Below are 55,613 nucleotides of genomic sequence, written 5' to 3' on the forward strand. Positions count from 1 at the left end.
CACCCGCTCCCCCAGCGCCGGGTCGTGCTGCAGCCGCTCGGCGAGGTCGGCGAGGTAGCCGTCGATCGCGAGGCGCAGCGGATGCTCGGGGTCGTCCCGCACCGCCCGCAACAAGCCCACCAGCTCCTTGTGCGCCCGCTCGTCGGCGAGGCCCTTCGCGAAGCCCGGAACCCAGCGGGGCAGCCGGGTCGACACGACTTCGCCCAGGGCATCCGGATGCTCGGTCAACCAGGTCTCGGCCGCGTCGACCAGCCCGTCGACCACTGCGCGCTGCTGGCCCGACGCCACGAGTTCGGCGCCCACCCGGCCGATGGTCGGCGCCCATTCCCGGTCGAAGAGGTGCGTTCGGGCCAGCCGCTCGATCAGACCCTCGACGTCGCGGTCACCGAGAAAGCGCAGCAGCCCCTGCGCCACCACGGCGCCCTCCGCACTCAGCCGCTCGGCGTGCGCCGGGTCGGCGAGCCAGGCCCCCGCACGGTCGGCCACGCTGAAGGTGGCGAGCTTGCTGCGCACCACCTCGTCGGAGAGGAAATTCTGATCGACGAACTCGCCCAGGCTCACGCCGATCTCGTCTTTGCGGTTCGGGATGATCGCGGTGTGCGGAATCCGCAAGCCGAGCGGATGCCGGAACAGCGCCGTCACCGCGAACCAGTCCGCGAGCGCCCCCACCATCGCCCCCTCGGCGGCCGCCCGAACGAACGCCAGCCACGGGTACCGGTCCTGCAGCGCGAACGCGACCGCGAACACCGCTGCGGCGACCACGAGCAGCGCGGTGGCGAGCGCCTTCATCCGCCGCAGCGCGCTCCGCCGAGCGGCGTCTCCCTCACTCACCACCGCCTCGCGTGCGCTCCCGCTCATCGCACTCCTCCCGCCGGCCGCACCTCAACCGTACGAGCCTGCCCGCGCATCCGCACGCAACTCCGATTGCACACCTGCAACGTGAGTTGCGAGATTTGTATTGTGGTCATGCTATTAATACCAATGAATGAATGGTGACGCCCGAGACGAGGGGAACGACATGACCGACCACCGGCCTGGAACACCGAGCAAGCACCACACCGTCGGCGCCGACGGCCGGGCGTGGCCGTTCGGCGAATCGATCGATCCGCTCAACGCGCCCGTGCTCGACCGCTACCGGTTCATCGACAACATCCCCCTGCGGGGGTTCACGATCAACGGGCGCCCAGCGCTCACCCAGATCGACCCGGCGGCCGTTGGCGACTTCGTGGTGCTGGTTGTGCGTGATCCGCTCTGCGACTACACCTCCGACCCGGCCGAGCAGTTCGCCGAGCACCTCGACGACGTGGTGCTGGCCGGCAAGTCCGGCATGTTCACCACGTTCAGCGGCACCTACAAGGGCGCGACCGTCTCGGTGGTCAGCGGCGGGTCCGGCTCCCCCGAGGCCGAACTGGCCCTCGTCGACCTCTTCGAGTACACCGACGCCCACACCTTCCTGCGGGTGGGCGGATCGGGTGGCATGCACCCGTCGGTGAACCCCGGAGACCTGGTGATCGCATCCGGAGTGGTGCGCGACGAGGGGATGACGGCGAGCTACGTGCCGCCCTCCTACCCCGCGGCCGCGGCCCCCGAGCTCGTGCTCGCGCTCACTGAGGCGGCGATCGAGAGCGGCCACGCCTTCCACGTCGGCACCATCCGGTCCGCCGACTCCGATTACGTGCAGGGCGGCCGCCCCTCGGCGGCCGGCTACTTCCAGCCCTGGCACCTCGACGTGGCCGAGAGCTGGATTCGCGCCGGCGTCCTGAACGGCGACCGCGAATCAGCGGCCGTCGTCACCTTGGCCCGGCTGTTCGGCAAGCGCGGCGGCTCCATCTGCTCGGTCGCCGACAACCTCTCGACCGGCGCGGAGTTCACGAGCGGCGCCGGCCACCTGAACGCCATGGCCGTGGCCCTCGAGGGCATCGCCAAGCTCGCGCAGATGGACCGCGAGCGCGACGCAGCCGGGTACCCGATGTGGGTGCCGTCGCTGCGGACGGCGTGACCGCACAGCCGCAGCGTTCGCCTCAGGGGACGGCAGGAGCCAGCACCTCGCGGCACCAAGTGCGGAAGTCGGTGGGGGCGATGATCGCCCTCCCCCAGTCCTCGTCATAGATTCCGTCGTCCTGCGCGGCGAACATCTGCACCAGGTCGGTGACCGCCTGCTCGCTCGCGCCGCGCGCCCGGGCCATCCCCGCCAGGTCGTCCAGGGTCATGCGCTGGTAGGCCTCCGGGCGGCCGAGTTCCTGCGAGATGACTTCGGCCATCCTGCCAGGGGTGAGACGGTCGGGACCGAAGACGGGCTCGTTCTCCTGGCCGGCCCAGTCGAGATCGGTGAGGAGGTGCGCCGCGTGAACCGCGATGTCGCGCGTGGCGATCATGGCGAGCGGCTGGTCGGCGGCGCAGGTCAGGGAGAAGACGCCGTGCTCGAGCATGACGCCGAGCTGCGACTGCAGGTTCTCCATGTAGAACGGCAGGGAGATTCCGCGGTAGGCCGCACCCGAGCTCATCAGCTCGTCGTCCATCGCGAAGGCGGCGGAGAGCACGCCGGCCGGCGCGGGCCAGCCGTGCCCGGCACTGGTCACCCCCACCACGTGCCCGATGCCGTGCCGCCGGATCGCCTCCGCACCGGGCCGCGCGAAGGCGAGGTAGTGCTCCTCGGCGCTGGGCGCCGCCGGGTTCGGCGGCACCAACCAGAACAGGGCGTCGGCGCCGGGCAGCGCTCGATCGAGCACCGCGGGATCGGCGTGCGAGCCCTCGACCACGCGCACCCGGTCGAGCAGCCGGGCATCCAGACCCGCCGGGTTCCTGACCACGACCGTCACCTCGGCCCCGCGATCAAGCAGATCTGCGGTGAGGCGCGCCCCGATGCGGCCGGTGGGTGTGGTGACGACGATCATCGCTTCTCCTAATGTGAACCGTAATTCCGCTTCCGAATATACGCTTCACCGACAGGAGTCGTCAATTACAGTGAGAGCACCATGAACCGTCCCGAGCGAACGCTGCGAGCGGATGCCCGGCGCAACCGCGAGGCCATCCTCGACGCCGCCGCCGCCCTGTTCGCGCAGCACGGCGGCGACGTGCAGATGGAGGACATCGCCGCCGCGGCGGGCGTGGGCGTGGGAACGCTCTACCGGCACTTCGTTGACAAACGCACGCTGCGCGCGGCGATCATCGGGCGCCGCTTCGCCACGATGACCGCACTCGCCGAAGAGGCCGAGCAGCTCGACGAGGCCTGGGCGGCGTTCACGTCCCTGCTCGACGGGTATCTCGCTGCAGCCGAGCCCGATGCGGCGTTCCGGCTCGCCATCCTCGGCCCGGAGGAGCCGGCGTGGCGGGACATAGAGGCCGAGAAGCATGCGTTCTCGGCCGTCGTCGAACGCATCGTGCGGCGCGCTGTCGACGCGGGCGCGCTCCGTGCCGACTTCCGCGCGGACGACTTCATCCTGATCACCCGCGGCGCGATGGCCAACATGACGGGCACCGGCGACTGGCGCCGGCACCTCGCCCTCCAGCTCGACGGCATCGCGGCGGCCGCGCCGGGCGAGCGGCCGCCAGGACAGGCGGGCGCTCAGTAGCCGATCTTGCCCGTGCGGTTGTGGAGCTCACCCGTGGGCCCGTCGGGGCCAATGGTCGCAAGCTTCACCGTCGCATCCGTTCCCTCCGTCACGGTCTGGTGCCCGGCGTAGCCGTTGAGGGCGGTGGCTGTGTAACCCGGGTCGCTCGCGTTGATGCGGAAGCCGGGCAGGCTCTTCGCGTACTGCACGGTGAGCGCGATGACCGCGGCCTTCGAGGCCGGGTACGCCACCACCCCCACGTGGAACTCGTCATGCTGCGGGTCGAGCAGCCACTGCGGGAGGCCGACGCCCGAGGCCACGTTCACGATGACGGGCGAGGCGGATGCGCGGAGCTTCGGCAGCGCGGCCTGCGTCACGCGCACGATGCCGACCACGTTGGTGTCGAGCACGAGGGTCATCTCGGCGGCGTCGAGGCCGTCGAGGGTGGGTCGGGTGCCGACGATGCCGGCGTTGTTGACGAGCACGTCGAGTTCGGGGATGCTCGCGAGCGCCGCATCGACGCTCGCCTGGTCGGTCACGTCGAGCTGCACCGGAATGGCACCGAACGCGCGGGCGGGTTCGGCGTCGTCGAGGGAGCGCATGCCGGCGTAGACGGTGTGGCCCGCCTCGCGGAGGCGGCGGACGGTCTCGAGACCGAGGGAGCGGCTGGCGCCCGTGATGAGTGTCGTTGTCATGCATCGAGCCTCGCCCCGGCCGGTGGCCGCCGACAGGTACTGCCGGTACCACCCGGCCCGACGGCAGGCGGGCGCACAATGGACTGGTGACCGAATTGGCGACCCTGCTGCGCAGCTGGCGCGATCGCGTGCGCCCCGAAGAGGCGGGGTTGCCCGGTGGCCCGGCCCGCCGCACGCCGGGCCTGCGCCGCGAAGAGCTCGCGATGCTGGCCGGCATCAGCGTCGACTACGTCGTGCGGCTCGAGCAGGGTCGCGCCCAGCATCCGTCACCCCAGATGCTGAGTGCGCTGGCCCGGGCGCTGCGGCTCACCGACGACGAGCGCGACCACCTCTTCCGGGTGGCGGATGCGGCACCGCCGTCCCGCGACCAGGTGCCGCGGCACATCGCCCCGGGAGTGCAGCGCATCGTCGACCGGCTGGGCGACACGCCCGTCTCGGTGCACTCGGCGGCCTGGGACACCCTGCTCGTGAATCAGCTCTGGATCACTCTGTTCGGCGATCCGGCGAAACTCTCCGCGCTCGAGCGCAACATCCCGTGGCAGCAGTTCGTGCTGGGCATCCACCAGGTCGAGTTCGACGACCGGCACTCCGTCGAGTTCGACGCCGACCTCGCGGCCGACCTCCGCACCGCCGCGCGGCGATACCCCGGCGACCGCGGTCTCGCGACGCTCGTGGCCCGGCTGCGCGCCGAGTCGCCGCGCTTCGCGGCCCTGTGGGAGTCGGCGCACATCGCCGAGCATCGTTCCACCCGCAAGACGATCCTCGGCACGCCGGCGGGCCCCATCGCGGTCGACTGCGACGTGCTCACCGTGCCGGGGCACGACCTGCGCATCGTGGTCTATTCGGCGATGCCGGGCAGCGAGGATGCGAGCAAGCTCGACCTCCTGCGGGTGGCAGGTCGGATGCCCGCGACCACGCACTGAGTCACGAGTCACCGCAGCGCCGCGGTGTCCTGGCTCGGCGGGAGGCCGAACGCCCGCCGGTACTCCCGGCTGAACTGCGAGGCGCTCTCGTAGCCGACCGCGTACGCCGTGCCGGCGACATCGCCCGGGGTCGCCAGCAGCCGCAAGCGCGCCTCCTGCAACCGGATGCTCTTCTGGTACTGGATCGGGCTCATCGCCGTCACCGCGTGGAACGCCCGGTGGAAGGCCGACGGGCTCATTCGCGCGAGCTGCGCCAGTTCCTCGACGCGCAAGGACTCGGTGAAGTGGTCGCGCATCCAGCGCACGACGTGGCGCACGCGACTCACGTTGCTGTCGGCGAGGCCGAGCTGCCGTACGGTCGCGCCCTGCTCGCCTGACATCACCAGCCAGAGGATCTCCCGCTCCACGAGCGGCGCCAGCACGGGGATGTCGCGCGGGCTGTCCAACAATCTCAGCATGCGGATGACGGCATCGAGCAGACGATCCGATGCGCGGCCGACTGCGACTGCAGGCGGGGACACCTCTCCCCTGGCAGGGCGGAGAAAGTCGGCCGCCGCCGGGCTCAGCATCAGCTCGGCCACCACCTCGGGACGCAGCTCGAGCCCGAAGCCGAGCGCCGGGAACTGCGGGCTCGCCTCGGTGAACCGACCCGAGACCGGGAGATCGAGCGACGCGACGAGGTAATCGCCCGGCCCGTAGTCGTGGATCGCACCGCCGACCGAGAGCCGCTTGGTGCCTTGCGCGACCACCGCGAGGATCGTACCCGTGGTCGACTCCTCCGGCGAGCCCGGGCCGGTCATCCGGGAGACGACCACGCCCGGGATGACCGAGGGCACGAGCCCCGACCGGGCATGGCGATCGACCAGCTCGCGGAACTCGGGCATCGACACACGGTGAGTCAACCACAACGGGGAGCGGGCTGGCCCGGATCTGGCGAATCGAGCAGGATCAGGCAAGAACCCCAGAGCTTTCCCCTCACGCCCACCAGTCGATCCGCGCTTGTCTGGAGGCATGACCAAGAACCTCACAGACCACGTCGTCATCATCACCGGAGCGAGCGCTGGGATCGGCCAGGGGGCCGCGCTCGCGATCGCCGCCCGCGGTGCCGGAGTCATCGCGACCTACCACTCGCATCCGGAGGGTGCAGACGAGATCGTCTCGACCATCAAGGCGAACGGTGGCCGGGCGGTCGCGCTGCCGCTCGACATCGGCCGCACCGAGACCTTCCCCGCGTTCCGGGAGCAGGTGAGCACCGCGCTGGCCGACGAGTTCGACACCGCGAGCATCCGTGGTCTCGTGAACAATGCCGGCTTCGGCGGCGGCTTCGCCTTCGACGAGATGACCGAGGAAGCCTTCGACCGCTACTACCGGGTGCTGCTTCGCGGCCCCTACTTCCTCACCCAGACCCTCCTGCCCCTGCTGTCGGACGGCGGCTCGATCGTCAACGTGTCGAGCAGTTCGGTGCGGCCCGGCGACACGACGGTGGGCTACTCGGGGTACGCGGCGATGAAGGCGGGGCTCACGACGGCGACCCGCTATCTCGCGAAGGAACTCGCGGTGCGCGGCATCCGGGTCACCTCGATCGCACCCGGCCCGACGCGCACCCGCCTCGGCGGCGACGCGTTCGAGAAGTACCCGGAGGTGATCGACGAGCTCGCCGCGAAGACGGTGCTCGGCCGGATCGGCGAGCCCGCGGACATCGGCGCGGTGATCGCATTCCTCCTCTCCGACGACGCCGCATGGATCACGGGCGAGGAGATCCAGGTCTCGGGCGGATACGCGCTGTGAGGGCGGTGGTCAGCCGCGAGGGCGACCGCGTCACCACCCTCGAGCTGTTCTTCGACCTGGCGTTCGTCTTCGCGTTCACCCAGGTCAGCCGGCTCATGGCGCAGGAGCACGACGCGCTCGGCGTGGCGCAGGCGCTCGTCATCCTGACGCTGCTGTGGTGGTCGTGGACGGCCTACGGCTGGCTGACCAACCTCGCCCACGCCGACCAGGGCGTGCTGCGCATCGCAATGGTCGTCGGCATGACCGCGATCTTCGTCGCCGGACTCGTGGTGGTCGAGGCGTACGACGATCTGCCGGGCGGCCTGTTCGCGCCGATCGTATTCGTGGCCGCCTATCTCGTCGCCCGGGTCGCGCATGCGATCGTGTTCGTCTGGCTCTCGGAGCCGCGGCTCCGGCGCCGCACGCTGCTCACGGTGACGCTGTCGGTGGCCCCGTCGGCCGTGCTCCTCATCGCGGGCGCGCTGCTCGGTTCGCCGTGGCAGCTCTGGTTCGCCATCGCGGCGGTGGCGGTCGAGCCGATCGTGTCCTACCGCAGCAGTGTCGGGGTCGACTGGCCGGTGCGCTCCACCGCCCACTTCACCGAGCGCCACGGACTGATCGTCATCCTGGCCCTCGGCGAGTCCCTGCTCGGCATCGGTTCCGGGGTGGCCACCGAGCCGGTGAGTGTGGCCATCCTGAGTGGTGCAGCCGTGTCGATGCTCATTGCCGTCGGACTCTGGTGGGCCTACTTCACCCGCCTCGCGCCCGCCGCCGAGCAGGCACTCGTCGCCCTGCCGCCGCCTCGCCGAGCGCGACCCGCGACCGACGCCTACACCTACCTGCACCTCGTGCTCGTCGCCGGCATCGTGCTCGTCGCCCTCGGGCTGGAGGTCGCCATGGCACACGTCGAGACGATGGCGCCGTTCGGCTGGTTCGGCGCGGTCGCGCTGGGCGGCGGGGTCGCCTGCTACCTCAGCGGGACGGCCGTCTTCGCCCGCCGATTGCTCGGTGCCGCGCACGCTGGCGGGTACCGCCTGCGCTTCGTCGCGGCGGCGGCGTTCGTCGCGCTCGTTCCGGCTCTGGCGTGGCTGCCGCCGATCGTGGCGTTGACCTGTACCGCCTCGGCCCTGCTCGCGCTGCTCATCCTCGAGCGCGCCCGCGACACCGCTGCGCGAGTTCCAGGGCGAGGTGCGACTGCTGCGCCCAGGGCCATCGGGTGACCCGGTTACACTCAGGCATGCCACGCAACGCTCCCGGCCCTGCCACGCTTCAGAACAGTGGGCGACAGAGCCCAGGCGAACCGGATCGCGACTCGACCTGGCCGAGACGGCGCTGATCGCATGAACAATGACAGCCTTCGGCCGGAGGTCATCGGCATCGAGGAGCACTGGACGCTCGACCGCATCGATCGGGCGCTGCGGGAGTTGCCGCCGGAGCGCGCCGACGACAGCCTCGTGCTCAACGAGCACGGCGACGCCGCGAGCCGGCTCGCCGACATCGGCGCCGGCCGGCTGGCGACGATGGACGAGCAGGGCGTCGATCTGCAGATCCTCTCGCTCGCGCCGCCCGGCGCGCAGGGGGTGGGCACGGCCGACGCCATTGCCCTCTGCCGCGACGCGAACGACACGGCCGCGGCCGCGGTGCGCGCGCATCCGGATCGCTTCCGGGCGATGGCCACGCTCCCGTTGGCCGACCCGGCCGCCGCTGCCGCCGAGCTCGAACGCGCCGTGCAGCTCGGCTCGACGGGCGTCATGGTCTACGGCCGGGTCGGCGACGTGCTGCTCGACGACCCGCGGTTCGACGACCTCTGGGCGGTGGCCGAGCGACTTCAGCAGCCCGTGTTCATCCACCCGCAGATCCCGAGCGACGGCACCCGGGCCGCGTCCTACCGGGGTCTCGGCGAGCCGGCCGACCTCGCGCTCGCGACCTACTCCTGGGGTTGGCACCTCGAAGCCGGGACTGCGGCGCTGCGGCTGATGGGCCGAGGCGTGCTCGACCGGCACCCGGGCCTGCAACTGGTGCTCGGGCACTGGGGTGAGCTGCTGCTGTTCTGGCACCAGCGCGCCGACGGCCTCGCCCGCGCCGCGGGGCTCGAGCGCTCCGTGACGGAGTATCTGCGCGACAACGTGTGGATCACGGCCTCCGGGATGCTCGACCCGGCCCTGCTCCGGCACGCGCTCGCGGTCACCACCGCCGACCGCATCCTGTTCTCTACCGACTACCCGTTCCAGCGGCCCACCCGGGAGCAGATCGACGGATTCTTCGCCGAGCTGCCCGACGACGGGGCGCGAACCGCGTTCGCCTCGGGGAACGCGCGGCGGCTGTTCGCGCTCGGCGCGAGGAGCGACTGAGCGACTGAGGGGTTCGGCGCCGAGAGGGTGCCGTCAGGCCGCCGTCGACGTGGGCGCCGCGGCCGGCGACCAGCCGGGCTCACGCAACGCCGGGCAGTGCTCCGGGGTCGGGTGATGCGCGATGTGGATGACGCGGTCGAGTGCGTCGCGCGCCGCCGCGAGATCGGCCATGGCCGCCGTGATGCGCTGCCGCTCGGCCGCCAGCAGTTCGAACGTCTCGGGTGACGACACGCCGGCGTCGACGCACGGGAGCACCTTCCGCACGGTGCGGCTCGACAATCCGGCGGTGAAGAGCTGCTGGATCAGCCGCACGCGCTCCACCGCCGACTCGGGGTACTCCCGCTGACCGCCGACGGTGCGTTCGGATGCGAGCAGACCCTGCTGCTCGTAATAACGCAGCGACCGCGTGCTCACGCCGGCCCGGCGTGCAACCTCACCGATGCGCATCGACCTCTCCATCCCGTCTCCCCTCGCCCGACTTGACCTTGACGTCGATGTCAACTCTTAGGGTAGCTGACGGCCGACCACGTGCGGCCGGCGGGACGATCCTCCCGCCTCGACCAGAAAGCCAGGAACTCATGAACATCACCGACCAGATCGCCCTCGTCACCGGAGCAGGCCGCGGCATCGGGCGGCAGTTCGTGCTCGAACTGCTCGAGCGCGGCGCCCAGAAGGTGTACGCCACCGGGCGCCGTCTGGAGAGCCTCGATTTCGACGACGCCCGGGTCGTTCCGCTGCGGCTCGATCTGCTCGACCACGACTCGGTCGTCGCAGCCCTGCAGGCCGCACCCGACCTGACCCTGCTCGTCAACAACGCCGGCATCGCGACCGGCGCCGACCTCGTCACCGGCGAGCTGGCTGAGATCCGCCGCGAGCTGGACACGCACTTCTGGGGCACGCTCGACGTCATCCGCGCCGCCGCCCCCACTCTTGCCGCGAACGGCGGCGGGGCGATCGTGAACATCCTGTCGGCGCTGTCGTGGTTCGCCACGCGGGGCGCAGGCGGCTACGCGGCCGCGAAGGCCGCCGAGTGGAACCTCACGAATGCGGTGCGACTCGAACTGGCCGGGCAGGGCACTCTCGTGCAGGGCGTGCTGCTCGGGGCGGCCGACACCGACATCATGGCCGACTACGCAGGCCCGAAGATCGACCCGCGTACCGTTGCACGGCGCTCGCTCGACGGCCTGGCGGAGGGGGCGATCGAGGTGATCGTCGACGACTGGACGGCTATGGTGAAGGCCGCCGTGGCCGGCGACCGGGCGGAGTTCTACACGAAGCTCGGCGGTCTGCTCTGAGCGTCGCGGAGAAGCTCAGCGACTGGCACTGAGACGCCGGCGTGGGGCCCGGCGGATGATCGCATCCGCTGAGCCCCGCGCGTGCCGTTCTGACGACCCGGTCAGCTGAGAACGATGACCTTGCCGGCGATGCGCCCGGCCGCCCCCTCGGCGTGCAGCGCGGGCAGCTCGGCGAGCGGGATGCGCCGGGTGACCTCGACCGTCAGCGCCCCCTCGTCGACGAGCTCGACGAGCTCGGCCAGACGCTCTCGGTTGGGCTGCACGAAGACCGTCGCGGCGCTCACACCGCGGCTCTCGTCGCTCGGCGTGGCCATGAACGCGGTGGTGCTGACGACGATGCCGCCGTCGCGCACCGCGGCCACGTACCGGGCGAACTGCTCGGGCTCGATCGGAGCGAGGTTGAGCAACACGTCCACCTGCCCGTCGACGGCGTCGAGCACATCCGTCGCCGTGTGGTCGATCACCTCGTCGGCGCCGGCGGCGCGCACCGCGGCCTCGCTGCGCGGGCTCGCCGTCGCGGTCACGTGCACGCCGGCCCGCTTGGCGAGCTGGATGGCGTACTTCCCCACCACCCCGCCCGCGCCGACGATCAGCACCCGCTGGCCGGCCTCGAGGCGACCCTCGTCGAACAAGCCCTGCCAGGCGGTGAGCGCCACCGAGGGAAGGGCTGCGGCATCCGCCAGCGGGATGCTCGACGGCGCCGCGACGAGCGCCTCGGCGGGGGCGATCGTGTACTCGGCCGCGCCGCCGTTGCGCTCCATCGGGAGGAACCCGATGACGGTGTCGCCGACGCGGAGGCCGGTCACGCCCTCGCCGAGCTCGTCGATCGTGCCCGAGACGTCGTAGCCGGGGATGTGCGGCAACTCGATCGGGATCGGCAGGAAGCCCCCGCGCATGCCGTTGTCGGCGGCGTTGTACGCGGATGCGGCGACGCGCAGCCGCACCTGGCCCGGCCCGGGCGCCGGCCGGTCGATCTCGACCACCTCGAGCACCTCGGGTCCGCCGACGTGCTCGAACTGCACTGCCTTCATGATGTCCACCTCTCGTCAAGTGCTTCGAGTTTGAAGCAACTGCCGAAACACTAACACTGCTTCGAATTTGAAGCAAGCGCGGTTTACACTGGGATCATGACGTCGACTCCCCGAACGCTCTCGCCCGATCAGCTGAGCGCTTACCTGGCGCTCACCGAGGTGAGTTCGCTGCTGCGCCCGGCCGTGGAGCGGCAGCTCCGTGACGTCGGCGAGCTGAGTTACGTGCAGTTCCAGCTGCTCGCCCGCCTCGGCGATTCCCCCGGCGGCCATCTGCGGATGACCGATCTCGCCGACGGCGTCGTCTACAGCCGCAGCGGGCTGACCTACCAGGCCCAACTGCTCGAACAGCGCGGTCTCATCACCCGCTCACCGTCACCCGACGACGAACGCAGCACGCTCGTCACGCTGACCGATGCCGGGCGCGCGGTGCTGGCCGCCGTCTTCCCCGGCCACATCGACACCGTGCACGGCCTGCTGTTCGACCCGCTGTCCGCCGACGACGCGGCCGAGCTCGCCCGCATCCTCGGCGCCGTCAGCACCCACCTCCGCAAGGCGCCACCCCGCTCCGCGGCCCGCGGGCGGCGCGCCTAAGGAGCGTCGATCGGGCCGCAGTCGGCGAGCGCGTCGGTCACCTCGTCGAGCGCCGCGTGCTGGTCGGCAACGGCGTCCGGCGCACCGACGACGAGCGGAGCGTCGAGGTAGGTGTCGACCAGCCGTACGACGTCGCTGTAGGCGTCGCGCACGCGCTGCACCGCAGCCGTCGTCGTCGGGGTGGCGAGTTCGTCGGCGGCGTCGCCCACGTCGCCGGCCACGCGCTGCACCGCCGAGAGAGCACTGCCCGGGCTGTCGGCGGCGAACTGCCAATCGTCCTTCAGGTACACGAAGAGGTAGTCCTCGGTGAGCGGAACGAAGCGGTCGCACTGCTCGGCGGTGAGGCCCTCCTGCCGGGGTGGGCCGCCTGCCCCGCAGGCGGCGAGCACGAGCACGAGAGGCAGCGCGACCAGCACGCCCACCCGCCCCGTGATCCGCACCTTCCCAGAATGCCACCCTGACTCGTGCGGGCAAGCCCTGGGCGCATCCGGCCGGCTCCATGCGTGTGCATCCATGCCCTACACTGGTCCACCTGAGAGGGCAGGATGTCGATGACGGACGAGGGCGACACCATTCGGATCGGGGTGGTCGACGACCACGAGTCCGTCGTCCTCGGGGTGCGCGAGGCGTTCCGGGGCGACCCCACGGTCGACGTCGCCGCGTGGGCCCCGACGATCGACGATCTGCTGGCGACCGACCAGCAGCTCGACCTCGTCATCCTCGACCTGCGGCTCGCCGACGGCTCGTCCCCCGTCACCAACGCCGCGCGACTGACCGAGCGTGGGCTGACCGTGATCGCCTACAGCTCGGGCGAGCATCCGCAGCTCATCCGGCTCGCCGCCACCAGCGACATCGTAGGCCTCGTGCGCAAGTCGCAACCGATCAGTGCGCTCGTCGAGGCGGTGACGGATGCGCGGCGCACGAATCCGACGATGTCGGCCGACCTCGCCGCAGCCATCCACTCCGATCCCCGGATGACCGACGCGGGTCTCAGCCCCCGCGAGATGACCGTGCTGCAGTTGTTCGCCGACGGGGTCAAGTCGCAGGTCGTGGCCAACCAGCTCGGCATCGCCACGAGCACGGTCGACGACTACGTGCGCCGCATCCGGGCGAAGTACATCGCCGTGGGCCGCCCCGCGCACACCAAGGTCGACCTCTACAAACGAGCGGTCGAAGACGGGCTGCTGCCGGCGCCGCAGGCATGACGCGCCACGGCCCGCGGGCCACGGCGGGGGTGGCGGAGCGGCGCTTCGTACGGGTCATGGTGCTCTGCCTCGGCGTGGCGGCGGCGGCGTTCGCCGCGGTGGTGGCGGGGTCGATCGCCGCACAGTCACCCTACCAGCAGCCGGTCTGGGTGGTGGCAGCCGTCGTCGTGGTGTTCGTGCTTCCCGTCGCCACGGCAGCGGTCGCCCTCGTGGGGCGGCTGCCGGGCGGTGGCGCGGCGGCGGCGCGCGAGCCGGCAGGCCGGCGCAGACCGGCCTCGACGCGCGATCGCCTCGTGCACGCCGGGCTCGTCGCCGTGACCGCCGGGTTCCTGCTCGCCCTGGTGACCGTCGATCCGGCACTGCTCGACGGGTCGCTGCCACCGGAGGTGGGCGCCCCGTGGATCCTCGGCATCACCCCGCTCGCCGCGGCGACCGCCGCGCTCGTGCTGCCGCCCGTCGGGGCGTGGGCGTACTCGGCGGCGCTGGCGGTGCTGGTGGCCGTCGACCGCATCCTCGCCTTCCCCGACTCGATCGTCGATGTCGCACTGCAGGATGCCCTCGTGGCACTGTTGCTGCAATCGGTGTTCCAGGCGCTGACCCTCGCCACACTCCGCGCGGCTCGCTCGCTCGACGCCGCGGCGAGCGCGGCGCGGCACGACGCGGTGGCGGTGGCGCGCGCCACCGCGCGGGCGCGGGAGGAGAGCCGGGTCGACGCGCTGATCCACGACACGGTGCTCGCGACCCTGCTGCTCGCCGCCCGGGAACCGACCGCGCGGGAGAGCGGCGCGGAAGCGGACTCGCCCGCTCTCGGCGCCGAACCGCTGGAGCGCGGCTCGCAGGGCGGCGACTCGCTCTCGCCGCCCTCGCACCGCGAGCGGGCCGCCGACCTCGCGCGGCGCGGCCTCGCGCAGATCGACCGCGTGCGGTCCGGCTCCGCCGACGCCCCCACGGCCCTCACGGCGCGGGAGCTGGTCTGGCGCCTGCAGGCCGTCACCACCGACCTCGACCCCTACGCGGAGGTCACCGCGTCGGTCGCCGGAGATCTGACCGTGCCCGCGCCTGTGGCCGACGCGATCGCCGACGCCGCGACCGAGGCCCTGCGCAACTCGGTGCTGCACGCCGGCGAGCACGCCTCCCGGCTGCTCGTCGTCGACGCGCGCGCCACGAGCCTGCACGTCGCCGTGCTCGACGACGGCGTCGGGTTCGACCCGGGCGCGGTCGGCGGTGAGCGGCTCGGGTTGCGGGTGAGCCTCGTCGAGCGGATGGCGGCGTTCCCGGGCGCACACGCGAGGATCGCGTCGCGGCCCGGCGAGGGCGCGGGCGTCGTGATCGAATGGCGGGCCGATGCGGCGGAGTGACACCACCGAGAGCGGCGACCTGGCAGGGCTGCTCGGCATCCCCGGTCGCGGCTCGCTCGCGCTCCTGGTCATCTTCCTGGCGACCATCCTGACCCTCGCACTGACGGCCGGTGGCGCGCCGATGCGGGCCTGGTCGGGCTGGACGGCACTCGCGCTGGTGGTCGTCGCCGCGGTCGTCGGGCTCTCCCGCGCGCCGTATCCGCTGCCCTGGCCGAAGACGGCCGTGGTGCTCGGCGCCACCACCGCGGCGAGCGTGCTCGTGCCGCTGGAGCTCGACGCCCGAGCCGGCTCCGGATACTCGACCTGGCACATCCTGGCCGGCACCCTGTTACTGCTCACCCTCGCCGTGCGGGGCCGGATCGGCAGCGCGTGGGCCGGCTTCGCACTTCTGACCGCAGCGACGACGGCCTGGTCGGCGTTCGACGGCGCGGGCGTCCTGCCCGGGCTGACGCGAGTCGCCCACGAGGCGGTGGCCCTCCTCGCCGGCACGCTCTTCGCCGTGGGCCTCGCCCGCATCACCCGGCGGCTCGCCGGCCTGCACCAGCGCGAGGCCGAGCGGGAAGCCGAGGCCGCGGCCGCGCAGACGGCCATCGACGAGCGGGGCCTGCAGCTGCAGCGCTTCGACGGCGTGGTGCGCACGGCCATGCTCGAGATCGCGTCGGGCAGCCCGATCACTGCCGCCGAGCGGGCGTCGTACCGGGCGCTGGAGGGTTCGCTCCGCGACGGCATCCGCGGACGAACCCTCGCGGTCGAACCACTCGTGGCCAGTGTGCGGGCGGCACGGATGCGCGGCGTCGACGTGCTGCTGCTCGACGACTCCGCCGGGAACACCGACCCGAGTGCGCGACCGCAGACGGACGCAGCCGCGGGCGACACCGCGCGCCGGCTCGCTGAGCTGATCGCACCCCTCGTCGACGGCGCCGTCGACGGAGCGGTGACCGTGCGGTTGACCGGGGCCGCCGCCGCCCCGGCCGGGCTCGTCGCATCCGTCGTTCTGGCCCCGGTCGCGGGCGCGACACACCACGAGGTCGTCACCCTGTCGGAGTGACGACCTCGTGGTGGTCACCGCCCGCACCGCACCCATCGGGTCGGGGTCGGCGCGGGCGACGGATTCCGGTCAGCCGGCCGGCGGGCCGCAGGGCGTCAGCGACTGCACCGCCGGGCCGAGCGAGGCTTCGCCGCCGAGCAGGGTGACCTGGGTGGCGCCGAGATCGGCGATGGAGTCGAGCGTGGCCTGCGGGATGCAGTCGCTCGGCACCACGAACAGCGGCGCTCCTCGGGAGCCGGCGTAGACGCCGCCGGCCAGCGCGTCGGGGAACTTCAGCCCGGTGGCGAGGAACACCCGCGACGAACTGCTGAATGCGTCGTCGTTGATGGTGCGCGAGGCGTCGTAGCGATCGGCGCCGCCGAGCCGCAGCACGGTCGAAGCGAAGGTCTTCAGGTCGGCCTCGATGCCCGGCGACACGGAGTTCGGGCCGCCCGCGATCTTCACGGTCGTCTTGCCCTCGGCGACGAGGACGTCCTTGGTGGGCTGGTCGAGAGTCGCCGAGCTCCCCGGCGTGAGGAGCACGGGAACGCGGATGACGGCGGCGGCCGGCCCGGCCGAGAGGGCATCGGGGAAGTTCGCGCCCGTGGCCAGGAAGGCGGTCGACGACGCGCTCGAGTAGAAGCCGTAGGACAGCAGGTTGCGCGAGACCGCGTAACGGTCGGCGCCCGAGATGCGGGTGACGTACGGATGCGTCGACAGCGCCTTCACGGCCTCCTCGACCGCGGGCGAGACCGAGTTCGGTCCGCCGACGATGTAGACGACGGGGGCGGCGAGCCGCACGATCTCCGCGGCGACCGCGTCCGGCAGGGCGTCGGTCGGAGTCAGCAGCAGCGGACCATTGGCGCCGCGGGCCGCCGGGACGGCGCTCAGGGCATCCGGGTAGTTCGCACCGGTGGCGAGGAAGACCGAGGAGGCAGCGCCCGAGAACGAGTCCTTGGAGATGTTGACCGCCACCTCGTAGCGGTCGGCGCCCGTGATGCGGTCGACCGTGATGGCCGGGTCGGCGTGCGCCGGGCCGGCCGGCTGGGCCAGGAGCGGAGCCAGGGTGAGGAGGAAGGCGAGGAGGCCGAGCAGCGCGATGCGCCAGCGGCGTCTCACCGCCAGCTCGTTCAGGGTGCCGCCGGACTGCGTGCTGAATGACATGTGGTTCCCCCGTCGTGCGCGAATCGCGCGGCGCCTCGTCGACGCCGCGGCACCACGGTAACGGAACGCTCCCGGCGCGGCTGCCCCCAGATAGGAGGGCACCCGTTTGCGCACGAACGGCGCACCCCGGGTCTCCCGGAGTGCGCCGTTCGCCGGTACTACTGCTGGATGAACGCGAGGATGTCGGGGTTCAGCACCTCGGCGTGCGTTGTCAGCATGCCGTGCGGGAAGCCCTCGTAGATCTTCAGCGTCGAGTTCTGCAGCAGCTCGTGCTGCTTGAGCGACGCATCCTTGTAGGGCACGATCTGGTCGTCGTCGCCCTGGAGCACCAGCACAGGCACGGAGATCGCCTTCAGGTCGTCGGTCTGGTCGGTCTCCGAGAACGCCTTGATGCCCGCGTAGTGCGCGAGCGCGCTGCCGGTCATGCCCTGCCGCCACCAGTTGTCGATCACGCGCTGCAGGGGGGTGACGCCGTCGCGGTTGAAGCCGTAGAACGGGCCGGATGCGACGGCCTCGAAGAATTCGGCCCGGTTCGCCGCGAGGGCGGCGCGGAAGCCGTCGAACACGTCGATCGGCGTGCCGTCGGGGTTGGCGTCGGTCTTCAGCATGAGCGGCGGCACCGCCGCGACGAGCACGGCCTTGGCCACGCGGCCCTGCGGCTCACCGTACTGCGCGACGTAGCGGGCGACCTGGCCGCCACCGGTCGAATGGCCGATGTGCACGGCGTTGCGGAGGTCGAGGTGCTGCACGACGGCGTCGGCGTCGCTGGCGTAGTGGTCCATGTCATGGCCGGTGCCGATCTGCGACGAGCGGCCGTGGCCGCGGCGGTCGCTCGCGACGACGCGGAACCCCTTGTCGAGGAAGTACAGCATCTGGGCGTCCCAGTCGTCCGACGAGAGCGGCCAGCCGTGGTGGAACATGATGGGCTGGGCATCCTTGGGACCCCAGTCCTTGTAGTAGATTTCTGCGCCGTCTTCCGTCGTGACGAATCCCATGATCGACCTCCGAGTTGCTGGGTGAGAGCGCTCGCCGAGCGGGTGAGCGCCGGTAACTCTAGCGTAGGGAATCGGCGGTTTCGTGAACAGCGCCCACCGGCTCAGTCGTCGAGGTGGATGAGGTGGTCCAGCAGCGGAAGCGGCATGGACGAGCGCCGGCCGAAGAACGCCTCGTCGGCCGCTTCGACGGCGCTGTTCGCGGCCTGGGCCTTCTCGATGCCGGCGGCGGTGACCCGCACGCGGCGGGCTCGCCCGTCGACGGGATCCGCGCGTCTCTCGACGAGTTTCTTCGCCTCCAGCGTGCGCAGCACCTGAGACACCATCATGGGGTCGGCTCGCACGCTCTGCGCCAGCTCCACCTGGGTGGTCCCGTCCGGCTCCGCTCGCCAGGTCAGCGCGGCAAGCAGCACGAACTGCACGTGAGTGAGGTCGAAGGGTGCCAAGGTGCGCCGCATGACCGCTTGCCACCGGTTGGTCACCCGCCAGAGCATGAAGCCCGGGCTCGCCGCGTCGGAGGAGTATCGGGTGTGCAGTCCGGGGGTCATGAATCGATCATCGCGCTCTCGATGGCCGCAGCGTCGGCGGGGCTCAGCGTGATCAGACCGCGGCGGAGCTGATATCCCCAGTTGGGGGCGCTCGTGAATTCGAGGATGCCCCTCAGGTCAGCCACGGCGACAGGATGCGCGGCCCGGTAGTCGGCCGCTCGCCGGAACGGATGGAAGTCGCCTTCGTCGGCCTGCCAGATCTCGTCGCCGCGGAGGACTCCGACCGCGGTGAACTGCTTCAGCGGGGTGGCATCGCCGAGCCGGTAGGTCGGTGAGTAGTAGATGAGCGTGTCACCGCCGCGCATCCGAGCCAGACCCGGTCGCTTGCCGTGCCCGATCTGGGCGACGCCCAAGGCGACCCCGCGGGCGACGTGCTCCGCCGACGCCACTCCGAGCCAGGCGGTCACGATGCTTCCACCAGCGCGATGAGCCGGTCGAGGTCGTGGGGCACGGAATCGGCCATGCCCTTGAAGGCCGTTCGCGCCCACAGCCCGGCGAGCGGGCCGGTCAACCACACCCGAACGCCCAGTGTCGAACCGGTCGCTGTCGGCTCTGCCGTGTGCCGAAAGGTGAGGGTGGCTCCCGGAAGCCTGCTGACGTCGGTGTATACGCGATCGGGCTCGCACTCGGAGATCGTGAACCGCGTCTTCGGCCCGCCGGCCGGCTTCAGCACTCCGTGCGCTCCCGCGTGCACGGTGCCGTCGACACACGCCCACGCGGTGTCGGGCGACCACTCCGACCAGGAGCCGTGGTCGACCCAGCGGGCGAAGTAGGCGGGGGGCGCCGCGGTCGAGGTGCGGAGGGCGGAGGCGAGTTCGATCATGTAGTTAATATGCGCGCTTAGTAAATGGAAGTCAAGGAGGGACCGCAACGGAGATTCCCCGTTCGCGACCGCCCGTCCGACCCGACTCTCGCGCTCGAGCATCAGCGCGAGACCGCCCACCGCGTCGACCAGGCGATGCGCGACGCCGACCGGGCCGACCGGGAGGCGGAGAACACGCTCAACGCGATCCGCAAGCTCGAGCGGTCGATCCGCGACGGTTCGTGACGACCGACACTGTCGCCGCGGCCTCCGGGTCACGCCGACAGGCATGGCCGACGGAGACGGTGGGATTTGAACCCAATTGGTGTCCCCGTAGCGGAGCGCCGCGCATGGCCTATTTCACAGCTGAGTAGGGCCTTGTTCCCGCCAGTGCGAGGCCGCCATGTCGGAATCAGCGGCACGGGTTCTGGATTCCCTAGCAATGAGGGTGGCGGGTAGCTGAACCTCACGGGAGGGTCGTCCAGCCCTTCGACGCGCTCTACCGCCATATGCGCTGCCATTGCTCCCAGGTCTCGAACCGGCTGGGAGATGACCGATAGCGCCGGTCCGAATGCTTCGCTAGGGGCTGCTGTCGAACGTGATGACAGACAGGTCGTCGGGGACGCTGAGGCCGACCTTCCGAGCTGCCGACTGCAACTCTGAGGACCTGCCCCTGTGGCGCTTCCAGATCAGCCCCGGGAACGAGGACGTCGACCTGGCTGAGACAGACGACCGACCCTAGGCCTCGCCGCGATGCCGCCCATCCTCGGTGCCAGACACTGGCTGGTCGCCATTTGCGGCCTCAGCTCTCAGCCGATTGAGAAGAGCTAAGTCATAGCAATCGCAGATCCGCCCAACACCCAGCCGAATCTCCCTGGGTGCCATGAGTATCGGCCCCCAGCTTCGTTGCCGAAATCGAAATAGCCGGTCCGTGCTCGAGATCCACATGCGGAGACTGGGATGCGTCAACCATTGACCGGTCGCCCAGATCGAGAGCGAGCTCTGCACCCTACCAACGCGTCGTACATACTGAGAATTCGCCTTCTCCCACGTCGCATCGTTCCATATGTTGCGACCACGCAAATCGTGCATCCAGTCGTGGAGGATCCTCGGCCTGGGAGATGCGAATGCGGTAGAAATACTCGCAGCTGAGCGCGACGATTGGATTGCGTTGACCCTCAAGTTGCAGGTCAGTGGAGTGTTAGCCGGATCGAAGAAAGGCTTCTCTCGCCTCGGTCGGTGTAATCTGCCGCACCTGCGACTTTGCGTCTTGGAACCTCGCCCGGGCGAGAGATCATCGCGCGTGGTTCCTCACCAACACTGGCTCGCCATACATCTGTCTCCTGCACGCAGCGTTATTGGTCATCCAGGCCGTCGAGGGGAAGTTGGCCCTGCGTGAGCGTTTCGCGGCGGCCATGTCCGTCACGCTGACTACTACGGCCGCCAAGCTTCGATGGAAAGGCAGCTCCACGCCCATAGGTGACACTCGGACCTCGGGTAGCTTCCGAAGTCTTGATGAGGATCTCACGCTCCACGAGGTCTGCAAGTACGCGAGATGCCCCGACGGTATCGAGGTCGAGAAGGATACGGATCATCCGCGCGTTTATCGTCTTGGTCTCGTTGACGAGCTCGATGATCTTTCGATCGAGCTGATCAGTGGTTCGACGGCGGTACGTCACCGCAGACCCGAGCGCGGCGAGCGCATCTTCGCGGAGCCGGTACTTCGGATACGCTCGGCGGGCCGTCTCACGTGTCGGCTCGAGAAGGCGGATCTCGTCCCCGCTGAGTCTCGCGAGGACCGACTGAGCTTCTTCGATAACTGGCTTCTGGAGGAGCGGCATCAGCTCGTCAGCTCCAACCGTCTTCTTGGTGAGCAGTGTCAGCAGGATCACCATGGTGTCGGCGTCGGCGGCTTCTTCGGGCGGCAGGGTGGCGACGTACCTCGCCATCGCCGAGTTCGGCGCGCCGCCCAAGAGAGTCACCTCCACCTGGGTCGGGGACGCGGCATACCTCGGAGGTTCGTGCCCGATGCGGGCCATCTCCGCATACATCCGATCGACGCCGGATCCCGCCGTCTCAGCGAGGCCAAGCATCCGCATGGCCCCTGCGAGATTCGTGTTGCGAGTCCGCGACGATGTCGTCAAGACGTTGTTCACGCTGACTCCCGGCACGAATCCACCGGGCGAGGAGACTCGTAGTTGCGTGACGGTGTGCTCCACCGCGGTTCGCTCTGAACTGAAGTATTCGCGGTGCATGAGCCCGTTGACGACCGCCTCGCGGACTGCAGCCTCCGGCAGGTCGGCTATATGGAGTTGCTGACCCTTGCCGATGGATACCGGCGTGGTCTCGAGCCGCGCCTCAATCAGGTCGAACACCCGTTGAAGTGCAACCACCAGCGGACCCGCGAGCTGCTCGTTGGCCGTGAGCTGACCGGCAGGCGTGCGTCGGTAGGTGTAAGAGATCAAAGCAGTCTGTGCGTAAGTCCGAGTGAACAATAGAGATCCCGAGTTCGTCAGGGTCTGATCTTCGAGCACCACACCCAACGCGCGAAGCAGGTCGATGTCGCTGGCTTCGGCAAGGCGCCGCTTGCCAAGGTCGTTCGAACGAGCAAGCATCTCGCGGGCAACCTGCATTGCGAACGGGTCGACGTCTGACGCCGCAATCCCAGTCGAATGGACGCTCCAATCTCGCCCGGTTTTCTGTGCCGTGACAGCAGCGATCCGCTCGGTTGTCATTGGCAGGCAACGGTCGGCGACTCGCTCCGTTGGGATCTTTCCATTCGCGCTGTGCACCTGGGTGCTGCTCGCGACAGCGAGCACCAGAACGTCCCCGTGCGGAGTGGGTCGCCGCTCAGACTCGACCAGAAGTGGCGGCTGCGTGATTTCATATATCCGGAGTCGCGTCTTCTCCGGATCAAGCTTTGTGCCCACGAAGGCGTGGGGGCCGGTGATCCTATCGTCGACACCCACAACGAGGGTGCCACCTGCAGCGTTGGCAAGGCAGGCGGCCGCATCCGCGATGTTGGCGAGGTCGTCTTTCACCGACCGTCCATCGGTTTTGAACTCGAGTCCCATCGACTCGCGCGCCGTGGCGGAATCTAGTCCGTCCGCAATCATAGAAAGCACCCGGTCCAATGCATCCACGCGTCGCGACCTCCATCCTGGTTTCTGGCTCGAGTTTATCGAAAGTTTTGCAGAACCCTACACAGTGAAGGGTTCTGCAAAACTATTGCAAAACTCGAACACGCAGTGGCGAGCCATTACTGGCATCCTGCATGCATATCTGGCGGGCGGGCGCGCCGAAATGAGCGACAGCCCGCGGAAGATCAAGGATCTTCGTTCACCTCGATGGCCGTAGAATCAGGACGATTTAGCGCAAGTGTGGTCAACATGTGGTCACGCCTACCGGAACCGGAACCGTCACCCCGTCCATTACGGGCAGCCGAGAACGTATCTTAGAAATTTCGCCCTAGGTTCGGGCTGGCCGGTCTCCTCGACCTAAGGCCCGCCGCCCCGTCACGGACGAGTGAGCCGCGTGAATGCGCCGATTCTCTTTAGCGATAGATGGCACTTAAGCCTAGAGACGCTTCAGTGCCTCACCCGAGTTAGCCGGAAACGAATCCGCTGAGCCACCACATCGACGTACTCGTCCTTCGGTTCCTGTGCGGAAGACGTGCGGGAGCCCTTTCCGGCGCATTGACTGCAGGTGATCGAGCTCTCTCGCACGAATTACTGCAAACGATATCGCAAACGTTCTTGCCTCAGCTCGATCGCCACGCTACCTTGATCCCATCCACTATCAAAGGAGAGGGATGGATGAAGAAACAGACGAGATTTGCGGTACTAGCGGGGTTGGCGACACTGCTCGTCGTGCCGGGGGGCTTGCTGTTCGCAGCGCCCGCCAGCGCGACGACACCTGACCTGGTTGTCGACTTCGGCGCCAACGGCAGTGACAGTTCGAGCGACCGATCGGCGATCAATGCGGCCCTGGCCGCCGGCACCAGAGTTCATGTGCCGGCGGGGCACTACGTCGTCGACGGGGATCTGTCCTTCGCGACCGGATCGTGGCTCGACGGCGAACCTGGCGCCACCATCGAGATCAAAGGCGATTACAAGTTCTTCGGCGACGGCACGAACAACGTCGGGCTCACCAATCTCACGATCGAGCGGACCATTGCAGCCAACACCGCCACCAACTCCGTCATCAGTCTCTGGCGAAGCCACGACGTGACCTTCACCAACCTGGTCATCAACAACGCCAAGACCACCGCACCGGTCATCTCCGTCGTGGGCAGGTGGGAGAACACTTCCGATGTCAACACCTGCTACAACGTCCGGATCAACAACAACACGATCCAGGACTACCAGCGCATCAGTCCCGACGGGCTGGGTTCAGGGAGCCTGCAGGGGGTGAAGGGCACGGGAATCCTCCTCGGCCACTGCAAGACGTTCGACATCTCGAACAATGTGCTGGATGACAATTCGCGATACTTCTCCAGCCCGAGCACGACCTTCCAGAACTTCCAGGGCGCCGGCATCGCTGTCGGCAGCAGCATATACGGGGTTGTCAGCGGCAACACGGTCGACTATGCCGGGCAGGGAATCGACATCGGGGGAGGCTATAACATCCCCGACCGATCCGCCGCCGACATCGCGCAGACGACGAGCACCGGGTTCCGAGGCACGAGCTACACCTCGGTGCATGACAACACGATGATCGACATCTACGGTCCGGGCATCAAGCTCGTCAATGGCGCCTCGAACAACTCCATCACCGACAACACCGTCACGCGAGCGGGGCTCACGGGCATCTGGCTCGCACCGGGAACGACAGCCACACAGAACGAGACCATCGTGTCGTTCAACATCGTGTCAGACAACACCGTCGTCGACCCCGGGGCGGGGGCCGGTGAGGATGCGTGGCTGCAGACGGCGGCGGGCAGCGGAATCGTGCTCGAGTGGGCCGCGTACTACCCGGGTTACACGTCGTTCGACTCGCGCGTTCGCTACAACACGATCACCAACAACGACATCAGCAGCACGACCGGCGACATGCCGTACGGCATCTATGACGCCGGCGTGTTGAACGACAGCGCACCGCAGATGCCCATCAAGAACTACGTCATCACCAATCGGGTCAACGGCTCGTCGATCGCCGACTTCAGCATCGATCCCGCCCGCAACATCTCGTTCAACAACTGATCGTCAGGGGCGAGAGTCTGCGATGGCAGGCTCTCGCCCTTGTCGTTCGGCTAGAACGCAAGCTCGCGCGGCTCGGCGCCGAGTGGCGGCGTCTGCGGCGAAGCCACCTCGAACCCATTGCGCTTGTATTCCTCGTAGTCGAATGCTTCGCATTCGTCGAACCCGACCTTATGGTACTCGTAGAATCCTTCCCACTGCTCGTAACCATCCCCCAGTGAGCTCTCGAGAAAGGCATCCGCCATCGCCATCGCCAATGGCGCAGCGGTGAAGAACGCGCCCATGGCGAGCACGTTCGCATTGTTCGCCGTCGCTGCGCGGCGCGCCGCTGCGACACTCTCACAGACTGCAGCGTGCACGTGGGGGCACTTGCTGGCGGCGATATGGATGCCCATGCCCGACCCGCAGAAGGCGAGAGCTTTCTGCACTCTGCCCTCCGCGATCTGCGATCCCACGAGGAATCCCACACGGTGATACATCGGAACCTCGTCCAGGATGGGGGTGACGTCCGTCACCGTCCAGCCTCGTACCTCGAGATGCTTCTTGACCTGCTCCTTCAAGGAGAATCCGGCGAAGTCAGCGCCGACCACCACCGTTTTGTGAGCGACCTGATTCATACCGTCCTCCCTTCCGTGAGTGCGTCGTCGGGCCGAGTGGCCTTCACGATCGCAGCGATCTGATCGGCGATGATCGCCCGCCCGCTGTCAGTCAGAGCACCGATTAGAGCTGTGCCGTGAACGGTCCGCGCGTAGACGCGGAGGTCGACCTCGACCCCGTCGCGGAGGAGTCGGCAGGCGAATTCGATTGCTTCATCGCGCAGCGCGTCGGCGCCGTTCACCGCGATGAACGTCGGCGGCAGGCCCGCCAATGAGCGTGCCCGCCCGGGCGCCGCGTAGGGAGACGCGCTCGATCGCTGAGATGGAGTGCCCAGATAGAGTTCCCAACTGAGTTCCGCCTCGTCACGACTCCAGATGGGCGACTCGAGGTCGTTCATGCTCGGGCTGTCGAGGCGATCGTCGATGACGGGCGCATCCAGAACGAGCAGGGAAACGGAGGCCCGGCCGTCGTCGCGGAGCCGAAGAGCCACGCCCGCGGCGAGGGCTCCTCCCGCGCTCTGCCCGTGCAGCACGATCGGCGCATCGAGTGGAAGGCCGAGTTCGGAACGGTTGTCCATGACCCAGCTCACCGCGTCGAGACAATCGTCGAACGGCAGCGGAAACGGGTGCTCCGGGGCGAGTCGGTAGTCCACGGCCACGACGCTGCACCCCGTCGCCTCGGCCGTCGTGGCGCACCATCGTCGCGTGTACGGGTCGTCGGCCGAACCGCCGACGAAGCCACCGCCATGGATGTGCACGATCACGCCACGAGGCGTGGTCGATGCGGGCCGATGCTCGACGACCCGGACGGGCGCGGCATCCGCGGGAACATCGAACTCTCGGACCACGATTCCGTCGACCTGGGTCTGGATGCCCTCGACGGCGAGCGCTGCGGCTCGGATCTCGGCGAGTCGCGGCTCGGTCAGGCGGCCCATACCGGCGATGAGTGGGACAAGTTCGGGGTCAAGGCGTAGTGAGGTCATTGTGTGCTTCCCTGGCTGAGATGCGCGTTCGAAGTGCATCCCTGATGAAGGGCCCACCCGACAGGAAGGCGGGATGGGCGATCTGGTGCGGCAGCTCTCTGACGGGAAGCCCCGTGTACGGCGCCAGGCGGCGGTGCGCGTCGTCGGAGTCGGAAGCCGCACCGAGCTGCACGAGCGCGGCGACGAGCTCACGTCCGGCCGCCTCGTCGTCGAGCACGTCGGCGACCGTCGTGAACGGCTGTCGGGCGGATCGCGGGTGCGGGTCGGCCACATCGAAGATGTGCGATCCTGCGTCGAACTGCTCCGGGGCGCCCGGCACCTCGACTCGTGCGTGCACACCGGGTGGGAGCTCCACCTGAAAGCCGATCCGTCCGCCCTCTCGCCGCCAGTCCACGCTGATCGGACCGTACGCCGTATCCAGACGTGTGGACGCGTAGGTGAGCTGCGGCGGGAGCAGCGGCGCAATGCGCACGATCCGGTATCCGGGTGCGGCCGGGGCGATCCCGCCTATCCGACGGTGCATCCAATCTGCTACCGCACCGAGTGCATAGTGGTTGAACGACGTCATGCCCGCGTCATTGACCTTCCCGTCATCGTTCAAACTGTCCCACCGTTCCCACATCGTGGTGGCGCCGAGGCGCACCTGAGCAAGCCACGACGGGCTGCGATCGGTCAGCAACAGCCGCATCGCGATCTGGCCGGCACCGACGGAATCCAAGGCGTCGAGAATCAGGGGGGTGCCCAGGAACCCGGTTGACGCACGGAAGCCGCGCTCGCGAAGCAACGAAACGAGGCGTTCCCCCGCCCGAATCCGCTGATCCTCACTGAGCGCGTCGAGGCTGAGAGCGAATACATACGCACTCGCCGAGTCTCCGACCAGGAGGCCGTCGGGCGAGACGAATCGCCGGACGAAGGCCGTCGACACACGGAGAAGCTCCCGCTCGAGGAACTCGACATCGTCAGGCGCGACCTCCTTCGCGAGACCGAGGCCGGCTCTCAGCGATCGAACGAGCGCCGCGGTCGCGACGAGGTCGACGGGAGTGCTGGAGCGAGACGGATCATTCGCCGGAGCCGAGGGATCCAGCCAATCACCCCACTGAAATCCTCCCTCCCAAATTCCCTCGTCCGACGCTGCCGCCAGCGCGCGGTCTATCCAGCGTCGAGCGCTTCCCCACTGCTGCCGAAGCGGCTCGAGGTCGCCATAAGCGCGGAACGCCGCTTCGGGCACCAGCACAGCGGCGTCAGAGAATCCTGCGGTAACACTGTTCCCGGGTGAGATCAGATCGCGGAGGACATCCGGCACGGTCGACGGCAAGCTTCCGTCGGCATGTTGCTCGTGCCGCAGATCGGTCAACCAGCTTTCCACCATCGCCGCCACGTCGAAGAGGTAACTCGCGGCGGGCGCGAACAGCTGCAGATCGCCTGTCCACCCGAGACGTTCGTCACGCTGGGGGCAGTCCATCGGGATGTCGACGAAGTTGCTCTGCGCGCTCCGAACGATGTTCTCGTGGAGCTTGTTGAGACGAGGGTCACTGCAGCTGAACCATCCGGTTCGGCGAAGATCGGTGCCGACCACCACTCCGTGGATCGAATGCACCTGCTCGATCGGGATGCCGCTGATCTCGGCGAATCGGAATCCGTGGAACGTGAATCTCGGCGCCAGCCGGCGAACGCCGCGTCCGTCGTGCACGTAGCGGTCGGTGGCTTTCGCGCTGCGGAGAGTCTCCGTTCCCAATCGGCCGTCGATGAGCACCTCGGCGTGCCGTACCTCGATCTCCTGACCTCGATGCCCGTCGACGCTCAATTCGACCCAGCCGGTGAAGTTCTGACCGAAGTCGACGAGAATCGCTCCCCCGATCGTCGCCTGGACCGTGACAGGATCGCGTTGCTCGGTGACTCGCACGGGCGGCATGTCGTCGGCGAACAGCAGCCCGCGTACGTCGGTTCCGTATCGCACGGGTCGTGCTTCCGTGCGTGTGCGCCGAAAGTCGACGAATTCGCCGTCGTAGAGATCATCCGAAACCGTATGACCTTCCTTTACGCGCCAGTGGTCCCCGGAGACGACCGTGTGCCGCGTTCCGTCCGCTCGTTCGATCTCGAGTTGTGCGAGCAGGCCCAGGGAGGTTCCGTAGAGAGCGCGCGCGCCGCTCCAGCCGAGGCGACCTCGATACCAACCGTTGCCGACCGTCGCTTCGACGCGGTTGACGCGGCCTTCCTGCAGCAATGCTGTGACGTCGTAGCTCTGGAATCGGAGGCGCGAGGTGTAGTCCGTCCAGCCCGGGGCGAGGTGGTGATCCCCGACTCGAACCCCGTTGATGTGCGCCTCATAGATGCCATGGGCTGTGATGTACAGACGGGCTCGCTCGACATCGTCCACCTCGAAGTCGAGTCCGAACACCGGCGCGCTGTCGCCCACCGCGGCCGAATCCGACGGCTCGATGAGCCGCGCTGTCCAGTCGTCCTGCTCGAGCAACGTGGCCTCGAACGCGAGCGCCTCTGACCACCCGCTCCATCCGGCTTCGGTTGAGACCCGGGCGCGCAGCGCTCCGCGAGCTCGAGACCTCAGAGGAGAGAAGGGCCACGGGATGCGCACCCGGTCCTCTCCCGCGATCGGCATGATCTCGGCGCGGCCTTCCCGCATGAGCTCCAGTTCAGCACCGGCTACTGATCGAACACCCTCCGGTAGCTGCCAGCTGATCCTGGGGCGTGCGACCGGGACGAATGCACCGCGCTCGAGACGTTCCAACCGCAGCGAGTGCGGCGCCGAACTCATCGCTGCGCGGCGACCGCAGGGATCCGTGCGTCGGCAAGCGCACCGGCGATTTCCGCGGTAACCGCGTCGGCGAGAGGAAGTAGCGGTGACCGCACCGTCGCGTGATCGAGAACGCCTCGCGCGACAAGGCCGAGCTTGAGCGCGACCGTTCCTTCCATATGCGATCCTCGGTGGTAAACGGCTTTCGTCAGCGGCAGGAGCCGCTCGTGGATGGCGTGTGCCGCGGTGTAGTCCTTCGCCTTGCCGGCGGCGATGAGTTCGACGAGGGGTTCCGGTGCGAGCCCGCCGTAGCCGACGAGCGCGCCGTCGACGTCGAACATCGTGGGCAGCAGGTATTCGTCATGGCAGGTGAGGACCTGAAGATCGGGGTTCTCGCGACGGAGTTCCGGAATCTCGGTGTACCACCGCCGCATGTTCCGCACGCCGTTCTTGGTGGCGAACACCCCTTCGAAGGCGGCGATCTCGAGTTGCGTGTCGAGATCGTAGCTGGCCTTGGTGGCGTCGGGGTACTGGAAGAGAACGAGCGGAAGGCCGGTGGATTCGAAGATGCCCCGGTAGCGATCCTGCGGCGCGCCCTGCTGGAAGCCGAATCTCAGCCACCCGTGTGACGGATAGACGAGCCCGGCCGCAGCACCGGCCGCCCGAGCGCGGGCGGCCTCTTCTGCGGCGACCGCGGTTCCCTCTCCCGTGATTCCGGCGATGATCGGGATCTGCTCGCCCACCTCGTCGACGAGGGTCTCGATGACGGCCACCTGTTCGTGCGCGGTCAGGAAGGTTCCCTCGCCCGCATGACCGAGGCAGACGAGCCCTTTGACCCCGGAGGTGTCCGCCAGCCATCGGGCCAGACGACGCAACGCCTCATGGTCGACGGCGCCGTCGGGAGTGAAGGGGGTGACGGGGGCAGGAACGAGCCCGCGGAGATCCAGGGATGACATCGTCAAAACCAATCTGATAACGTTTGCAAGAACGTTACTAGTATGGGTCAGCCGAACAAGGGCGTCAACTGGTCCTATAGGCTGACGGCCAAGAATTGCTGCAAGGAGGGGTATGAGCGACGGCAAGCAACGCCCCGCGAAACTCAAGGACATCGCCGCTATCGCGGGGGTGAGCGTGTCGACGGCGTCGAGGGTTCTCGACGAGCGTCTCCCCTCCTCGCGGAGCGCGGCAGCGGACCGCGTGAGGAAGGCCGCGGCCGATCTCGGCTACTCACGGGACGTGTTCGCCTCGAGCCTGCGCCGCCAAGGCACCAACACGGTCGGAGTACTCGTTCCGAGGTTGTCCGACACCGTGATGGCCGTGCTCTTCGAGGCGATCGCCGCCGAATGCACCCGGCGCGGCCGCTTCGCCGTGGTCTCGACGACGGGCGATTCCGAAGAAGGCACGGTCGCGGCGGTCGACGCCCTCCTTCGGAGGAAGGTCGACGGTTTGATTCTCACGACGGCTCGCACCGACATCGATACCACGAGAGCGTTACGCGAAGGACAGGTTCCTCACGTTCTCGCCCTGCGCACCGACGGCTCGACGGCGTCAGCGGTGGGAGACGACGTCTTGGGCGGCTATGTCGCGACACGGCACCTGATCGACCTCGGTCATCGAGAGGTGGCCATCGTCGGCGGCCCGGAGTTCGCGTCCAGCGCCGCGGGGCGCCTGCAGGGGTATCTCGACGCGATGAAAGAGGCCGGTATCCCGGTGCGCGAGGAATGGAAGCGCGCTTTCGGCTTCCAGATCGAAGACGGGGAGCGCGCCGGCATGGAGCTCTTGGGGGGCTCGCACCGACCGACTGCGGTGTTCGCGGTTAACGACAACACGGCCATCGGCGTGATCTCCGCCGCCTACCGGCTCGGCCTTCGAGTGCCCGACGATCTGTCGTTGGTCGGTTACAACGACATTCCGCTGGCGAGCCGACTGCCGGTTCCGCTCACGACGTTGCGCGTTCCTTTCGATCGCATCGCCGAAGACGCCCTCGATCTGCTCCTCCAAGACCCGCAGGTGCATCGCCGGCGAGTGTCGCCCCCTACTCTGATCCCGCGCGAGTCGACCGCCAGGCTCACCTAGTCGGTCTCCCGACGGCCTTTACGTCAGGACTGCAGGAGCGCCGCCAGCGCTCGGATATTCGCCGGAGTCGCTCCGGGATCATCGGGACGATGGCTTTCGACGCAGTACCAGCCCTGGTAACCCGAACCGTTCAGAACGGCGATCTGGCCCTCCCAGTCGATGACACCCGAACCGAGGCGCTGCCACCCCGTCGGATCCCAGTCGCGAACGTGAACACTCGCCACGTGTGGAGAGACGCGTTGCGCAGCTCGTGAGAGGTCGACCTCGCCGGCCGCCGCGGCGTTCGCGGGGTCCCACACCACTCTCAGCCCGACGGCTCGGGCGACGTCGGTCAACTCGACTGAGGTGCTGACTGCGCAGAGGGAGCTATTCTCCAGGACCAGCTCGACCCCGGCCTCGCGCGCCGTCGCGGCGGCATCGCGCAGCACCGGAAGCACGTCGCGGAGCTGAGACGTGCGGTCGCCTCCGAAGACGACGACCTTCGTCACCGCCAGCTCCCGCGCGAGTCGGAGTGTCGCGGGCAGAACCACCTCGAGCTCGTGGGCGAGGTGCGCGCCGCGCAGTTTCCCCTTGAGGATTCCCGGACTCAACGAACCCACGCTCCACCCCCGCGCCACGGCATCGCGAACCGTTTCGAAGGCATCGTGAGTGATGTCGGGGACGCGATGCCCGTCGAGGAATCTCAGGTCCACCCGACCGATGCCCAGAGCCGCCAGGCCTGACAAGGCCGCTGCGATCGATGGATGCATTTCGTCGGTCACGACAGCGATCCGCGTGAGGCCGGCGGTCACCGGATCGTTCATGCCAGCTCCGGGTAACGGCGACCGACGTCGAGTTCTGCCACGACCCCATCAACTGCCGAGCGAACGGCGGCGTCCATCATCGCCGTCACAGCTAGCGCTCTCCAGCGTCGACACTCGGAGGTCTCGGTGATCGAAGTCGCGAGCCACTCGGTGAAGAGTGCGACCCAGGGATCCGGATGCGCCGACGGAGGCTCCTTCACCGCGATCCGGTCCTTCCCGAGAACGCTGAGCTCGACGTCCCCCGCACTGAAATGCGATCCCGTCGCCTGCACGGCCGAACCGCCCATGTCCACTTCCAATCGGTACAGGCTGTGCGGACTCCCGAAGCCGAAGACGTGGTCCACATGACACTGGGTGTACCGAAGCCAGCCGTGTCCGAGCGACCCTCGGCCGTTGGAACGGGGGCCGGCTCCCCAGGTGTCGACCGAGATCGCCTCCGGCAATTCCTTCAGCCACGATGTCAGTACCGCATAGTGATGCACGCCGAATTCGATGATGCCAGTCTGCCCGACGCCACCGAGCGTGGATTGCCCGGAAGCCGGTTTGCGGTGATCGAACGAAATGCGTTGCGGGGGGCCGTGTGTGGCGATGAGTCTCTGCACCTCCACGGCGTGGGGCACGTAGGGGTACTGCTCGGCCACGAAGACTCCGACGTCGCGTGAGGCCGCGATGTCCAGGGCGCGCACGGCGTCGGCGTAACTCGTCGCGAGCGGTTTGGCGATGAGCACAGCCCGACCGTTGCGTGCGCATCGCTCGACATGGTCAAGGTGCAGGGCGGCCGGCGAGTTGACGATGACCGAGGTCACGAATGGTCCGGCTTTCAAACCCTCGTCGATTCCATCGAACTCCTGCGGAACCGGGCGGGCGCGGGCGATGAGCTCACCGCACAGTGCCGCTCGAGCCGTGGGGTCGGGGTCGGCGACCCAGGCCACCCGGCCGCCCGCATCCATCAACGCGCCGATCGTTGCTCGGGTGACCGCGCCGCATCCGACGATGCCGATCGGACCGGACCCCACGTTGGCTTGCACCGCCACCGACTCAGTCCTGCCCGGTTCCGACGATGCCGTTGATGTACCACTTCTGGGTCGCCACGAAGATGATCAGTACCGGGATGATGCTCAACACCGCCGCCGCCATACCGACGCTCTCGCTGATCGACTGGTATTCACCCCGGGCCAAGGGCGCAAGGGCTACGGGAATGACCTTGAGCGCGGGGTTCGGCGCGACCAACTGCGGCCAGACGTACATGTTCCAGACGTTGAGGAACGTGATGGACGCGAAGGCCGCGAGGGTCGGCTTGGCGAGAGGCAACGCGATCTGCATCAGGATACGGAACCATCCCGCCCCGTCGAGTCGTGCTGCCTCGATGATCCCGTCGGGAAGCGTGGCGAAGAACTGCCGAAAGAGCAGCGTGGCGAAGGTCGTCGAGGCGGCGACCGGGAGGATGAGTCCCGCGTAGCTGTTGAGGATTCCCAGCTCTCGCGTGACGACGAAGAGAGGGATCAGGGTGGCGTTGCTGGGCAGCAGCAGGGGCGCCGCCATGACGGCGATCACCACGGCCGTCCAGCGGAACGGAATCTTGGCCAGAGCGAAGCCGGCAGGCAGCGCCAAGAGCAACTGCACCAGGATCACACCCAGACTGAACACGAACGAGTTCAGGATGACGGGCGCCGAGAGGAACTCGAGGGCCTCGGCGTAGTTCGCCCACCTGATCTCCGAAGGCACGATCGCGGGCGGGTAGGACACGACTTCTTGCGGCGTCATCAACGAGGTCGAGACGGCATAGAAGATCGGAAGCCCCATGATGAGACCGACGACGACGATTGCCGCGTATCGGATGCCCTTTGCCAAGGCGCTATTGTGGACGACCATCAGGCGTTCCTTCTTCTGATCACGGTGGTCACGGCACGGAACCCGCCCGCGACGGCCAGGATGAGCACGAACTGGAAGAGCGTCAATGCGCTCGCGTAGCCGATGTCGAACCGTTCGAATGCAACCTTGTAGATGTAGAGCGCCAGATTCTCCGTGCTCCGAAGCGGGCCACCCTGGGTCATGATGAGCGTGACCTCGAACGTGCCGGACAAGTAGTTGACGAACTGGAGAATCAGCAGAAGCACCGTCGTGCCCCTGACGTTGGGCCACGTGATCTGCCAGAGGGTCCGGAAGGGCCCTGCCCCATCGAGCGACGATGCCTCGTAGAGTTCGGCCGGAATGCGGGCGAGCGCAGCGATGTAGAGGATTATCACGAGCGGCAGGCTTAGCCACAGCATCATCAGCGTGACCGCCGGCAAGGCTGTCGCTGGATTGTTCAGCCAGTCGACGGGGGCGATGCCGAACAGGCCCAGGAAGCCGTTCAGCAGTCCGCTGTCACGCTGGTAGACGCGCGTCCAGAGCACGGCCGACACGGCGACCGACACGACCATCGGCATGAAGAAGAGCACTCGGAGCGCGCCGACGCCCGGGAGACGAACGTTGACCAGCGCTGCCAGCACGAAGCCGACCAGGATGGTGGGCACCACTCCGAGCGCAAGAAAATAGCACGTTCGCCCGATGGCCGCCCACATCGCCTCGTCGCCGAGCAGGCGCTGATAGTTTGCGATGCCGACCCATTCGGGCGCTCCGGTCAGATCCCACTCGAAGAAGCTGAGAGCGAGCGCGACCACTCCGGGCACGATCAAGAAGATCGTGAAGAGAACCATGTTCGGCGCGATGAACAGGGAGGCGGCGGCGGAGTCCCCGCGAAGTCGGCGATCGGGTCTCGGCCGCCGTCTCGGCGGAAGCCGGGTGGCGGACGAACTGTCCGCCACCCAGGGTGACGCCGATTCCAACGGCAACGCTGCCGGATGAATCGTCTGCGATGACATCAGGTGGTTTTACTTCTCTTTCGCGAGTGCCGCATTCACGGCGTCGGCCGCCGACCCGAATGCGGAGTCCACCGATTCTCCGCCGAGGACGACTTTCTGGAAAGCCTGGGCGATCTCGTCGTCATAGACAGCTTGCACATCCGACGGGAACTGGGTGATCATGGTCGCTTCGAGCGCGGCGTTTCCGAAGGCTGCTTGATTCGCGGGCTTGTCGAGTTCTTGCCAAGAGCCGGACTCGACTCCCTCGGTGGTCGCCGGGACGGTTCCACCACCCGCCTGCAGCACGGACATTCCTCCGTCGTTCGAGTACATGTACTCGAGGAACTCCCAAGCCGCGTCGGGGTTCTTGGCGTCTTTGGTGATGGAGAGCGCGTAAGAACTACCGCCGATCGGGCGCTTCCCGTCGATCGTCGGCATGTTGACGACATCCCAATCGGGCAGCGCGGCATTCACGCTCGGCACCGCGGGCCGCACCGTGGTGATCATCGCGATGCGGCCGTCCTGGAACTTCGGCCGCTCGTTGCGGTTCACCGTATAGGGCGCCGAACGGCCGCTGAGCCACTCGTCGGCCATGAGCTTCCACGCCGCAAGCGCCTCGGGCTCGCCGATGCCCGTCGTGTTGGTCTCAGGATCGTAGACGTAGCCACCCATCGCCTTGATGATGGGGTCGGAGATCAGAGCGTTCTCCGGGCCGGTCGCCATGCCGTAATACTGACCCGCTCCCGCGGCGGATATCGCGTCCGCTGCGGCGTCGAACTGCTCCCAGGTCCAGTCATCCTGTGGCAAGGCGACACCCGCCTGCTTGAAGACGTCGGCGTTGTAGGCGAGGATCAGCGCGTCGGCACCGACGGGGAGGCCGTGTACCTCCTCCGGGGCATCGATCGGCCGGTACGCGTCGAGGTAGTTCTGCAGGAAGGAGTCGACGTGCAGATCGGAGTCCTCCAAGCGAGGAGTGAGATCCTGCGTCACCCCGGCCGCGGCGAGTTGGTTGACGTTGTCGGCGAATGCGACCACGATGTCTGGCAGCTGGCCACCGAGCTTTGCGGTCTGCAAGGCGCGGGTCATGTCCGGGATCTCGTCTGGGAGGCTCTGGAGTTCGACCCTCAGGTCGGGGTGCGCCTTCTGGAAGTCGGCCACGATCTCTTCGTACTGAGGAGTGAAGCCGGCGACCATTCCGATGGTGAGGGAGCCCGACGACGCATCGCCGCCGCTTCCCGCCCCGCTGCTCGCGGCGCAGCCGGACAGAATGGCCGAGGCGATAGCGAGTTGGCCGAGGATGACCAGTCCACGTCGCCGTGGTGTGAGTCGTTTCATGAGGGCTCCATGCTTCATTGCGTGAGGATCAGGACAACACAACTGTATCGTTCACGGGAACGTTTGCAAACCCGCTTTTCTCGTCGTATCCTCTCATTCAGGGCGGTCCGCCTGCACGCCAGAGTCGTCTTCCCTCACCCTGCAGCACCGGAGCAGTCGAATCCAGAGGAGGAATGTGCCACGCGCTTATGCCGCTATCGATCTGGGAGCATCCAGCGGTCGAGTAGCCCTGGGACTGGTGGACGAAGGAGTGCTCTCGGTCGAGGTTGTGCACCGCTTCGCGAACCGCCCTCTTCGCGTACACGGTCGACTCGTCTGGGACATCGAAACCCTGTTCGCCGAGACGATCGTCGGCCTCCGCGCCGCGGTCAGCCGCTCACGCGCGCTCGACGTCCCACTCAGCGGTATCGGAGTGGACAGCTGGGGTGTCGACTATGCCCTTGTCGACGGGTCGGGGTATAGCCCGGTCGACCACTATCGCGCCTCCGGCGATCCAGCTGGCGTCATTCAAGACCGACCGCTGTCAGAATCTGCAGTGTTCTCCCTCTCCGGCGTACCCGATCATTCGATCAACACGTCACTGAGGCTCTTCAACGACCCGGCGCGAGCAGATGCCGAGCGTCTGCTGTTCGTGGCGGATCTCTGGATTCACCGCCTGACCGGCGTCATCGGCACCGAACCGACCATCGCCTCGACCAGTCAGCTGCTGGACATCCGTTCGGATTCCTGGTCCCCGGAACTCGCGGAGGCGTACGACATCCCGTCCCACTTGCTGCCGCCGGTACAGAAGACAGGTTCGCTCGCAGGTCACACCACCCCGACCATCTCCGAGCGCATCGGATCGATCGTCGACGTGCCCGTGTACGTCGTCGCCGAGCACGACACGGCGAGCGCATTCGCGTTCGCGCGCGCCGCCGAGCATGCGGAGGTGAGTGCCGGCCTCATCTCCAGTGGCACCTGGTCGATCGTCGGAATACCTCTCTCCAACCCCATGCTCGCTGGCGCCGCCCTCACTGGAGGCTTCACCAACGAGAGGGGGGTCGAGTCCTACCTGCTTCTTCGCAATCTCAGCGGAATGTGGTTGCTTCAGGAGGGCTTGCGGGAGTGGACGGCTGGTGGGGCATCCGTTCCGCCACTCGGCGAGCTCGTGCGGCTGGCAGAGAACCAGCGGCCTCAGCTCGGCGCCATCGATGTCGCCGACCGGAGGCTTCTGAACCCGGTGAGCATGCTCCACACCATCGCGGACCTCTGCCTCGAGGCGGGTGGCGAGATCCCGGACTCCCCCGCTTCCCTCATGCGAACCGTCTGCGACGGCCTGAGCCGCGCCTACGCCACCAGCCTCGAGAAGCTCACCGAGCTGACGGGCGTGGGCGTGGACATCGTTCGGATCGTCGGCGGGGGTTCCCAGAACCGACTGCTCTGTCAGGCGACTGCTGACGTCACCGGTTTACCGGTCGAGGCAGGCCCGGTTGAGGCATCGAGCGTCGGCAACATCGCCTGTCAACTCCGCGCGTCAGGTGAGACCTCCTCGATCGCGGAGGCCTATCGATGGCTCTCCGAGGATGACATCCGGCCCTACCAGCCACAGGGCGCCTCGAACGATCGTCATCGATAAGGAGATGGAATCAGCATGACAATCACCACAACTCACCCGGTCACGGCATTCGCACGCGAGCTGGGACATACCGGCTCGTCCTTCGCCATCCTGGCGGAGGGAAACGTATCCGTGCGTGACGGGTCAGGGTTCCTCGTCAAGGCCACCGGAGCCGAAATGCATGCCGCTCAGGATGACGACTTCGTCAGAATGGAATTGTCTCCCCTCATGGAGCTCATCCACGATGCGCGACGTGCTACGGATGCTGAGGTCACCCGCGCGCTGGCGTCTGCCAGCGACGGCAGCCGCCGCCGGCCCTCGGTCGAGTCGCTCCTGCACGCCGTCTGTTATCGCGACGAATCCGTCACCGCGATCGCACACAGCCACCCGGAGGCCGTGCTGTCCGTTCTCTGCTCCTCGCGGCCCGAGGTGATCGCCGAGGGATCGATGTTCCCTGACCAGATCGTCGTGCTGGGTAAGTCACCGCTCTTCGTTCCGTACACCGATCCGGGTCTCGACCTGGCCCGACTCGTCGAGAGAATGCTGGACGAGCACGAAGCCGCACTCGGCGAGTTTCCCAAACTGCTATATCTCCAGAATCACGGAATCTTCGCGCTCGGAGGAAGCGTCGCCGAGGCCATGCGCATCACCCGCATGGCTGAGAAGTGCGCTCGTGTGCTCGCGGGCACGCTCGGCTTGGGTGGACCAATGTTCCTGTCCGCTGATGCCGTCCATCGCATCGATACGCGACCAGACGAGGTACTGCGTCGTGCGTTGCTCTCCCGAGGGCCGTCCCACTTCTGAAGCAGGCGGACGCGGTTCCGTCGCAGAAGCTGTCCGCGGCATCAGAATGTGGTCGAATCACACATATGTGGTCACGGTAACTGGCTCATGACCAGGCATTTTTGGTGCGGCCTTACTGAGGGAGGGTTGGAACGAAGCTGCATGGAGTCGAGTAGAAAGATTATGAGGACTGCGCAGGGAGCGTTCGAGTTTTGCCGTCCACGGCAGAATCTGCGACCAGTTGAAGAAGCGCTCGCGTACCATTCGCAACTTCGACGCCATAGCTATCAAAGAGAGCGGCGTCACCGTAGATACGAACAGAGACCAGGTTTAGTATCTTTTCCGACAGTTCTATCAATTCACTGAACTCTTCGTATGTTAGATACAAGTCGTCGTTTTTTTTGATATCAATATGCGCCACCTCTCGATCGCGGATTCTCTTAAGACGGGCGATTTTATCTGCCACTTTCGATAGATCGTTCCGAATCTCCAAAAGATCGGAATGACTTAGACCCTCGTAAACGTAGTTGAGATCATTTCCGATATCCGGATCTTGCAACGACTCCTGTTGTTTCTTTGTGATTTTTTGTTGATTGGACTCCGCGTAGCGGATGAGCTTGTCGATGTGTAAGGCGTCTCGATGTGAAACGAATAACTTTGCAACTGAAAGATGAAGCTCCGTGTTCAGTGCGTTGCCTGCGGGATTGAAGAAGCCTCTATATTCACCGATTGCGTTGGCGTGTTTTCTCGCGAGGTCCTGTCCATGAATATTCGGCGCACGAAATTCCTGGAGTTGCTCAAACGCATTGAAAGCCCCAAGTGCCTTTAGGTGCACGAGTCGTAGGAGTTCCACTCTCGATTTAAGCTCAGTGAGTTCAAAGTTCATATCTAAACCGCAGTATGAGTTTCGCCAGGTCGTCTGTCAACACGATCAATGTCCGATCGCCCACCCGGTCGCCAGGTCGTCAAACTCTCTCACTGCCCCGTAAATGGCGAGGGTTTCGGTTTCTGGGTATATGACTAACACCGCTTTAGGCGGTGTTTTCCGATTCTCAACAAATAAAAAGAGCCCGCACCTCAAGCGGACGAATGGCTCTCAATCCGCGAGGGGATTGGGCTCTTTTCGTGCTCGCGAGGTTGCGGGCAGTGGACGACCGATGCCGCTCACTTGTTCTGAGTTCAGATTGGCCACCTTCCGCGTCGTCTCAATTCGCGGATGATCTCATCTTGAGAGAATTCGACGAGCTGAATCGTTCGCAACAGCTCGTATACGAATATCTCTGGAAACTCGAACCCTTCGCGCCGCTCGATGTGCCGCAGTGTGTATAGACGGCACAGCATGTTCCCGAAAGCTTCGAACGCATCCTCAAGGGATTTCGGCCGACCCTCGATGAGCGGGAGACCGAGCAGATAAACATCCGCCATCGTTTCCATCGTGAGGAGCGGATAACCCTCGGGGAGATTCTCGCTATACGGATCTATTTCCGCGAAACTGGCCATAGGTTCGTCACCTTCTACTAACAGCCGCGTGAACTTAGCTGCCTGCACGGTGCAGGAGGCTGGGCTCGAGGGAGCGCAAGCTTCTACACCGAATGAAGGATGGTGATTGAATTTAGTTATGACGGATTGCTAGTGATTTTGCAAGCAAAAGCACCTTGAGGCGCACGCCAAGTTCTGGCGCTCGAACCATCCGTTCGCCCGTCCCATCGCCTACAAGCACAACTCCGTGCTTACCGCATGTTTTAGCGTGGAAACGTCGATCTTATGCAACGACTAATCTGTCATTTCTACAGATTCTCTCTTCGTATTGGGCAGTGAAGCACCGTGTCGATGACAGGGTCGGTTGGTAACACCTCTTGGCAATGTAATTGGTCTCACTAAGGAGGGTAGGGCGTTCAAACGTCGCTTAGTGGACGGGCGGATGACACCGCGGAAAATGGAAAAGCCCGCTCCGAGGTGTCGGAGCGGGCTGGGTGGCCCATTTTGATGAATAGTGTCGACATTGGTGAGGTGCCAACGGTCGTGCTCTTGCTAGACCGGACTTCCGATCAACAAGCGCTGGTACTGCGCGGCGCAGACGTCGTAGATGTCGTGCCTTAGTACCGGATGTTGATATGCGCCAGGGACGGCGCCTATCGGATAGAAGAGCCGACCAGGTTCCTCCTCGATGCCGCGCGGCTCCACCCCCTGGGACAGGAGATCGAGGTTTCGCGTGCGAGAAAGCTGTTCGTCCGTCGGGAAGAAATCCGTCAGGGTGAGTGCTCTCAGGGTGTCACCAAATGCGTTCTCGTCCCGGAAGTAGTGCGTAGCGTCGGCGAACGCGATGAGGAACAACAACCAACTCTCGTAGGTCGGACAAGAGCGCACCGCATCTCCTTCAACCAGCCACACATACGCGATGTCGTAGAGGCACGACGGCTCGGCGTGTCGCTGGGCGTAGAACGTTGACCGCCACGCCACCGCCACACCTGCCGGCACAAGCCGCCCCTGGGCGTCTTCTCCTTCAGCGTGCTTGGGATTGAGGTTGATCCACTCGATTAGATCCTGGAGCGCCGCTTTCGTGGGATCGCTGTATCCCGGCATCGTGTCACTCGACGCACTCAGAAAGAAATCTCGGGGTGCGCCGATGGTGTCAGGCGCCTGATGAACAATCGGATTAACGAACGGGTTGTTCGGTCTGTCATTCTGGGCCATGGTGGCCTCCTTCTTAGATTGGGGGCCACCCCGCGCGCATTATGAACTAATTCGGGTCGAGTGTCAATGGTTGAGAGCTCGGACGAGCTGCGCCGACGCGGTAGTAGACAGCTTCGGTGATGTCTGAGGTAAGTTGTGAGCAATAGCCTTTGCATTATAAGCATGAGCGGAACATGAAAAGAGCCCGACAACCTGCGGATGCACGCCTAGTCGACAGCTCCATCACAGAAACGACAGCACCCCGACTCTCGAAACAGCCATCCGCGGGCGCGGCTAAGCAGCCCGCAATGAACAGACAGTCTCGAACTCGATCTCAGCAAGTCTGCAAAGTTCTGGTGCGTGTAACTCTAGGTCCGCCCAGTGGTTAGCAAAATAGCTCCGCTCCTCTGCCGTCTTATCACGCGAATACGCACCGCCGAGATAGTAATCGGCACAATTTTGAGGCAATGGTTGTGGAGACTTTGGGGACACTACGCCAGTAAAGGCCAAGACGGCACTGGCGGGGTAGCCATAGAGAACTCCCGTCTCAATTGCGCTTAGCGCCTCACCACGGAAGCGAAGATACTCCTGGATGACGCCACTTCCAGAGACCACTAGGTAGTCGCCTTCAGTAGCCGCGACGTGGAGGCCAAGACTTTGAATCGCCTGACGATTGACCCTTGAGTCAATTACGTCGCAGACCCATTGCTGTTGAAGAGCGACTCTTGCGAGATGAACCTTTTCGACAACAGTAAGACCGATACAACTAGTAAGCGCTGAGAACCACCGCTCGTCAGCGCGCAGCCATTTAGCGGATGAGTTAGCGGTGAACGGCTGTGTGTCATGGGGCAACATATGACCCTGACTATGCGCCGCTGTTGCAGTGTCGTCAAGCTACAATGCGCGTGGATGAGAATGGCAATCGGATCCTCGAGTCGCATCGATAGAGTCTGAGACGATCCCCCGGGTACCGAACGGGATCGTTGCCTTACTGAGTCGCCAATCCATCCTCGGCGGCAATAGCTTCCGCCACCGAAGCGTAGAGCTCATCTTCATACCGAGCCAGGACCTGCAACCTCATCTTGTCTATCTCGCTCGTAGCTCGCATTGAATCGTTCGATGCCAGATGGAGCTGGTCTAAATATGCCCGCCATGCGACAGAAGGTGTGTCAATCATTCGCTTCACACAGGCCTCGGCCTCAGCTTCAGATGTAACGCCATCCCAGGCGCTCTGAATCAATGCGACGGATCTATCTGCCCTAACGCCCATCTTTTTCTCCTGCTTATCAAGAGCAGACTATGAGCCTTCGATATGAATTCGTCAAGAATGTACCCATCCGCTCGACCGTCCAACCGCCTCGCTGACGACCCAGGTCTTCACCCCATGAAATCAGGGCAAAAGGGCGAACTGGTGCAACGACTGACCTACGTACTTCGTAGTTGATCTTTCTCACTTCAAGAATGAACTCGCGTGGATCTTCCGCTCACAGCTTTAAAGCGCGGGGCGCCTTCTGGCCTAAAGAAAGCCCCGCGTCGACGGGGCTACTCGGTGGAGCGAGAAGTGACGCTGCCGAGTAGTGAACCAAGGCTTCGAGCGAGACGCTGTGCGCTCTCGCGTGTGATCGTCAGACCCGATCGGTTGCCGGCCTCTGCCAGTTCCAGCGCAACCCAGACATCGCCAGGCTCGATGGCACTGGTGAACAGCACGACGTTCAGGTCACTGGCTTCGGCAGAGACCTGAAGCTCGTGGGTATCGGCATCGAGGCAGGTAACGCCTTGGTAGACCACGGGGACCGTCTGAACGTGCTGGTGAAGGCGGTCTACGGGCAGGGCTTCTTGGCATTGCTGCTGGTCACACCAGGGTGGGCAGGGGGTTCGGTCTGGAGTCATAGTCACGACGTGTCCTGTTCGTTTCGAGAATGAGGCTCTGGACGACGGACAGTACGAGGAAGCTCCCAAGAAAGCGAGCACGGCTTAGAAGTGAAGCAAAAAGTACTTCACCTTCTTTCCCCGGACGACCCCCCGGTGGCATTCGTTCGGTTGGCCGTGAAGGCCGACTAGACGTCTGGATTCTTTCGCTGAAGAGAGTAACAATCCGAACGTGAACCCTGAACGAATGCCCGCCGGCGGCCAGTCCGGCCTACCAGAATCCGCCCAAACCGCCGTTTTGAGCCGCTTTTCGAGTGGAGTTCCGGTTGTCGGTGTTGAGGCTGGTGAGAACGCCAGGCAGCGGCCTCTACCGGCCAAACGAGCCCTTATCTACCTACGGGTCTCCACGATCAGACAGGCCACTAAGGGTGGGGAAGCAGAGGGGTATTCCATCCCGCAGCAGCGAGAGTTATGTATTCGGCGCATTGAAGAACTCGATGCCTCGGTCGAGGAAGAGTTCGTCGACGCCGGAGCCTCAGCGCGGTCTGCCAACCGACCGGAACTTCAGCGCATGCTCGGAGTATTGGCTGAAGTGAAACTCGGAATTCGTGAGCCCATCGATTACGTGGTGGTGCATAAGCTCGATCGCCTCGCCCGAGATAGAGCGGATGATGTCGCCATCATGCTGGCCATCCGCGAAGCCGGGGCCACGCTCATCTCCGTTGCCGAACAGGTGGATGAGACTCCAGCCGGGATGTTGCTACATGGCATTATGGCTACCATTGCCGAGTACTACTCGCGCAACCTGGCGGCCGAAGCCAAGAAGGGCATGGCGCAGAAAGCAAAGAGCGGTGGCACGCACGGCGTCGCCCCCATCGGGTACCTCAATACGCTGGCTCGGGAGAACGCTCGAGAGATCAAAGGCATCGCCATCGATGCCGAGCGCGCCCCACATATCCAGTGGGCTTTTTCGGCCTATGCCACAGGTGAATTCAGTATCTCGACCCTTCGAGATGCGCTTGAAGAACGGGGTCTCAAGAGTCGGGTGACCCAACGATACAGAGGCACACCGCTCTCCGACGCCCAAGTGCATCGGATGCTGTCGAACCCGTACTACATGGGAAAGATCAAGTACCAAGGAGCAGTGCTCGACGGGTCACATGAGCCGCTCGTCGATCCTGTGCTCTGGTTCCGTGTGCAGGCAGTGCTGCTAAATCGGCGGATTGCCGGGGATCGGTCATGGCGACACAATCACTACTTGAAAGGATCCCTAGTCTGCGAACGCTGCGGCAGTCGCATTGGCTACGGTCCCTCTACGGGACGTCGCGGCACGACGTACAACTACTTCTTTTGCCTGGGTCGGCACACCGGCCGACAACCTTGTGACCTACCGTACATTTTGGAAGAGCGGATCGAGTCGGCTGTTGAAAAGGAGTGGCAGCGCCTTATTTCCTTCAACCCAATCGAAATCGAACGGACACGGCGTCACGCCTATGAGCAACTAGATGAGTACTACGAAGCAGGTGAACTCCTCGCACGACGCCAGCAGAAGCGTTTGCGAGACCTGGAGCTCGGCAAACAGCGCCTCATTGATGCCTACATGGCGGGAGCTATGGCGATTGAAGACCTGAAGCTAAGACAGATGGCCGTTACCAAGGAGATTGCCGACGCAGAGACCCTAATCGTCTCAAGCAGCAACGACAAGGCGATCGCGAAGGAGCGACTGGACCTAGTGCTTGAGGTTATGGCAAATGCCAAGCAACTCTACGAACAAGCGAATTCCGACGTACGTCGGCAACTTCTCGTGGCGGTGTTCGAGCGGATCGAGATTAATCTTATTGACGATCAAAACCGGCCAATAGCGGTATCGACAGCAGATGCCTCAGGCAAAGCGACCGGGATTCTGACCGCTCCAGTCCAAGCAATAAGTGATATTTGTTTGAACCCTCGGCCGTATACCGAAATTGAACCAAAAGGCGGGAAATCAAGAACCCCTAGTTCGCTTTCGCTTACTAGGGGTTCTAACGTGACTCACTTGGCGGAGACGGTGGGATTTGAACCCACGGAACCCAATAAAGGGTTCTCCACCTTAGCAGGGTGGTGCACTAGGCCGAACTATGCGACGTCTCCTTGGCTTTCGCCTCCGCCATCATAGCCGACCGATGCCGCAGCGCACGACGGCGCCGTCACGGCGAGCGCACGAACGTGGCGACCGCATCGGCCGCCTCCTCGAGGTTCTGCGCGTGGGTGCGGCCGGAGATCTTCACGCGCGGCTTGAACTCGTGCTCGCCATCCTGCAGCCATCGGATGCGGATGGCCGGCGACAAGGCATACCCCGCGACCTCGTGCTCCGTTCCGAACGGGTCACGGGTGCCCTGGCAGATGAGGGTCGGCACGCGGAGCGCTGCGAGGTGCTCGGTGCGCAGCCGCTCCGGCCGGCCGGGCGGATGGAAGGGGTAGCCGAGGCAGACCAGCGCCGACACGAGGCCCTCGTCGTACAGCTCGTCGGCGACCATGCTCGCCACGCGACCGCCGAACGACTTGCCGCCGATCGCGACCGGCGCGCCCGCTTCGGCGACGACCGCCGCGACGGCGTCGCGGTACTCAGCCAGAACGAGATCGGCCCGGGGAGCAGGCCGCCGCGTGCCGGAGCGCCGCGCGGCCATGTACGCGAACTCGAAACGGGCGGTGCGGATGCCGCGCTCGGCCAGCAGGTCGCAGACGCGGTTCATCCACGCCGAGTCCATGGCGGCGCCGGCGCCGTGCGCGAGCACGAGCACCGGCCCGGACTCGGGGCCTGTCCACAGCAGCTCGGCGCTCACCCCTCCACGGTACCCACCACCGAGGTCCGGCGGGTGGGACGGGGCGCTGTCAGTCGTTGCCGACCGAGCAGGTGTAGTCAGCCGCGGTCTGGCCCTTCACGTTCGAGGGGAGCACCGTGGAGCCTGCCGCGTTGACCGAGCCGGGCTCGGGCGCCGACGGGTCGGCCGGCGCGGTGGTCGCGGTCGGGGCCGCCGGGGCCACGGGTGCGTTCGGGTCGAGCACCGACGCGATGCCGCCCGGTGCCGCCACCGCCACCGGCTGGTCGGCCTGGATGGCCGCGAACAGCACCGCTGCCGAGTCGGTGTCGGGCGCGACCTTGCCGGCGGGCACCCAGTCGGCGTAGTAGCTCGGGTAGGCCACGAAGGTCACCTTCGACAGGTCCATGTCCTTCAGCGACAGCGCGATCGACACCATCGTGTCGGGCGAGGCGAGCCGGTCGGACAGCGTCATGTTGCTCGCCGCCGCCTTCGCGAGGCCGTAGAGCTTGCCGAAGTCGGTGAGCGTCGAGTCGGACTTGATGGTGCGCACGAGCGACGAGAGGAACACCTGCTGCGACGAGATGCGCCCGAGGTCGCTGCCGTCGCCCACGCCGTGGCGGGTGCGCAGGAAGCCGAGCGCATCCGCCCCCTTCAGCGACGCGGTGCCGGGCTCGAGGTACACACCCGTGTACGGGTCGTCGATGAGCTCCGAGACGCACACCGGCGCGCCGCCGAGGGCGTTCGACATCTCGATCACCCCGTTGAACTGGATCTCGGCCGCGAACGGGATGCTGAGCCCCGACAGGCTCTCCACCGTCAGCACCGTGCACGCCAGGCCGCCCTGCGAGAGCGACTCGTTGATCGGCGCGGTGTACCCGCCGCCGCCCGGGCAGTCGGGGATGTCGACCACGAGGTCGCGCGGGAAGCTCACCACGGTGGCATTCGTGTGGTCCTGCGAGATGTGCAGCAGCATTGTGACGTCGTTGAGCTCGCCGCCCTCGTCTTCACCGTAGGCGTCGCCCTGGCCGGTGCGGCTGTCGCTGCCGACGAGCAGCAGGTTCACCCCGCCGTCGATCGCCGAGATCTCCGGGGGCGGCGGGGCGCCCGGTTCGGCGGCGGCCTCGTCGGAGACGAGCGAGACCGTGGTGATCGAACTCGTCACGTCCCACGCCGCATATGCCGCGATCGACAACCCGCTCACCGCGAGCACCGCCACCGTGGCGACGAGGAAGGTCGCCACGGCCCAGAGCGGATGCGACGACTTCTGACGACCGTGCCTGGCGACTGGCGTGGTGGCGCGCGACGATCGGCTAATAGTCGTTCCCCTTCGAGCAGGTGTACTCCGCTGCAGTTTGACCCGTGATCGATTGTGGCAGGGCGGTGGGGGTGTTCGCGACATCCGTGCCCTGTGTCGCACCCCCGGCGGCGCCGGCCACGTCGCCCGCCGCGGCGGAGCCGGCTCCCGCTCCGCCCGGCGTCGCGGTCGCGGTGGGCGGGGCCGACGGGTCGACCACCGCCCCGACACCGGTGTTCGCCGGATCGGCGGTGACCACCGCGTGGTCGGCCGCGATGGCCGAGAACAGCACCGCCGCGTCGTCGTAGAGCGGCTCGACCTTGCCCGCGTACTCACCGCTTCCGCCCGTCGCACCGGGGTAGGCCACGAACGTGACCCGGTCGAGGTCGATGTCCTTCAGTGCCAGCGCGATCGACACCAGCGTGTCCGGCGACGCGAGGCTCTGCGAGAGCACCATGTTGCCGGCGGCGGCGCGGGCCAGGCCGTAGAGCTTGCCGAAGTCCGACAGGGTCGCACTCGATTTCATCGTGCGAACGAGCGACGACAGGAACACCTGCTGCGACGAGATGCGCCCGAGGTCACTGCCGTCGCCCACACCGTGGCGGGTGCGCAGGAAGCCCAGCGCATCCGCCCCCTGCAGCATGTGTGTGCCCGGCTCGAGCAGCACACCGGTGTACTCGTCGTCGATCGGGTCCACCACGCACACCGGCACCCCGCCCACCGCGTTCGACATCTCGATCACGCCGTTGAACTGCACCTCCGCCGCGAACGGGATGCTGAGCCCCGTCAGCGACTCCACCGTGAGCACGGTGCAGGGCAGGCCGCCGTAGGAGAGCGTGACGTTGATGGGCTGGGCGCTCATCGCGTCGAACGAGCCGCCGTCCGGGTCGGGACACGAGGGGATGGGCACCACCAGGTCGCGCGGAAAGCTTACGACGGTGGCGCTGGAGTGGTCCTGCGCGATGTGCATCAGCATCGTGACGTCGTTGAGGTTGCCTTCGGTCTCGCCGTACGCGTCGCCTTGGCCTTGCCGGCTGTCGCTGCCCACCAGCAGCAGGTTCACGCCGCCGTCGATCGCCGAGATCTGCGGCAACGGCCCGGCCGTCTCCCCGGCGAGCTCGACGGTCTGCACGTCGCTCGACACGGTCCAGGTCGCGATCCCCGCGAAGGCGGCGCTGCTGACGAGCAGCACGGCGAGGGCGACCCCCAGGTACTGCGCCACGAGGGCGAGCGGATGCGTCGACTTCAGTCGCCCGTGACGGGCGATCGGATGGCGGGCGATCGACTTCTTCATGATGTCGGGAGACTGACGGGGAGCGAGGCGGGCGAATGCGGACCTTCCATGTTGGCGTATGAAACTGAGAGTCCCATCGGGAAAGGTGTTGACGCGACATCCGCTGCGCTCTACTATTCAAACATGTCGTTGATAAACATATTGGTTGATAATGAGTGACGATCGACTCGATCGGGCGTTCATGGCCCTGGCCGATCCCGTTCGGCGGGCGATGATCGCGCGCCTCAGCCGGGGCCCGGCCACGGTGAACGAGTTGGCCGAGCCGTTCGCCATCTCGGTGCAGGCGGTGTCGAAGCACGTGCAGGTGCTCGAGACCGCGGGGCTCGTGACGCGCAGCCGCGACGCCCAGCGCCGGCCGGTGCACCTCGCGCCGGCCGCGCTCGAGGAGCTCACCGGCTGGATCGACGGCTACCGCATCGCCCACGAACAGCAGTTCCGGCGCTTGGACGCGCTGCTTCAGACACAGAAGGAGAAGGAATCATGACGAACCCCGTCACCATCACGGCACCCGAAGGGCTCCCGTTCATCGAGATCGTGCGCGAGTTCGATGCGCCGGTCGAAGCCGTCTACAACGCCTACGCCGACCCCGAGCTGGTGCGGCAGTGGAACGGGCCGAACGGCTACGACGTGCGCATCGACGAGTTCGCGCTGCGCACCGGCGGCCGCTACCGCTACGTGCACACCAACGCCGACGGCGACGAGTTCGCCTTCAACGGCGTCGTGCACAAGGCCCGGCCGAACGAGCTGATCATCCAGACCTTCGAGTGGGAAGGGATGCCCGACTTCGTGTCGCTCGAGACGGCGCGGTTCGACGACCTCGGCAATGGTCGCTGCCGCGTGACCGGGTGGAGCGTGTTCCCGAGCGTGGAGTCACGGGACTCGATGATCGCGAACGGCATGGAGCGCGGTGTCGTCGAGGGCTACGAGCGCCTCGACGCCCTGCTGGCCGCCTGAGCCCACCGTCGCCGCCTACCGGCGCGGGATCGTACGGCGACCGGAACCGTACCCAGGTCACGGCAACAGCAGGCTGAAGACCAGGTTGAGGACACCGATCACCGCGCCCAGCAACGCCAGGGCGAACATCACGATCCGCATCCGCTCGAACGGCTCTCCCCTGCTCCTCGGGTGCTTTCGCAGCCAAAGCAGAGGCACGAACAGGCAGAGCAGCGTCACCAACACCAGCGGCAACGTCGGCCACGTCATAGTTCTTCCCCCATACGTGCACCCTACGGCGACGAAGGCGACGAGCGGGGCGGCGGGCGGCGGGCGGCGGGCGATCAGTGCCGCACGCGGCGCCTGCGGAGGACGAGGGCGAGGGTGCCGGCGGCCGCGAGGAGGGCGGCGAGCGCAAGCATCCCACCCGCCGCCGAGCCCGTCGCGGCGAGCGCGCCCGGCGTGCCGGCGGGCACCGTGCCGTCGGCGGCCGCGACCACGAGGGTCGCGGTGTAGCTCGGGCCCGGGTTGGCCAGGTCGACGACCTCGATGGCGACGTTCGCCGCCGCCGTCGGCGTGCCGGTGATCGCGCCGGTGTCGGCGTTCAGGCTGAGCCCGTCGGGCAGCGCCGCCGATTGCGCCGCGAGCGCGAACAGCGACCCGGTGCCGGCGGATGCGACCGCCGACGCCTCGTAGGCCGCCCCGACCTTGCCGGCCGGGAGCGCGGTGCCCGCGAACGCCGGCGCCACCGTTCCGACCACGATCGTGACGACGCCGTAGGTGCCCGGGGCATCGGCATCCTGCACCGTGATGGTGGAGGTACCGGCGATGGTGGGTGTTCCGGTCAGCTCGCCCGTCGCTCCGTCGAACGCGAGGCCGTCGGGCAGTGCGCCGTCGGTGATGACGAGCGACAGACCAGTCGGCACGACCGGCACGAGCGCCTCGGCGAACGGGGTGCCCACCGTCGCGGTCAACTGGGCGTCGTCGCGGAACACGGCCTGCGGGTCGTAGACGAGCAACTGCACGGTCTGGGTCTGCACCGGTCCGGCATCCGGAGTGTCGGTGATCTCGATGTCGTACGCTCCCGGCGCGGTCGGCGTGCCGGAGAGCACACCGTCGGCCGAGATGCTGAGCCCGTCGGGCAGCGCCGACCAGCTGAGGTGCAGGTCGGAACCCGGATGCGCCACCAGGGGCGCCGAGTACGGCGCGCCGGTCTGCGCGTCGTCGACCGAGCCGACGAAGTTCGTGGCGATGTCGACCGGGTCACCGAGCGCGGGCGGGTTGACGATCACCTTCACCGGGGCGACGACCGCCGGGCGCGACTCGAGGCGGTCGGGGTTGCCCGCGTCGAAGATGGCGACGCCGAGGTTCGGCGTGGCGGCGCTGTAGGTGGAGGGCTGCACCGTGAAGGTCGACCCGGTCGCCCCCTCGATGTTCTGCCGCGCCGTGCCGTCCGGGCCCACCACGTACCACTGGTAGATGAAGTTCGTGTCGGAGGAGCCCTTGCCCACCGGCACGTCCCACTCGCCGGGGCAGGCCTTCAGCGTGGTCCCGGTGGAGACGGTCGCCGGGGTGCTCACCGGCGCGGTGCAGGAGCCGTCAGCGGTGGTGATCGCGGTGACCGATCCGGGGTGCTGAGCGGCCGGTGCCGAGGCGTCGCAGTTCTTCGGGTAGCGCGAGGTCACCGAGGAGAGGTGGGCGATCGCCTGGTTGTCGACCGTGACCGGGTAGCTGCTGGTGGCGGGCATCGTCCACCGGAGCGTGCGGTTCGCCGGGTCGAGAACAGGGATGTTCTCACCGAACTTCCACGTGCCCGTGATGTTGTAGACGCTCCCCGACCAGGTGGCCATGAGCGTGTCGCCGGGGCGCACGGTGGAGCTGATCGTGTCGGAGGTGCTCTCGGTCGTGGAGCTGCCCTTCACGGCCTGGTGGTTGTAGCTGAATCCGTTCGTCACCTTGACGCCCCAGACATCCTTCAGTCCCCCGCTGGTCTCGAGCGAGAAGGTGTAGCCGAGGGTCTCGGTGACCTGGGTCGACTTCGTGAGCGACAGTTGCGCCCCGACGGTCTTGGTCTGGTTGTCGAGGGTGTTGTTCGTGACGGTCGGGCTGTAGGTGACACCGTTGATGGTGGTGCCCACGCCGCAGCCGAGGCTCTGCGTGCTGAGCGTGCCGAACGCACCGACGGCGTCGTCGTTCGGGCGGTACCAGCCGTTCGGCGTGGGGGCGTTGGGCGACGAGACCTCGCAGCTGGCGTAGTCGGCGGCGCAGTGGTTCGTGGCGTAGATGACGGCCTGGTTCAGCAGGTTCTGCCACTCGTTGTAGACGCCGTCGGGGTTCGGCTGCTCGTCGTAGATGCGGAACTCCTGGCCGACATCGCCCTCCGAGCACGGCAGCAGTCGCGGCGACTGGCTCTCGAGCTCGCCCGTGAAGTTGAGGCCGCCGACGGCGCTCCAGATGCACTGGTTCGTCGCGGCGCTGACGATGTAGAAGTACTGGTCGCCGCGGCTCATGTGCGGCGCCGAGTGCGGGGTGTGGTTCTGCGGCACGATGTAGAACTTCTGCGATGGCACGTCGCGGCAGTCCCATGGCGCGATCAGGCCCTTCTTCGCCATCGAGAAGGGACCTTCGCTGTCGAGACACGCACCGTCGGTGATGAACATCACCGAGCCGTCAGGCTGCGGGCTGAGCCGGTAGTGCAGCTGGCGCGGGCCGATCGGCTGGGCCGCCTGCTCGAACACGAGATCCTGCCCCCAGGCGCCGGTGAGCTGCGGTCCGGATGCGCCGGCACCGGCGGCCGGGGCGGGCTCGGCGGCGGGTGCAGGGACGGCGTGCGCGACCGCGGGCGCCAGGGCGATCACCGAGGCCACGGTGGCCGCGGCCACCACGCCCGTGATCAGTCGCCGGATGAGGGACGGGCGGCGTGCGGGCATCGTGCGCTCCAGTGCTGGTCGGTGCGTGAGGGTCGCTATGAAGCCTCAAGCACCGGCCGCGGAGCACACAGTCCCCGTTAGGGTGAATCCGCCGCGGGCGGTCGGCGCGCCGGTCGGCAGGACGGCCGGACGGCGGTCACCGTGCCGGAGCGGTCGCCCGGAGCATCCGCGGGCCCGCCCAGAGGATGAGGGCGAGCATCGCCAGCACCGCGCCGAGCAGCACCGGCACCAGCGGGAGCGCGAGCAGCGCGACGCCGATGAGGAGCGGCACCGCGGTCATCCCGGCGAACGACAGCAGGAAGATGCCCGAGGTCACCTCGCTGCGGTTGCCGTCGCCCGAGAGCGCGCCCGCCGTCGCGAGGGCCCCACGGAACACCAGGCCCACGCCGGCGCCCGCCACGACACCGCCGCCCACGAAGAGCAGGGCGGAGGCGGTGAGGTCGGCTGCGCCGAGCGCGGCCAGCCCGGCCACGATGGTGATCACGCCGAGCATCAGCTGCGCCCGCGTCGACAGCCGGGCGAACACCACCTGCGCGAGTGCCGCCGCGCCGAACACCGAGAAGGCGACGAGGCCGGCGACGAAGCGGTCGCTCTGGTGCAGCAGCTGCGCGAGGAAGGTCGGCGCCACCGAGCCGAACAGGCCCGTGATGGCGAAGGCGACGAATCCGCCGATGCCCGCCGCCCAGTAGGCGCCGCGGCTCTCCCGCGGCACGCGCACGCGCTGCGGCCGGTAGGGCGGATGCGGGCGTGTCGTGTCGACCGTCTCCGGCACGAAGGCGTAGGCGAAGCCGACCGCCACGAGCGCGGCGAGGAAGGCGAGGTAGGGGGCGACGAGCGGCATCGGCACCCATTCGGCGAAGACGCCGCCGATGAGCGGGCCGAGGGCGAGACCGCCCATGTTCGCCACCCCCGCGATGGTCGCCGCCATGCCGATGCCGGCGCCCGGTCGCGCGATGCGCCGCAGGTCGGCGAGGTGTGCGGTGGCGGTGGCCGTGAGCACCCCGATGCCGAGCCCGGCCACGAACCGCGCGACGATGAGGCCGGCGGGGTCGGTCCAGACGAGGAAGAGTACGGCCGCCACGACCTCGATCACCACCGCCGAGAGGATGACGCGGCGCCGCCCGACCCGGTCGCTGATGTGACCGGCGAGGTACAGCGCGAGCATCACGCCGATGGAGTAGGCGGCGAACACCACGGTGACGACCACCGTCGGGAACCCGTCGCGCTGCTGGTAGAGCGCGTAGAGCGGGGTGGGCACGGTGTTGAACGCCATCATCACGAAGAAGGCCACCGCGGTCACCCAGAACGCGGCCTGGTGCGGGAGGCGGAGCGGGCCGCGGAGCGCGGGGAGGGATGTGGTGATCGGGATGGATGCGGTGGTGGACATGACCTCAGGATGCGCTCACCCTGTCATCGAGTCAAACGAATTATCATGATGAGATTGATCGGTTTCATCTATGATGGGGGCTATGGAGACGCGCCTGCTCGAGTACTTCGTCGCGGTGGCCGACGAGCGGAGCGTGACCCGCGCATCCGAACGGCTGTTCGTCGCACAGTCGACGGTGTCGGCGGGGCTGCGGAGCCTCGAGGGCGAACTGGGTGTGCGGCTGCTCGAGCGCACCACAAAGACGGTGGAACTGCTCCCGGCGGGAGAGGTGCTGCTGCCGCTCGCGCGGTCGCTCGTCGACGACGTGGCGGAGCTGCGGCAGGTGGCGACCGAGTCGGGTGCGGGGTTGCGCGGGCGGGTGCGCATCGGCACCTTCGCGGCGATGCGGGTGTTCGATCTGCCGGTGATCCTCGGGGGGTTCCGGCGCGCGCATCCGCTGGTCGACGTGCAGCTGGTGGCCTCGCCGATGGGGTCGACCGGGCTGCTCGACGACCTGGTGCACGGTCGTCTCGACGTCGCGTTCACGGCGATACCGACGCCGCCGGGGCTCGACTCGTGGCCGCTCGTCACCGTGCCGTTCGTGGCTGTGCTGCCGGAGGGGCACCGGCTGGCGGGGGCGCCGGCGGTGTCGCTCGCCGAGCTGGCGGAGGAGGACTGGGTCGACGTGCTGCCGGGGTTCGGCAACCGCGTGCAGCTCGATCGGGCACTACTGGAGCGGGGCATCGTGCGGCACATCGCCGCCGAGCTCGCCGACCTGCCGAACGTCGCGCCGTGCGTGGCGGCGGGGTTCGGGGTGGCGGTGGTGCCCGACATGGTCGACACGGCCGGCTGCGTGCGGGTGCCGCTCAGCGACGCGATCCCGCCGTGGGTGCTGTCGCTCGCGGTGCGGCACGGCGCCGACCGCCGCCCGCACCTGCGCGCCCTGGTCGATGCGGTGCGCGCCGCCGCCGGGGCTGAGCTGCCGTAGTGGTGGCGGCACACCGCGGCGAGCACCCGGTCATCCTCGACGTGGAGATCAGCTGGTGCTCCTCGGCGGAGGGCTAGGGATTCGAACCCTAGAAGGCTTTAACACCTCACCAGTTTTCAAGACTGGCTCCATCGGCCGCTCGGACAGCCCTCCCGGTGCGCCGCCGGAGCGCCGCAACCAGCCACGAGCATACCGCCCACGGCACCGCGCCCGCCGAAACGACGGAGTTTCGGCGGCGGGTCAGAGGGTGGCGAGGGTCGCCGCGACGCCGTCGTCGTGCACGGATGCGGTGACCTCCGTCGCCACGTCGATCACGTCGCGCGGCGACTGGCCCATCGCGACCGCGCGCCCCGACTCCCCCGCCCAGCGGAACATGTCGATGTCGTTGCGCCCGTCGCCGATCGCCATCACCCGGTCGCGCGGAATCCCCAGCCGCGACCGCACGCGCTCGAGCCCGGTCGCCTTGTTCACGCCGTCGGGCGCGATGTCGAGCCACGCCGTCCAGCCGATGGAGTACGAGACGCGGTGGAGGCCCATCCGCTCCACCACGGCCAGGAAGTCCTCCATGTCGTGGTCGGGCGAGATCACCACGACGCGGGTGGCCTCGATGCGGGTGAGCTCCTCGAAGGTCACCTGCTCGCTCCCGGCGCCGAGCACCGTGTCGGGGAACGCCTCGGTGTAGCGGAACCAGCCGTCCTCGTCCTCCACGGCGAACACCGCTCCGGCCAGGTGCGAGCGGATCTTCGTGAGCACCGGCGCCGGATCGAAGATCTCCACGTGCTCCCGCCGGTAGCCGAGCGGCTCCGACGCGTCGCGCGCGAGCGTGATGGCGCCGTTCGCGCACACCACGAACTCCGGTGCGATCCCGAGCAGCTGCAGCACGGGCAGAGTCGTGGCGACCGAGCGACCCGTGGCGAGCATCACCTCGTTGCCCTCGGCGACCACACGGCGCACCTCGGCGCCCACCATGTCGCTCAGCGTGCCGTCTTCGTGCAGCACCGTGCCGTCGATGTCGAGCGCGACCAGCCAGCGATCACGATCGACGGATGCGCGGGGCTCGGTCTCGGCGCCCGCGGCGGATGCGCGGGGCGCGGGCATCCCGTCGCTCACGGTGCCTCGATCAGCTCGAGTCCGCCGAGGTAGGGCCGCAGCACCTCCGGCACGACCACCGAGCCGTCGGCCTGCTGGTGGGTCTCGAGCAG

53 protein-coding genes, 2 tRNA genes and 1 pseudogene (2 of these 56 only partly in view) are annotated in these 55,613 nt (G+C 67.1%); 20 read left to right on the top strand and 36 right to left on the bottom strand.

What is annotated here, in order from left to right:
• Window positions 1-858, bottom strand: partial view of a DUF445 domain-containing protein gene (locus AC3WLB_RS16310; RefSeq protein ID WP_492507744.1) — the 5' portion only. 426 nt of this gene lie to the left of the window's left edge; the window shows 858 of its 1,284 coding nt (coding positions 1-858); it begins with the start codon at window positions 856-858; its stop codon lies off the left edge, out of view.
• Between the two features lie 160 nt (window positions 859-1,018).
• Here AC3WLB_RS16310 and AC3WLB_RS16315 point away from each other — a divergent pair, with 160 nt between their 5' ends.
• Window positions 1,019-1,999: a phosphorylase family protein gene (locus AC3WLB_RS16315; protein WP_492507746.1), complete on the top strand. Its 981-nt coding sequence runs from the start codon at window positions 1,019-1,021 to the stop codon at window positions 1,997-1,999.
• A 22-nt stretch (window positions 2,000-2,021) separates the two neighbouring features.
• On the opposite strand, the gene AC3WLB_RS16320 is transcribed toward AC3WLB_RS16315, so the two are convergent.
• Entirely contained in the window at window positions 2,022-2,894 is an 873-nt protein-coding gene (locus AC3WLB_RS16320; protein ID WP_492507748.1) for an NAD(P)H-binding protein, read from the bottom strand.
• A gap of 81 nt (window positions 2,895-2,975) precedes the next feature.
• Between AC3WLB_RS16320 and AC3WLB_RS16325 the strand changes: the two genes are divergently transcribed.
• Window positions 2,976-3,572 carry a TetR/AcrR family transcriptional regulator gene (locus tag AC3WLB_RS16325; RefSeq protein WP_492507750.1) on the top strand — a complete coding sequence of 199 codons (597 nt, stop codon included), beginning with the start codon at window positions 2,976-2,978 and terminating at the stop codon, window positions 3,570-3,572.
• Here AC3WLB_RS16325 and AC3WLB_RS16330 read toward each other — a convergent pair.
• Window positions 3,566-4,246, bottom strand: a complete 681-nt coding sequence (locus AC3WLB_RS16330; RefSeq protein WP_492507752.1) for an SDR family NAD(P)-dependent oxidoreductase — start codon at window positions 4,244-4,246, stop codon at window positions 3,566-3,568. The genes AC3WLB_RS16325 and AC3WLB_RS16330 overlap by 7 nt on opposite strands.
• Window positions 4,247-4,332: 86 nt before the next feature.
• On the opposite strand from AC3WLB_RS16330, the gene AC3WLB_RS16335 reads away from it, so the two are divergent.
• Window positions 4,333-5,169 (top strand): helix-turn-helix transcriptional regulator, encoded by an 837-nt coding sequence (locus tag AC3WLB_RS16335; protein ID WP_492507754.1) that lies wholly within the window; start codon window positions 4,333-4,335, stop codon window positions 5,167-5,169.
• 8 nt (window positions 5,170-5,177) lie between these two features.
• Here AC3WLB_RS16335 and AC3WLB_RS16340 read toward each other — a convergent pair whose 3' ends face one another.
• On the bottom strand, window positions 5,178-6,053 hold the full coding sequence (locus AC3WLB_RS16340) for an AraC family transcriptional regulator (protein ID WP_492507756.1): 876 nt from the start codon (window positions 6,051-6,053) through the stop codon (window positions 5,178-5,180).
• A 127-nt stretch (window positions 6,054-6,180) separates the two neighbouring features.
• On the opposite strand from AC3WLB_RS16340, the gene AC3WLB_RS16345 reads away from it, so the two are divergent.
• The 3 genes from AC3WLB_RS16345 (at window position 6,181) to AC3WLB_RS16355 (ending at window position 9,287) form a co-directional block, all read left to right on the top strand.
• A complete protein-coding gene (locus AC3WLB_RS16345; RefSeq protein ID WP_492507758.1) occupies window positions 6,181-6,957 on the top strand; it encodes an SDR family NAD(P)-dependent oxidoreductase in 777 nt (258 codons plus the stop codon).
• Entirely contained in the window at window positions 6,954-8,156 is a 1,203-nt protein-coding gene (locus AC3WLB_RS16350) for a low temperature requirement protein A (protein ID WP_492507760.1), read from the top strand. The genes AC3WLB_RS16345 and AC3WLB_RS16350 overlap by 4 nt, the downstream gene beginning before the upstream one ends.
• 120 nt (window positions 8,157-8,276) lie before the next feature.
• Window positions 8,277-9,287 carry an amidohydrolase family protein gene (locus AC3WLB_RS16355; protein WP_492507762.1) on the top strand — a complete coding sequence of 337 codons (1,011 nt, stop codon included), beginning with the start codon at window positions 8,277-8,279 and terminating at the stop codon, window positions 9,285-9,287.
• Between the two features lie 33 nt (window positions 9,288-9,320).
• On the opposite strand, the gene AC3WLB_RS16360 is transcribed toward AC3WLB_RS16355, so the two are convergent.
• Window positions 9,321-9,734, bottom strand: a complete 414-nt coding sequence (locus AC3WLB_RS16360) for a MerR family transcriptional regulator (protein WP_492507764.1) — start codon at window positions 9,732-9,734, stop codon at window positions 9,321-9,323.
• 131 nt (window positions 9,735-9,865) lie between these two features.
• Between AC3WLB_RS16360 and AC3WLB_RS16365 the strand changes: the two genes are divergently transcribed.
• Window positions 9,866-10,582, top strand: coding sequence for an SDR family oxidoreductase (locus AC3WLB_RS16365; RefSeq protein WP_492507765.1), 717 nt, complete (start codon window positions 9,866-9,868; stop codon window positions 10,580-10,582).
• A gap of 101 nt (window positions 10,583-10,683) precedes the next feature.
• On the opposite strand, the gene AC3WLB_RS16370 is transcribed toward AC3WLB_RS16365, so the two are convergent.
• Window positions 10,684-11,613, bottom strand: a complete 930-nt coding sequence (locus tag AC3WLB_RS16370; RefSeq protein WP_492507767.1) for an NADP-dependent oxidoreductase — start codon at window positions 11,611-11,613, stop codon at window positions 10,684-10,686.
• 96 nt (window positions 11,614-11,709) lie between these two features.
• On the opposite strand from AC3WLB_RS16370, the gene AC3WLB_RS16375 reads away from it, so the two are divergent.
• Entirely contained in the window at window positions 11,710-12,204 is a 495-nt protein-coding gene (locus tag AC3WLB_RS16375) for a MarR family winged helix-turn-helix transcriptional regulator (RefSeq protein WP_492507769.1), read from the top strand.
• Here AC3WLB_RS16375 and AC3WLB_RS16380 read toward each other — a convergent pair.
• Complete coding sequence (locus tag AC3WLB_RS16380) at window positions 12,201-12,644, bottom strand: hypothetical protein (protein ID WP_492507771.1); 444 nt, start codon at window positions 12,642-12,644, stop codon at window positions 12,201-12,203. The genes AC3WLB_RS16375 and AC3WLB_RS16380 overlap by 4 nt on opposite strands.
• A gap of 111 nt (window positions 12,645-12,755) precedes the next feature.
• Here AC3WLB_RS16380 and AC3WLB_RS16385 point away from each other — a divergent pair, with 111 nt between their 5' ends.
• The 3 genes from AC3WLB_RS16385 to AC3WLB_RS16395 are packed head-to-tail and all read left to right on the top strand — an operon-like array spanning window position 12,756 to window position 15,815.
• Entirely contained in the window at window positions 12,756-13,409 is a 654-nt protein-coding gene (locus AC3WLB_RS16385) for a response regulator transcription factor (protein ID WP_492507773.1), read from the top strand.
• On the top strand, window positions 13,406-14,767 hold the full coding sequence (locus tag AC3WLB_RS16390) for a sensor histidine kinase (protein WP_492507775.1): 1,362 nt from the start codon (window positions 13,406-13,408) through the stop codon (window positions 14,765-14,767). The genes AC3WLB_RS16385 and AC3WLB_RS16390 overlap by 4 nt, the downstream gene beginning before the upstream one ends.
• On the top strand, window positions 14,754-15,815 hold the full coding sequence (locus AC3WLB_RS16395) for a DUF8320 family protein (RefSeq protein ID WP_492507777.1): 1,062 nt from the start codon (window positions 14,754-14,756) through the stop codon (window positions 15,813-15,815). The genes AC3WLB_RS16390 and AC3WLB_RS16395 overlap by 14 nt, the downstream gene beginning before the upstream one ends.
• Before the next feature lie 69 nt (window positions 15,816-15,884).
• Here AC3WLB_RS16395 and AC3WLB_RS16400 read toward each other — a convergent pair whose 3' ends face one another.
• The 5 genes from AC3WLB_RS16400 to AC3WLB_RS16420 form a co-directional block, all read right to left on the bottom strand.
• Window positions 15,885-16,958 (bottom strand): cell wall-binding repeat-containing protein, encoded by a 1,074-nt coding sequence (locus tag AC3WLB_RS16400; protein WP_492507779.1) that lies wholly within the window; start codon window positions 16,956-16,958, stop codon window positions 15,885-15,887.
• A gap of 158 nt (window positions 16,959-17,116) precedes the next feature.
• Window positions 17,117-17,953 carry an alpha/beta fold hydrolase gene (locus tag AC3WLB_RS16405; RefSeq protein ID WP_022896648.1) on the bottom strand — a complete coding sequence of 279 codons (837 nt, stop codon included), beginning with the start codon at window positions 17,951-17,953 and terminating at the stop codon, window positions 17,117-17,119.
• A gap of 101 nt (window positions 17,954-18,054) precedes the next feature.
• Window positions 18,055-18,498, bottom strand: coding sequence for a MarR family winged helix-turn-helix transcriptional regulator (locus tag AC3WLB_RS16410; protein ID WP_492507781.1), 444 nt, complete (start codon window positions 18,496-18,498; stop codon window positions 18,055-18,057).
• Window positions 18,495-18,905, bottom strand: a complete 411-nt coding sequence (locus tag AC3WLB_RS16415; protein WP_492507783.1) for an EVE domain-containing protein — start codon at window positions 18,903-18,905, stop codon at window positions 18,495-18,497. The genes AC3WLB_RS16410 and AC3WLB_RS16415 overlap by 4 nt, the downstream gene beginning before the upstream one ends.
• Window positions 18,902-19,321 carry an SRPBCC family protein gene (locus AC3WLB_RS16420; protein ID WP_492507785.1) on the bottom strand — a complete coding sequence of 140 codons (420 nt, stop codon included), beginning with the start codon at window positions 19,319-19,321 and terminating at the stop codon, window positions 18,902-18,904. The genes AC3WLB_RS16415 and AC3WLB_RS16420 overlap by 4 nt, the downstream gene beginning before the upstream one ends.
• Window positions 19,322-19,345: 24 nt before the next feature.
• Here AC3WLB_RS16420 and AC3WLB_RS16425 point away from each other — a divergent pair, with 24 nt between their 5' ends.
• Entirely contained in the window at window positions 19,346-19,546 is a 201-nt protein-coding gene (locus tag AC3WLB_RS16425; RefSeq protein WP_492507787.1) for a hypothetical protein, read from the top strand.
• A gap of 1,109 nt (window positions 19,547-20,655) precedes the next feature.
• Here the strand turns inward: AC3WLB_RS16425 and AC3WLB_RS16430 are convergent.
• A complete protein-coding gene (locus tag AC3WLB_RS16430) occupies window positions 20,656-22,443 on the bottom strand; it encodes an RNA/DNA-binding domain-containing protein (protein ID WP_492507789.1) in 1,788 nt (595 codons plus the stop codon).
• 672 nt (window positions 22,444-23,115) lie between these two features.
• On the opposite strand from AC3WLB_RS16430, the gene AC3WLB_RS16435 reads away from it, so the two are divergent.
• Complete coding sequence (locus AC3WLB_RS16435) at window positions 23,116-24,501, top strand: right-handed parallel beta-helix repeat-containing protein (protein ID WP_492507791.1); 1,386 nt, start codon at window positions 23,116-23,118, stop codon at window positions 24,499-24,501.
• A gap of 50 nt (window positions 24,502-24,551) precedes the next feature.
• Here AC3WLB_RS16435 and AC3WLB_RS16440 read toward each other — a convergent pair whose 3' ends face one another.
• The 4 genes from AC3WLB_RS16440 to AC3WLB_RS16455 are packed head-to-tail and all read right to left on the bottom strand — an operon-like array spanning window position 24,552 to window position 29,785.
• Window positions 24,552-25,115 (bottom strand): RpiB/LacA/LacB family sugar-phosphate isomerase, encoded by a 564-nt coding sequence (locus AC3WLB_RS16440; RefSeq protein WP_492507793.1) that lies wholly within the window; start codon window positions 25,113-25,115, stop codon window positions 24,552-24,554.
• Entirely contained in the window at window positions 25,112-26,077 is a 966-nt protein-coding gene (locus AC3WLB_RS16445) for an alpha/beta hydrolase (protein ID WP_492507795.1), read from the bottom strand. The genes AC3WLB_RS16440 and AC3WLB_RS16445 overlap by 4 nt, the downstream gene beginning before the upstream one ends.
• On the bottom strand, window positions 26,058-28,850 hold the full coding sequence (locus AC3WLB_RS16450; protein WP_492507797.1) for an alpha-L-rhamnosidase: 2,793 nt from the start codon (window positions 28,848-28,850) through the stop codon (window positions 26,058-26,060). The genes AC3WLB_RS16445 and AC3WLB_RS16450 overlap by 20 nt, the downstream gene beginning before the upstream one ends.
• Entirely contained in the window at window positions 28,847-29,785 is a 939-nt protein-coding gene (locus AC3WLB_RS16455; protein ID WP_492507878.1) for a dihydrodipicolinate synthase family protein, read from the bottom strand. Before AC3WLB_RS16455 ends, AC3WLB_RS16450 begins: the two co-directional genes overlap by 4 nt.
• Before the next feature lie 112 nt (window positions 29,786-29,897).
• Between AC3WLB_RS16455 and AC3WLB_RS16460 the strand changes: the two genes are divergently transcribed.
• Entirely contained in the window at window positions 29,898-30,905 is a 1,008-nt protein-coding gene (locus tag AC3WLB_RS16460) for a LacI family DNA-binding transcriptional regulator (protein WP_492507799.1), read from the top strand.
• 23 nt (window positions 30,906-30,928) lie between these two features.
• On the opposite strand, the gene AC3WLB_RS16465 is transcribed toward AC3WLB_RS16460, so the two are convergent.
• The 5 genes from AC3WLB_RS16465 to AC3WLB_RS16485 form a co-directional block, all read right to left on the bottom strand.
• On the bottom strand, window positions 30,929-31,708 hold the full coding sequence (locus AC3WLB_RS16465) for a sugar phosphate isomerase/epimerase family protein (RefSeq protein ID WP_492507801.1): 780 nt from the start codon (window positions 31,706-31,708) through the stop codon (window positions 30,929-30,931).
• Window positions 31,705-32,742, bottom strand: coding sequence for a Gfo/Idh/MocA family protein (locus AC3WLB_RS16470; protein WP_492507804.1), 1,038 nt, complete (start codon window positions 32,740-32,742; stop codon window positions 31,705-31,707). Before AC3WLB_RS16470 ends, AC3WLB_RS16465 begins: the two co-directional genes overlap by 4 nt.
• A gap of 4 nt (window positions 32,743-32,746) precedes the next feature.
• On the bottom strand, window positions 32,747-33,580 hold the full coding sequence (locus AC3WLB_RS16475) for a carbohydrate ABC transporter permease (RefSeq protein WP_492507806.1): 834 nt from the start codon (window positions 33,578-33,580) through the stop codon (window positions 32,747-32,749).
• Complete coding sequence (locus AC3WLB_RS16480; RefSeq protein ID WP_492507808.1) at window positions 33,580-34,371, bottom strand: carbohydrate ABC transporter permease; 792 nt, start codon at window positions 34,369-34,371, stop codon at window positions 33,580-33,582. Before AC3WLB_RS16480 ends, AC3WLB_RS16475 begins: the two co-directional genes overlap by 1 nt.
• A 210-nt stretch (window positions 34,372-34,581) precedes the next feature.
• A complete protein-coding gene (locus tag AC3WLB_RS16485; RefSeq protein ID WP_492507809.1) occupies window positions 34,582-35,886 on the bottom strand; it encodes an ABC transporter substrate-binding protein in 1,305 nt (434 codons plus the stop codon).
• 175 nt (window positions 35,887-36,061) lie between these two features.
• On the opposite strand from AC3WLB_RS16485, the gene AC3WLB_RS16490 reads away from it, so the two are divergent.
• Together AC3WLB_RS16490 and AC3WLB_RS16495 are read left to right on the top strand one after the other, a co-directional pair.
• Window positions 36,062-37,501, top strand: coding sequence for a rhamnulokinase (locus tag AC3WLB_RS16490; protein ID WP_492507811.1), 1,440 nt, complete (start codon window positions 36,062-36,064; stop codon window positions 37,499-37,501).
• 15 nt (window positions 37,502-37,516) lie between these two features.
• Window positions 37,517-38,284, top strand: coding sequence for a class II aldolase/adducin family protein (locus AC3WLB_RS16495; RefSeq protein WP_492507813.1), 768 nt, complete (start codon window positions 37,517-37,519; stop codon window positions 38,282-38,284).
• Window positions 38,285-38,444: 160 nt separating this feature from the next.
• Here AC3WLB_RS16495 and AC3WLB_RS16500 read toward each other — a convergent pair whose 3' ends face one another.
• The 4 genes from AC3WLB_RS16500 to AC3WLB_RS16515 all read right to left on the bottom strand — a co-directional run bounded on the left by AC3WLB_RS16500 (window position 38,445) and on the right by AC3WLB_RS16515 (window position 42,826).
• On the bottom strand, window positions 38,445-39,149 hold the full coding sequence (locus AC3WLB_RS16500; protein WP_492507815.1) for an AbiU2 domain-containing protein: 705 nt from the start codon (window positions 39,147-39,149) through the stop codon (window positions 38,445-38,447).
• Between the two features lie 293 nt (window positions 39,150-39,442).
• Window positions 39,443-39,763, bottom strand: a complete 321-nt coding sequence (locus tag AC3WLB_RS16505) for a hypothetical protein (RefSeq protein ID WP_492507817.1) — start codon at window positions 39,761-39,763, stop codon at window positions 39,443-39,445.
• 531 nt (window positions 39,764-40,294) lie between these two features.
• Window positions 40,295-40,957 carry a hypothetical protein gene (locus AC3WLB_RS16510; protein ID WP_492507819.1) on the bottom strand — a complete coding sequence of 221 codons (663 nt, stop codon included), beginning with the start codon at window positions 40,955-40,957 and terminating at the stop codon, window positions 40,295-40,297.
• A 1,521-nt stretch (window positions 40,958-42,478) separates the two neighbouring features.
• Window positions 42,479-42,826, bottom strand: a complete 348-nt coding sequence (locus tag AC3WLB_RS16515) for a DUF6907 domain-containing protein (RefSeq protein WP_492507880.1) — start codon at window positions 42,824-42,826, stop codon at window positions 42,479-42,481.
• Between the two features lie 226 nt (window positions 42,827-43,052).
• Here AC3WLB_RS16515 and AC3WLB_RS16520 point away from each other — a divergent pair.
• Window positions 43,053-44,231 (top strand): annotated as a pseudogene (locus tag AC3WLB_RS16520) (recombinase family protein); the annotation flags it as partial.
• Between the two features lie 610 nt (window positions 44,232-44,841).
• On the opposite strand, the gene AC3WLB_RS16525 reads toward AC3WLB_RS16520, so the two are convergent.
• The 4 genes from AC3WLB_RS16525 to AC3WLB_RS16540 form a co-directional block, all read right to left on the bottom strand.
• Window positions 44,842-44,935, bottom strand: a tRNA-Ser gene (locus tag AC3WLB_RS16525).
• A gap of 56 nt (window positions 44,936-44,991) precedes the next feature.
• On the bottom strand, window positions 44,992-45,627 hold the full coding sequence (locus AC3WLB_RS16530) for an alpha/beta family hydrolase (RefSeq protein WP_492507820.1): 636 nt from the start codon (window positions 45,625-45,627) through the stop codon (window positions 44,992-44,994).
• 49 nt (window positions 45,628-45,676) lie between these two features.
• Window positions 45,677-46,846, bottom strand: a complete 1,170-nt coding sequence (locus AC3WLB_RS16535; protein WP_492507822.1) for an LCP family protein — start codon at window positions 46,844-46,846, stop codon at window positions 45,677-45,679.
• 70 nt (window positions 46,847-46,916) lie between these two features.
• Window positions 46,917-48,194 carry an LCP family protein gene (locus AC3WLB_RS16540; RefSeq protein ID WP_492507824.1) on the bottom strand — a complete coding sequence of 426 codons (1,278 nt, stop codon included), beginning with the start codon at window positions 48,192-48,194 and terminating at the stop codon, window positions 46,917-46,919.
• Window positions 48,195-48,345: 151 nt separating this feature from the next.
• Between AC3WLB_RS16540 and AC3WLB_RS16545 the strand changes: the two genes are divergently transcribed.
• Together AC3WLB_RS16545 and AC3WLB_RS16550 are read left to right on the top strand one after the other, a co-directional pair.
• Window positions 48,346-48,678: a metalloregulator ArsR/SmtB family transcription factor gene (locus AC3WLB_RS16545; RefSeq protein ID WP_022897044.1), complete on the top strand. Its 333-nt coding sequence runs from the start codon at window positions 48,346-48,348 to the stop codon at window positions 48,676-48,678.
• Window positions 48,675-49,148 (top strand): SRPBCC family protein, encoded by a 474-nt coding sequence (locus AC3WLB_RS16550; RefSeq protein ID WP_492507826.1) that lies wholly within the window; start codon window positions 48,675-48,677, stop codon window positions 49,146-49,148. Before AC3WLB_RS16545 ends, AC3WLB_RS16550 begins: the two co-directional genes overlap by 4 nt.
• 57 nt (window positions 49,149-49,205) lie before the next feature.
• Here the strand turns inward: AC3WLB_RS16550 and AC3WLB_RS16555 are convergent, their stop codons facing one another.
• The 3 genes from AC3WLB_RS16555 to AC3WLB_RS16565 all read right to left on the bottom strand — a co-directional run bounded on the left by AC3WLB_RS16555 (window position 49,206) and on the right by AC3WLB_RS16565 (window position 53,444).
• Window positions 49,206-49,397, bottom strand: coding sequence for a hypothetical protein (locus tag AC3WLB_RS16555; protein ID WP_492507828.1), 192 nt, complete (start codon window positions 49,395-49,397; stop codon window positions 49,206-49,208).
• Between the two features lie 74 nt (window positions 49,398-49,471).
• Window positions 49,472-52,057: a putative Ig domain-containing protein gene (locus tag AC3WLB_RS16560; protein WP_492507830.1), complete on the bottom strand. Its 2,586-nt coding sequence runs from the start codon at window positions 52,055-52,057 to the stop codon at window positions 49,472-49,474.
• A gap of 136 nt (window positions 52,058-52,193) precedes the next feature.
• Window positions 52,194-53,444, bottom strand: a complete 1,251-nt coding sequence (locus AC3WLB_RS16565; protein ID WP_492507832.1) for an MFS transporter — start codon at window positions 53,442-53,444, stop codon at window positions 52,194-52,196.
• Between the two features lie 82 nt (window positions 53,445-53,526).
• Here AC3WLB_RS16565 and AC3WLB_RS16570 point away from each other — a divergent pair, with 82 nt between their 5' ends.
• Window positions 53,527-54,411, top strand: coding sequence for a LysR family transcriptional regulator (locus AC3WLB_RS16570; RefSeq protein WP_492507834.1), 885 nt, complete (start codon window positions 53,527-53,529; stop codon window positions 54,409-54,411).
• A gap of 66 nt (window positions 54,412-54,477) precedes the next feature.
• Here AC3WLB_RS16570 and AC3WLB_RS16575 read toward each other — a convergent pair.
• From AC3WLB_RS16575 to serS, 3 genes are all read right to left on the bottom strand, one after another.
• Window positions 54,478-54,564, bottom strand: a tRNA-Ser gene (locus AC3WLB_RS16575).
• A gap of 87 nt (window positions 54,565-54,651) precedes the next feature.
• Window positions 54,652-55,509, bottom strand: a complete 858-nt coding sequence (locus tag AC3WLB_RS16580) for an HAD family hydrolase (protein ID WP_492507882.1) — start codon at window positions 55,507-55,509, stop codon at window positions 54,652-54,654.
• Between the two features lie 8 nt (window positions 55,510-55,517).
• On the bottom strand, window positions 55,518-55,613 hold the 3' portion of the coding sequence (gene serS / locus AC3WLB_RS16585; protein ID WP_492507836.1) for a serine--tRNA ligase. The gene runs 1,173 nt beyond the window's last position; 96 of the gene's 1,269 nt are visible here — the last part of the coding sequence; its start codon lies beyond the right edge, outside the window — the gene reads right to left on this strand; the stop codon is at window positions 55,518-55,520.

The sequence above is a fragment of the Herbiconiux sp. FW305-C-125 genome (assembly GCF_058783455.1).

Coding starts and splice junctions, on each gene's coding strand:
- AC3WLB_RS16315 (WP_492507746.1), top strand. CDS start 1,019: ATGACCGACCACCGGCCTGGAACACCGAGCAAGCACCACACCGTCGGC.
- AC3WLB_RS16320 (WP_492507748.1), bottom strand. CDS start 2,894: ATGATCGTCGTCACCACACCCACCGGCCGCATCGGGGCGCGCCTCACC.
- AC3WLB_RS16325 (WP_492507750.1), top strand. CDS start 2,976: ATGAACCGTCCCGAGCGAACGCTGCGAGCGGATGCCCGGCGCAACCGC.
- AC3WLB_RS16330 (WP_492507752.1), bottom strand. CDS start 4,246: ATGACAACGACACTCATCACGGGCGCCAGCCGCTCCCTCGGTCTCGAG.
- AC3WLB_RS16340 (WP_492507756.1), bottom strand. CDS start 6,053: ATGCCCGAGTTCCGCGAGCTGGTCGATCGCCATGCCCGGTCGGGGCTC.
- AC3WLB_RS16345 (WP_492507758.1), top strand. CDS start 6,181: ATGACCAAGAACCTCACAGACCACGTCGTCATCATCACCGGAGCGAGC.
- AC3WLB_RS16355 (WP_492507762.1), top strand. CDS start 8,277: ATGAACAATGACAGCCTTCGGCCGGAGGTCATCGGCATCGAGGAGCAC.
- AC3WLB_RS16360 (WP_492507764.1), bottom strand. CDS start 9,734: ATGCGCATCGGTGAGGTTGCACGCCGGGCCGGCGTGAGCACGCGGTCG.
- AC3WLB_RS16365 (WP_492507765.1), top strand. CDS start 9,866: ATGAACATCACCGACCAGATCGCCCTCGTCACCGGAGCAGGCCGCGGC.
- AC3WLB_RS16370 (WP_492507767.1), bottom strand. CDS start 11,613: ATGAAGGCAGTGCAGTTCGAGCACGTCGGCGGACCCGAGGTGCTCGAG.
- AC3WLB_RS16375 (WP_492507769.1), top strand. CDS start 11,710: ATGACGTCGACTCCCCGAACGCTCTCGCCCGATCAGCTGAGCGCTTAC.
- AC3WLB_RS16385 (WP_492507773.1), top strand. CDS start 12,756: ATGACGGACGAGGGCGACACCATTCGGATCGGGGTGGTCGACGACCAC.
- AC3WLB_RS16390 (WP_492507775.1), top strand. CDS start 13,406: ATGACGCGCCACGGCCCGCGGGCCACGGCGGGGGTGGCGGAGCGGCGC.
- AC3WLB_RS16395 (WP_492507777.1), top strand. CDS start 14,754: ATGCGGCGGAGTGACACCACCGAGAGCGGCGACCTGGCAGGGCTGCTC.
- AC3WLB_RS16400 (WP_492507779.1), bottom strand. CDS start 16,958: ATGTCATTCAGCACGCAGTCCGGCGGCACCCTGAACGAGCTGGCGGTG.
- AC3WLB_RS16405 (WP_022896648.1), bottom strand. CDS start 17,953: ATGGGATTCGTCACGACGGAAGACGGCGCAGAAATCTACTACAAGGAC.
- AC3WLB_RS16410 (WP_492507781.1), bottom strand. CDS start 18,498: ATGACCCCCGGACTGCACACCCGATACTCCTCCGACGCGGCGAGCCCG.
- AC3WLB_RS16420 (WP_492507785.1), bottom strand. CDS start 19,321: ATGATCGAACTCGCCTCCGCCCTCCGCACCTCGACCGCGGCGCCCCCC.
- AC3WLB_RS16425 (WP_492507787.1), top strand. CDS start 19,346: ATGGAAGTCAAGGAGGGACCGCAACGGAGATTCCCCGTTCGCGACCGC.
- AC3WLB_RS16435 (WP_492507791.1), top strand. CDS start 23,116: ATGAAGAAACAGACGAGATTTGCGGTACTAGCGGGGTTGGCGACACTG.
- AC3WLB_RS16440 (WP_492507793.1), bottom strand. CDS start 25,115: ATGAATCAGGTCGCTCACAAAACGGTGGTGGTCGGCGCTGACTTCGCC.
- AC3WLB_RS16445 (WP_492507795.1), bottom strand. CDS start 26,077: ATGACCTCACTACGCCTTGACCCCGAACTTGTCCCACTCATCGCCGGT.
- AC3WLB_RS16450 (WP_492507797.1), bottom strand. CDS start 28,850: ATGAGTTCGGCGCCGCACTCGCTGCGGTTGGAACGTCTCGAGCGCGGT.
- AC3WLB_RS16455 (WP_492507878.1), bottom strand. CDS start 29,785: ATGTCATCCCTGGATCTCCGCGGGCTCGTTCCTGCCCCCGTCACCCCC.
- AC3WLB_RS16460 (WP_492507799.1), top strand. CDS start 29,898: ATGAGCGACGGCAAGCAACGCCCCGCGAAACTCAAGGACATCGCCGCT.
- AC3WLB_RS16465 (WP_492507801.1), bottom strand. CDS start 31,708: ATGAACGATCCGGTGACCGCCGGCCTCACGCGGATCGCTGTCGTGACC.
- AC3WLB_RS16475 (WP_492507806.1), bottom strand. CDS start 33,580: ATGGTCGTCCACAATAGCGCCTTGGCAAAGGGCATCCGATACGCGGCA.
- AC3WLB_RS16485 (WP_492507809.1), bottom strand. CDS start 35,886: ATGAAACGACTCACACCACGGCGACGTGGACTGGTCATCCTCGGCCAA.
- AC3WLB_RS16495 (WP_492507813.1), top strand. CDS start 37,517: ATGACAATCACCACAACTCACCCGGTCACGGCATTCGCACGCGAGCTG.
- AC3WLB_RS16500 (WP_492507815.1), bottom strand. CDS start 39,149: ATGAACTTTGAACTCACTGAGCTTAAATCGAGAGTGGAACTCCTACGA.
- AC3WLB_RS16505 (WP_492507817.1), bottom strand. CDS start 39,763: ATGGCCAGTTTCGCGGAAATAGATCCGTATAGCGAGAATCTCCCCGAG.
- AC3WLB_RS16510 (WP_492507819.1), bottom strand. CDS start 40,957: ATGGCCCAGAATGACAGACCGAACAACCCGTTCGTTAATCCGATTGTT.
- AC3WLB_RS16515 (WP_492507880.1), bottom strand. CDS start 42,826: ATGACTCCAGACCGAACCCCCTGCCCACCCTGGTGTGACCAGCAGCAA.
- AC3WLB_RS16540 (WP_492507824.1), bottom strand. CDS start 48,194: ATGAAGAAGTCGATCGCCCGCCATCCGATCGCCCGTCACGGGCGACTG.
- AC3WLB_RS16545 (WP_022897044.1), top strand. CDS start 48,346: ATGAGTGACGATCGACTCGATCGGGCGTTCATGGCCCTGGCCGATCCC.
- AC3WLB_RS16550 (WP_492507826.1), top strand. CDS start 48,675: ATGACGAACCCCGTCACCATCACGGCACCCGAAGGGCTCCCGTTCATC.
- AC3WLB_RS16555 (WP_492507828.1), bottom strand. CDS start 49,397: ATGACGTGGCCGACGTTGCCGCTGGTGTTGGTGACGCTGCTCTGCCTG.
- AC3WLB_RS16560 (WP_492507830.1), bottom strand. CDS start 52,057: ATGCCCGCACGCCGCCCGTCCCTCATCCGGCGACTGATCACGGGCGTG.
- AC3WLB_RS16565 (WP_492507832.1), bottom strand. CDS start 53,444: ATGTCCACCACCGCATCCATCCCGATCACCACATCCCTCCCCGCGCTC.
- AC3WLB_RS16570 (WP_492507834.1), top strand. CDS start 53,527: ATGGAGACGCGCCTGCTCGAGTACTTCGTCGCGGTGGCCGACGAGCGG.
- AC3WLB_RS16580 (WP_492507882.1), bottom strand. CDS start 55,509: ATGCCCGCGCCCCGCGCATCCGCCGCGGGCGCCGAGACCGAGCCCCGC.